The organism is Mesorhizobium sp. M0664 (assembly GCF_040320565.1).
Classification (GTDB): Bacteria; Pseudomonadota; Alphaproteobacteria; order Rhizobiales; family Rhizobiaceae; genus Mesorhizobium.
Window position 1 is genome coordinate 56373 of sequence record NZ_JAMYPW010000018.1, and the last position, 52085, is coordinate 108457.

General features: G+C 62.4%; 58 protein-coding genes, 1 tRNA gene and 1 pseudogene (1 of these 60 only partly in view). 23 read left to right on the plus strand and 37 right to left on the minus strand.

The genetic code is table 11. From position 1 onward, the window contains the following. Positions 1-1623 carry the 5' portion of a GumC family protein gene (locus tag NKI39_RS17840; protein WP_352833319.1) on the minus strand. The gene continues 627 nt to the left of window position 1, outside the view, so the window shows 1623 of its 2250 coding nt (coding positions 1-1623); the start codon lies at positions 1621-1623; its stop codon lies beyond the left edge, outside the window. A gap of 255 nt (positions 1624-1878) precedes the next feature. Here NKI39_RS17840 and NKI39_RS17845 point away from each other — a divergent pair, with 255 nt between their 5' ends. The 7 genes from NKI39_RS17845 (at position 1879) to NKI39_RS17875 (ending at position 7973) form a co-directional block, all read left to right on the plus strand. Then, complete coding sequence (locus NKI39_RS17845; protein WP_352471991.1) at positions 1879-2442, plus strand: polysaccharide biosynthesis/export family protein; 564 nt, start codon at positions 1879-1881, stop codon at positions 2440-2442. Between the two features lie 12 nt (positions 2443-2454). After that, positions 2455-3579 carry a glycosyltransferase family 4 protein gene (locus tag NKI39_RS17850; RefSeq protein WP_352833322.1) on the plus strand — a complete coding sequence of 375 codons (1125 nt, stop codon included), beginning with the start codon at positions 2455-2457 and terminating at the stop codon, positions 3577-3579. A gap of 116 nt (positions 3580-3695) precedes the next feature. Beyond that, positions 3696-5231: an undecaprenyl-phosphate glucose phosphotransferase gene (locus tag NKI39_RS17855; RefSeq protein WP_352770039.1), complete on the plus strand. Its 1536-nt coding sequence runs from the start codon at positions 3696-3698 to the stop codon at positions 5229-5231. Further along, a complete protein-coding gene (locus NKI39_RS17860) occupies positions 5228-6517 on the plus strand; it encodes an O-antigen ligase family protein (RefSeq protein ID WP_352833325.1) in 1290 nt (429 codons plus the stop codon). Before NKI39_RS17855 ends, NKI39_RS17860 begins: the two co-directional genes overlap by 4 nt. 36 nt (positions 6518-6553) lie before the next feature. Continuing rightward, positions 6554-6630: transfer RNA gene (locus tag NKI39_RS17865), tRNA-Pro, on the plus strand. 767 nt (positions 6631-7397) lie between these two features. Further along, entirely contained in the window at positions 7398-7631 is a 234-nt protein-coding gene (locus NKI39_RS17870) for a hypothetical protein (protein WP_352471996.1), read from the plus strand. Between the two features lie 147 nt (positions 7632-7778). Then, positions 7779-7973: a hypothetical protein gene (locus tag NKI39_RS17875; protein ID WP_023674517.1), complete on the plus strand. Its 195-nt coding sequence runs from the start codon at positions 7779-7781 to the stop codon at positions 7971-7973. Here NKI39_RS17875 and NKI39_RS17880 read toward each other — a convergent pair. Together NKI39_RS17880 and NKI39_RS17885 are read right to left on the minus strand one after the other, a co-directional pair. Beyond that, positions 7934-8470 carry a YbaK/EbsC family protein gene (locus NKI39_RS17880; protein WP_352833328.1) on the minus strand — a complete coding sequence of 179 codons (537 nt, stop codon included), beginning with the start codon at positions 8468-8470 and terminating at the stop codon, positions 7934-7936. The two genes, NKI39_RS17875 and NKI39_RS17880, sit on opposite strands and share 40 nt — an antisense overlap. Positions 8471-8589: 119 nt before the next feature. Further along, complete coding sequence (locus NKI39_RS17885) at positions 8590-8868, minus strand: helix-turn-helix domain-containing protein (protein WP_352471998.1); 279 nt, start codon at positions 8866-8868, stop codon at positions 8590-8592. A gap of 317 nt (positions 8869-9185) precedes the next feature. On the opposite strand from NKI39_RS17885, the gene NKI39_RS17890 reads away from it, so the two are divergent. Further along, positions 9186-9377 carry a hypothetical protein gene (locus NKI39_RS17890; protein ID WP_023674514.1) on the plus strand — a complete coding sequence of 64 codons (192 nt, stop codon included), beginning with the start codon at positions 9186-9188 and terminating at the stop codon, positions 9375-9377. 126 nt (positions 9378-9503) lie between these two features. On the opposite strand, the gene NKI39_RS17895 is transcribed toward NKI39_RS17890, so the two are convergent. The 7 genes from NKI39_RS17895 to NKI39_RS17925 all read right to left on the minus strand — a co-directional run bounded on the left by NKI39_RS17895 (position 9504) and on the right by NKI39_RS17925 (position 14438). Then, positions 9504-9845: a hypothetical protein gene (locus NKI39_RS17895; protein ID WP_352501526.1), complete on the minus strand. Its 342-nt coding sequence runs from the start codon at positions 9843-9845 to the stop codon at positions 9504-9506. A 74-nt stretch (positions 9846-9919) separates the two neighbouring features. Continuing rightward, complete coding sequence (locus tag NKI39_RS17900; protein ID WP_023674511.1) at positions 9920-10462, minus strand: MerR family transcriptional regulator; 543 nt, start codon at positions 10460-10462, stop codon at positions 9920-9922. 245 nt (positions 10463-10707) lie between these two features. Beyond that, positions 10708-11031 (minus strand): integration host factor subunit alpha, encoded by a 324-nt coding sequence (locus tag NKI39_RS17905; RefSeq protein WP_023717292.1) that lies wholly within the window; start codon positions 11029-11031, stop codon positions 10708-10710. Between the two features lie 104 nt (positions 11032-11135). Further along, complete coding sequence (locus NKI39_RS17910; RefSeq protein ID WP_023674509.1) at positions 11136-12107, minus strand: beta-ketoacyl-ACP synthase III; 972 nt, start codon at positions 12105-12107, stop codon at positions 11136-11138. Positions 12108-12116: 9 nt separating this feature from the next. Further along, the gene (plsX, locus tag NKI39_RS17915; RefSeq protein WP_352472001.1) at positions 12117-13187 is read right to left on the minus strand and encodes a phosphate acyltransferase PlsX; all 1071 of its coding nucleotides are present in this window, start codon (positions 13185-13187) and stop codon (positions 12117-12119) included. A 122-nt stretch (positions 13188-13309) separates the two neighbouring features. Beyond that, positions 13310-13858: a YceD family protein gene (locus NKI39_RS17920; protein ID WP_352833331.1), complete on the minus strand. Its 549-nt coding sequence runs from the start codon at positions 13856-13858 to the stop codon at positions 13310-13312. A 40-nt stretch (positions 13859-13898) separates the two neighbouring features. After that, a complete protein-coding gene (locus NKI39_RS17925) occupies positions 13899-14438 on the minus strand; it encodes a ubiquinol-cytochrome C chaperone family protein (protein WP_352501523.1) in 540 nt (179 codons plus the stop codon). A gap of 114 nt (positions 14439-14552) precedes the next feature. Here NKI39_RS17925 and NKI39_RS17930 point away from each other — a divergent pair, with 114 nt between their 5' ends. Then, positions 14553-15086 carry an outer membrane protein assembly factor BamE gene (locus NKI39_RS17930; RefSeq protein ID WP_352449315.1) on the plus strand — a complete coding sequence of 178 codons (534 nt, stop codon included), beginning with the start codon at positions 14553-14555 and terminating at the stop codon, positions 15084-15086. A 124-nt stretch (positions 15087-15210) separates the two neighbouring features. Here the strand turns inward: NKI39_RS17930 and NKI39_RS17935 are convergent, their stop codons facing one another. Further along, complete coding sequence (locus NKI39_RS17935; protein ID WP_352449314.1) at positions 15211-17352, minus strand: sodium-translocating pyrophosphatase; 2142 nt, start codon at positions 17350-17352, stop codon at positions 15211-15213. A gap of 251 nt (positions 17353-17603) precedes the next feature. Further along, positions 17604-18104 carry a DUF2165 family protein gene (locus NKI39_RS17940; protein WP_352449313.1) on the minus strand — a complete coding sequence of 167 codons (501 nt, stop codon included), beginning with the start codon at positions 18102-18104 and terminating at the stop codon, positions 17604-17606. 79 nt (positions 18105-18183) lie between these two features. Between NKI39_RS17940 and NKI39_RS17945 the strand changes: the two genes are divergently transcribed. Then, positions 18184-18417: a hypothetical protein gene (locus tag NKI39_RS17945; protein ID WP_352746349.1), complete on the plus strand. Its 234-nt coding sequence runs from the start codon at positions 18184-18186 to the stop codon at positions 18415-18417. A 27-nt stretch (positions 18418-18444) separates the two neighbouring features. On the opposite strand, the gene NKI39_RS17950 is transcribed toward NKI39_RS17945, so the two are convergent. From NKI39_RS17950 to NKI39_RS18010, 13 genes are all read right to left on the minus strand, one after another. Next, positions 18445-19194 carry an ABC transporter permease gene (locus NKI39_RS17950; RefSeq protein WP_352746346.1) on the minus strand — a complete coding sequence of 250 codons (750 nt, stop codon included), beginning with the start codon at positions 19192-19194 and terminating at the stop codon, positions 18445-18447. Further along, positions 19191-20129 carry an ABC transporter ATP-binding protein gene (locus NKI39_RS17955; RefSeq protein ID WP_352833336.1) on the minus strand — a complete coding sequence of 313 codons (939 nt, stop codon included), beginning with the start codon at positions 20127-20129 and terminating at the stop codon, positions 19191-19193. Before NKI39_RS17955 ends, NKI39_RS17950 begins: the two co-directional genes overlap by 4 nt. Then, positions 20126-21301, minus strand: coding sequence for an ABC transporter permease (locus tag NKI39_RS17960; RefSeq protein WP_352833339.1), 1176 nt, complete (start codon positions 21299-21301; stop codon positions 20126-20128). The genes NKI39_RS17955 and NKI39_RS17960 overlap by 4 nt, the downstream gene beginning before the upstream one ends. Before the next feature lie 43 nt (positions 21302-21344). Next, entirely contained in the window at positions 21345-22256 is a 912-nt protein-coding gene (gene osmF, locus NKI39_RS17965) for a glycine betaine ABC transporter substrate-binding protein OsmF (RefSeq protein WP_352449308.1), read from the minus strand. A gap of 159 nt (positions 22257-22415) precedes the next feature. Next, positions 22416-23633 carry an MFS transporter gene (locus tag NKI39_RS17970; protein WP_352449307.1) on the minus strand — a complete coding sequence of 406 codons (1218 nt, stop codon included), beginning with the start codon at positions 23631-23633 and terminating at the stop codon, positions 22416-22418. Then, the gene (gene nusB / locus NKI39_RS17975; protein WP_352449306.1) at positions 23630-24130 is read right to left on the minus strand and encodes a transcription antitermination factor NusB; all 501 of its coding nucleotides are present in this window, start codon (positions 24128-24130) and stop codon (positions 23630-23632) included. The genes NKI39_RS17970 and nusB overlap by 4 nt, the downstream gene beginning before the upstream one ends. Continuing rightward, positions 24127-24621, minus strand: coding sequence for a 6,7-dimethyl-8-ribityllumazine synthase (ribH, locus tag NKI39_RS17980; protein WP_352449305.1), 495 nt, complete (start codon positions 24619-24621; stop codon positions 24127-24129). The genes nusB and ribH overlap by 4 nt, the downstream gene beginning before the upstream one ends. Positions 24622-24751: 130 nt before the next feature. Continuing rightward, the gene (locus NKI39_RS17985) at positions 24752-25369 is read right to left on the minus strand and encodes a riboflavin synthase (RefSeq protein WP_352746335.1); all 618 of its coding nucleotides are present in this window, start codon (positions 25367-25369) and stop codon (positions 24752-24754) included. 30 nt (positions 25370-25399) lie between these two features. After that, entirely contained in the window at positions 25400-26530 is a 1131-nt protein-coding gene (gene ribD / locus NKI39_RS17990; RefSeq protein ID WP_352449303.1) for a bifunctional diaminohydroxyphosphoribosylaminopyrimidine deaminase/5-amino-6-(5-phosphoribosylamino)uracil reductase RibD, read from the minus strand. Positions 26531-26532: 2 nt separating this feature from the next. Then, complete coding sequence (gene nrdR, locus NKI39_RS17995) at positions 26533-27042, minus strand: transcriptional regulator NrdR (protein ID WP_023674492.1); 510 nt, start codon at positions 27040-27042, stop codon at positions 26533-26535. 152 nt (positions 27043-27194) lie between these two features. Beyond that, positions 27195-27773, minus strand: coding sequence for an invasion associated locus B family protein (locus NKI39_RS18000; RefSeq protein WP_502898579.1), 579 nt, complete (start codon positions 27771-27773; stop codon positions 27195-27197). 76 nt (positions 27774-27849) lie between these two features. Further along, positions 27850-29163 carry a serine hydroxymethyltransferase gene (glyA, locus tag NKI39_RS18005; RefSeq protein WP_352681642.1) on the minus strand — a complete coding sequence of 438 codons (1314 nt, stop codon included), beginning with the start codon at positions 29161-29163 and terminating at the stop codon, positions 27850-27852. Positions 29164-29279: 116 nt separating this feature from the next. Beyond that, positions 29280-30926 carry a Na+/H+ antiporter gene (locus NKI39_RS18010; RefSeq protein WP_352449300.1) on the minus strand — a complete coding sequence of 549 codons (1647 nt, stop codon included), beginning with the start codon at positions 30924-30926 and terminating at the stop codon, positions 29280-29282. Here NKI39_RS18010 and NKI39_RS18015 point away from each other — a divergent pair. Then, positions 30921-31058, plus strand: a complete 138-nt coding sequence (locus NKI39_RS18015) for a hypothetical protein (RefSeq protein WP_352449299.1) — start codon at positions 30921-30923, stop codon at positions 31056-31058. The two genes, NKI39_RS18010 and NKI39_RS18015, sit on opposite strands and share 6 nt — an antisense overlap. On the opposite strand, the gene NKI39_RS18020 is transcribed toward NKI39_RS18015, so the two are convergent. The 4 genes from NKI39_RS18020 to NKI39_RS18035 form a co-directional block, all read right to left on the minus strand. Continuing rightward, positions 31055-32308: a L,D-transpeptidase family protein gene (locus NKI39_RS18020; RefSeq protein WP_023674488.1), complete on the minus strand. Its 1254-nt coding sequence runs from the start codon at positions 32306-32308 to the stop codon at positions 31055-31057. The genes NKI39_RS18015 and NKI39_RS18020 overlap by 4 nt on opposite strands. 338 nt (positions 32309-32646) lie before the next feature. Then, positions 32647-33162, minus strand: coding sequence for a transcriptional regulator LdtR (gene ldtR / locus NKI39_RS18025; protein WP_023674486.1), 516 nt, complete (start codon positions 33160-33162; stop codon positions 32647-32649). A gap of 202 nt (positions 33163-33364) precedes the next feature. After that, entirely contained in the window at positions 33365-33787 is a 423-nt protein-coding gene (locus NKI39_RS18030) for a DUF6163 family protein (RefSeq protein ID WP_023674485.1), read from the minus strand. Beyond that, complete coding sequence (locus tag NKI39_RS18035) at positions 33784-34827, minus strand: enoyl-CoA hydratase/isomerase family protein (protein WP_352542403.1); 1044 nt, start codon at positions 34825-34827, stop codon at positions 33784-33786. The genes NKI39_RS18030 and NKI39_RS18035 overlap by 4 nt, the downstream gene beginning before the upstream one ends. Positions 34828-34972: 145 nt before the next feature. Here NKI39_RS18035 and NKI39_RS18040 point away from each other — a divergent pair, with 145 nt between their 5' ends. The 3 genes from NKI39_RS18040 to NKI39_RS18050 all read left to right on the plus strand — a co-directional run bounded on the left by NKI39_RS18040 (position 34973) and on the right by NKI39_RS18050 (position 37963). Then, a complete protein-coding gene (locus NKI39_RS18040; protein ID WP_352833346.1) occupies positions 34973-35797 on the plus strand; it encodes a DUF8605 domain-containing protein in 825 nt (274 codons plus the stop codon). A gap of 86 nt (positions 35798-35883) precedes the next feature. After that, positions 35884-36915 carry a porphobilinogen synthase gene (gene hemB / locus NKI39_RS18045; protein ID WP_352833349.1) on the plus strand — a complete coding sequence of 344 codons (1032 nt, stop codon included), beginning with the start codon at positions 35884-35886 and terminating at the stop codon, positions 36913-36915. A gap of 400 nt (positions 36916-37315) precedes the next feature. Then, a complete protein-coding gene (locus tag NKI39_RS18050) occupies positions 37316-37963 on the plus strand; it encodes a dihydrofolate reductase family protein (RefSeq protein WP_352833352.1) in 648 nt (215 codons plus the stop codon). A gap of 48 nt (positions 37964-38011) precedes the next feature. Here the strand turns inward: NKI39_RS18050 and NKI39_RS18055 are convergent. Further along, positions 38012-38587 (minus strand): annotated as a pseudogene (locus NKI39_RS18055) (polyphosphate kinase 2 family protein); the annotation flags it as partial. A gap of 157 nt (positions 38588-38744) precedes the next feature. Here NKI39_RS18055 and NKI39_RS18060 point away from each other — a divergent pair. Beyond that, a complete protein-coding gene (locus tag NKI39_RS18060) occupies positions 38745-39788 on the plus strand; it encodes an aldo/keto reductase (protein WP_352472022.1) in 1044 nt (347 codons plus the stop codon). Between the two features lie 113 nt (positions 39789-39901). Continuing rightward, positions 39902-40060, plus strand: coding sequence for a hypothetical protein (locus NKI39_RS18065; protein WP_352833354.1), 159 nt, complete (start codon positions 39902-39904; stop codon positions 40058-40060). A 51-nt stretch (positions 40061-40111) separates the two neighbouring features. On the opposite strand, the gene NKI39_RS18070 is transcribed toward NKI39_RS18065, so the two are convergent. Both NKI39_RS18070 and NKI39_RS18075 read right to left on the minus strand, forming a co-directional pair. Further along, a complete protein-coding gene (locus NKI39_RS18070; RefSeq protein WP_023674477.1) occupies positions 40112-40369 on the minus strand; it encodes a DUF982 domain-containing protein in 258 nt (85 codons plus the stop codon). A 96-nt stretch (positions 40370-40465) separates the two neighbouring features. Beyond that, positions 40466-41128, minus strand: a complete 663-nt coding sequence (locus NKI39_RS18075) for a GntR family transcriptional regulator (RefSeq protein WP_023674476.1) — start codon at positions 41126-41128, stop codon at positions 40466-40468. A gap of 196 nt (positions 41129-41324) precedes the next feature. Here NKI39_RS18075 and NKI39_RS18080 point away from each other — a divergent pair, with 196 nt between their 5' ends. Next, entirely contained in the window at positions 41325-42575 is a 1251-nt protein-coding gene (locus NKI39_RS18080; protein ID WP_352833357.1) for a multidrug efflux MFS transporter, read from the plus strand. A gap of 53 nt (positions 42576-42628) precedes the next feature. Next, a complete protein-coding gene (locus tag NKI39_RS18085) occupies positions 42629-42997 on the plus strand; it encodes a DUF423 domain-containing protein (protein ID WP_352833360.1) in 369 nt (122 codons plus the stop codon). A 26-nt stretch (positions 42998-43023) separates the two neighbouring features. On the opposite strand, the gene NKI39_RS18090 is transcribed toward NKI39_RS18085, so the two are convergent. After that, positions 43024-43167, minus strand: coding sequence for a hypothetical protein (locus NKI39_RS18090; RefSeq protein WP_352472029.1), 144 nt, complete (start codon positions 43165-43167; stop codon positions 43024-43026). A 57-nt stretch (positions 43168-43224) separates the two neighbouring features. Further along, a complete protein-coding gene (locus NKI39_RS18095; RefSeq protein ID WP_352472030.1) occupies positions 43225-43368 on the minus strand; it encodes a hypothetical protein in 144 nt (47 codons plus the stop codon). 163 nt (positions 43369-43531) lie between these two features. Here NKI39_RS18095 and NKI39_RS18100 point away from each other — a divergent pair, with 163 nt between their 5' ends. Continuing rightward, a complete protein-coding gene (locus NKI39_RS18100) occupies positions 43532-44614 on the plus strand; it encodes a LacI family DNA-binding transcriptional regulator (RefSeq protein ID WP_352833362.1) in 1083 nt (360 codons plus the stop codon). Between the two features lie 23 nt (positions 44615-44637). Here the strand turns inward: NKI39_RS18100 and NKI39_RS18105 are convergent, their stop codons facing one another. Continuing rightward, on the minus strand, positions 44638-45813 hold the full coding sequence (locus NKI39_RS18105) for an OpgC family protein (protein WP_352833365.1): 1176 nt from the start codon (positions 45811-45813) through the stop codon (positions 44638-44640). A gap of 215 nt (positions 45814-46028) precedes the next feature. Between NKI39_RS18105 and NKI39_RS18110 the strand changes: the two genes are divergently transcribed. After that, entirely contained in the window at positions 46029-46703 is a 675-nt protein-coding gene (locus NKI39_RS18110; RefSeq protein WP_352833368.1) for an alpha/beta hydrolase, read from the plus strand. Positions 46704-46712: 9 nt separating this feature from the next. Here the strand turns inward: NKI39_RS18110 and sthA are convergent, their stop codons facing one another. Continuing rightward, positions 46713-48101, minus strand: coding sequence for a Si-specific NAD(P)(+) transhydrogenase (gene sthA, locus NKI39_RS18115; protein ID WP_352833371.1), 1389 nt, complete (start codon positions 48099-48101; stop codon positions 46713-46715). 210 nt (positions 48102-48311) lie between these two features. Here sthA and NKI39_RS18120 point away from each other — a divergent pair, with 210 nt between their 5' ends. The 3 genes from NKI39_RS18120 (at position 48312) to NKI39_RS18130 (ending at position 50701) form a co-directional block, all read left to right on the plus strand. Beyond that, on the plus strand, positions 48312-48782 hold the full coding sequence (locus NKI39_RS18120; RefSeq protein WP_352472034.1) for an RDD family protein: 471 nt from the start codon (positions 48312-48314) through the stop codon (positions 48780-48782). A 138-nt stretch (positions 48783-48920) separates the two neighbouring features. Continuing rightward, positions 48921-49685 (plus strand): arginyltransferase, encoded by a 765-nt coding sequence (locus NKI39_RS18125; RefSeq protein WP_352472035.1) that lies wholly within the window; start codon positions 48921-48923, stop codon positions 49683-49685. Positions 49686-49807: 122 nt separating this feature from the next. After that, positions 49808-50701: a DMT family transporter gene (locus NKI39_RS18130; RefSeq protein WP_352833374.1), complete on the plus strand. Its 894-nt coding sequence runs from the start codon at positions 49808-49810 to the stop codon at positions 50699-50701. On the opposite strand, the gene NKI39_RS18135 is transcribed toward NKI39_RS18130, so the two are convergent. Further along, the gene (locus tag NKI39_RS18135) at positions 50689-51909 is read right to left on the minus strand and encodes an AI-2E family transporter (protein ID WP_352472037.1); all 1221 of its coding nucleotides are present in this window, start codon (positions 51907-51909) and stop codon (positions 50689-50691) included. The genes NKI39_RS18130 and NKI39_RS18135 overlap by 13 nt on opposite strands. Positions 51910-52085 lie beyond the last annotated feature (176 nt).

Consider the following 52085-nt stretch of genomic DNA (forward strand, 5'->3'; position numbering starts at 1 on the left):
TGCCATTTCAGAGTACTCCGGTTCGATTTTCTCGGCAGCCGCTTCCGCCACCGCGACGGGTTCCGGCTCCACTTTGCTTTCAATGATATTGTCGTCGTCGGCCTCATCGATCTCAACGACTGCCGGTTCGGACCGGCCAACCGACGGGTCGGGCTCGGCCATCACGCGTTCGGCCTGGACAGCCGGCATCGCAACCTGCTCGATGCGCTCGAAATGGGCACCGGCGGCCGGACGCATGGCGCGGCCGGAAAACAGTTCCTGCAGCAGCGTGACGATCGCCATGATGAGCAACGAGCCGACAAAGGCCGCACTGACAATCGGACCAATCTTGGGGAAATAAGGTTCGGCCGGCACCTGGGCCTCCGAAAATACGCGAGCGTCGACGGGCAGATAGTTGCGATCCTTGCGTGCGGCCGCCTGGAGATAGCTGGATGAATAGAGATCGAGCTGCTGACGCTTGGTCGCGGCATCACGCTGCAGCGCATCGAGTTCCACCTGCTCTTCGCCGGCGCGGGCGGACGCCGCCTTCAGCGTGTTGACGTCTGCCACGAGTTGAGCCTCTCGCGCCTTCGCCGTCTCGGCCTGCGCCATCAGGCCTTTCATGATCTTTTCCGCTTCGTTGCGGATCTGGCGGTCGAGATCCGCGAGCTGCGACTTCAGCGCGCGGATGCGCGGATGGTTGTCGAGCAAAGTGGTGGAAAGGTCGGCGATGTTGTTCTTGAGTTCGACTTGCCGCTCGCGCAGGCGCTGGATCAGTTCGGAAGACAACACCTCCGGAACGGCATCCAGCGAGCCGCCATTGCGCAACGCCATGCGCACGCTGTCAGCGGTCGCTTCCGCCGAAGCGCGATTGGCGCGCACGCGTGACAGTTCGCTCGACAATTCGGACAGCTGCTGGGTGGCAAGCACCGAATTGTTGCCGCCCATCAAAAGATCGGACTGCGCACGGAATGCGGCAACCTTGGCTTCCGCCTCCTTCACCCGGTTCTGCAGATCCGCGATTTCCGGCGCCAGAAAGTCGGTGGCGGCGGAATTCGATTCGAGCTTGGCATTGCCCTTGGAGGCGATATAGGCGTTTGCAATGGCGTTCGGGATCGCGGCGGCAAGCTTTGGATCCTCTGACGAGAACTCGATTGCGATCGCGCGGGTTTTTTCAACGCCATAGACGTTGAGCTTCTCATGCATTGCGTCCAGCACGCGCTCTTCCAGCGGAATCTCGAACGGATCGCTTTTCAAGCCAACAAGGACAAGGGCGCGGCTCAGCGCCGACATCTTCAGCGCCTCGTCGAATTCGGGCAATTTCGCCAGGTTGAGCTTCGCCGCCACCTGCTTGAGGATGTCGGGGGACGAGATGATCTGGACCTCGGTGGCCACAGCCTCTTCGTCGGGAATCGACCGCTCGTTGCCGTTGGCCCCGGCTGGCCGCGTGAACTCCGATTCTCGAGGCCCGATCTCCAGCTTGGCTGCCGCCTTGTATTCGGGCGTTGCAAGCCAGGCGAGCGCAAAGGCCAGGCCGGCTACAACCAGTGCGACGACAAGGATGCGCAACCAGTTTCGCGCCAGGCTGGCGAAAAGCTGCCTGAGATCGACGTCGACATCTGCGGCCGCGGATTGAACGGACATGCATCCCTGCTCCGGTACTGAGTCAGCATGCACCGTAAACAACTATGGTAACTCAGCCGTTAATATCGCGGTAAGAACCTGTCAGGCTCTATTAACAAGCCGCAAACAAGAGGCTGAAAACCATCTGCATTTGTCGATCCGGCCCGCATCGGCCGCGCGCCTTTACCGGCCATTAACCCTAACAGGATGATAACCGAGCTCGATCGTTAAGGTTTGCCGCAGAGTCGCCGGCTATTCAAAGGTACGTGTCCGCTCATGAAAAGCACTGCTCCCCTTTTCCGCGCGCTGCTTGCCGTATCGATGCTTTCGGGCTGCTCCAGCTACCGGCCGACGCCGGCCGCGTTCCATGAAGTTCTCGACCAGCCCTATCGCCTCGGCGCCGGCGACCGCGTCCGCGTAACCGTGTTCGAGCAGGAAGGACTGACCAATACCTACAGCGTCGACCAGTCCGGCTATCTCTCGCTGCCGCTCGTCGGCAACGTGCCGGCGCGCGGCCACACCGCCCAACAGCTTGAAAGGGAGATCGCCGAGAAACTGCGCCAGGGTTATTTGCGGGATCCCGATGTTTCGGTCGAAATCGATCGCTACCGGCCGATCTTCGTCATGGGTGAAGTAGGTGCGGCGGGGCAGTATTCCTACGTTCCAGGCCTGACCGTGCAGAAAGCCGTCGCCATCGCCGGCGGGTTCACGCCACGCGCCAACCAGGAAAGCGTCGACATTACCCGCGACATCAACGGCAAGGTGATAACCGGACGCGTGGTGACCTCCGACCCGCTGCTGCCCGGCGATACAGTCTATGTTCGCGAACGCCTGTTTTGATGTGCTGACAAAGTGGCGGACACACTCAGGATCGTCCACTGCTTTCGCTCACCGGTCGGAGGCATCTTCCGGCATGTGCGCGACCTGACCGAGGCTCAGGTCGCCGCCGGCCATGCCGTCGGCATCGTCTGCGATTCGACGACGGGCGGCGATTTCGAGGAACGGCTGTTCGAACAGATGAAAGGCAGCCTGGCACTCGGCATTCACCGCACCCCGATGCAGCGGCATGTCGGGCCAGGCGATCTCGCCTCGGCCCGGCGCACCTACAGGATCATAAAAGAATTGCGGCCGGACGTGCTGCACGGGCATGGCGCCAAAGGTGGCGCCTATGCCCGTCTGTTCGGCTCATTGTTGCGGGTATCCAGGTCGCGCGTAGCCCGCCTTTATTCGCCGCATGGCGGCTCGCTTCACTATGACGAGACCACCGCCATGGGGAAGTTGTTCTTCGCGCTCGAGCGCTTCATGGCTCGCTTCACCGATTGCCTGCTGTTTGTTTCCGATTATGAGCGGCGGACCTATCGCAGGAAGGTCGGCGAGCCGCCCATTCCGAACGCTCTCGTCCACAACGGCCTGCGCGCCGCCGAGTTCGAGCCGGTGCGGACCGAGCACAATGCGGTTGACCTCCTCTATATCGGCATGATGCGAGACCTCAAAGGCCCGGACATCTTCATCGATGCGCTGGGGCTAGCCGCGACACGGCTCGGCCGCCCTTTGAAAGCGCTGATGGTCGGCGACGGCGACGACCTGGCGCGCTATCGCGCCCAGGTGAATCAGCTCGGCCTCGAGGTCAGCTTCCTGACGCCGATGCCGGCCAGGCTCGCCTTCACGCTGGCCGAACTGGTCGTCGTTCCCTCGCGCGCGGAAGCCATGCCCTATATAGTTCTGGAAGCGCTCGCCGCCGGCAAGCCGATCATCGCGACGGCGGTCGGCGGCATACCGGAAATCTTCGACACCGGCTCACCTGTCCTGATCCGGCCCGACCCGCGCGAACTTGGCGACAAGATAAGCGCCGCATTGGCCGATCTCGACACCTACAAAGGCCTGATGCCCGGCCTCGCCGACCTCAAGGCACGCTTCGGCGCCGATGTAATGGCCGCCGAAATCGAAAAGGCCTATTTCGCCGCGCTCAAAAAATAGAGCAACGGGTTTCCACCGGGCTGCTCCTGGTGAAAGCGTCTCCAAAGCCATCCGTTGTTTCAAGGGTTTCTTAGCTCTCTTTTGCTATTCACCTGAGGGAAACCTGCGGACGACCCATGAACGAAATCGACCCAGCGCGCCGTTTTTCGCTAGACGCGGTGCGCAAATTCGACGCCCCTGCCGAGAACAATACGGCCGGCGGCATGAACGATGTTGCCCGCCAGGTCGCCTCGCAATACCGGCGCGATACGATGTCGCCGATCATGGTGAGCGGCGTCCTGCGCATGGTGGAATTCGCGCTGCTGTTGGTCTCAGGTCTTGCCGTCTATTTCTATTATGTCGGCTTTTTCAACTATCTTGCCTGGCAATACTCACTGACGATCGCCGCCACCTCGTTCCTCGCGGTCGTTCTGTTCGACGTCACCGACCGCTACCAGATCGTCGCGCTGATGCGGCCGATCGCCAATTTCGGCCGTCTCTTGCTGGTCTGGGCCGGAACATTCGCCTTGATGGCGCTCACCGCCTTCACCATGAAAATGTCCGAAGACTATTCGCGCCTGCTCTTCGGCACATGGTTCGTCGTCGGTTTCGTGCTGATCCTGGGTCTCCGACTGGTGATGTCGAAGCTGATCCGGCGCTGGGCGCGCGACGGGCGGATGGAGCGCCGCGCCGTCATCGTCGGCGGCGGCAAGGCGGCGGAGGTATTGATCCGCTCGGTCGAAAGGCAGCCCTACAACGACATCCGCATCTGCGGCATCTTCGACGACCGCGGCGACAAGCGGTCGCCGCCCGTTGTCGCCGGTTATCCCAAGCTCGGTACAATTTCCGAACTCATCGAATTTGCCCGCATCGCGCGCATCGACATGCTGATCGTATCGCTGCCGCTGACCGCCGAATCGCGCGTGCTGCAGTTATTGAAGAAGCTGTGGGTGCTGCCGGTCGACATCCGGCTATCGGCGCATTCGAACGCGCTGCAGTTCAGGCCGCGCGCCTATTCCTACATCGGCTCGGTGCCGATGCTCGATATTTTCGACAAGCCGATCAACGACTGGGATTCGGTCGCCAAGCGCGCCTTCGACATTGTCTTTTCGATCATCGGCATCATCGTGTTCTCGCCGGTGATGCTGGCGACCGCAATCGCGATCAAACTCGACAGCAAGGGGCCGGTGCTGTTCCATCAGAAGCGGCACGGCTTCAACAACGAGATCATCGACGTCTACAAGTTCCGTTCGATGTATACCGACAAGGCGGACCCGACGGCCAAACAGACCGTGACCAAGAACGATCCGCGCGTCACCCGCGTCGGCCGCTTCATCCGCAAGACCTCGGTCGACGAACTGCCGCAGTTCTTCAATTCGCTGTTCGGTTCGCTGTCGCTGGTCGGGCCGCGCCCGCACGCCATTGCCGCGCAGTCGCACAACCTCCTCTACAATGAAGTGGTCGACGGCTATTTCGCTCGCCACAAGGTCAAACCCGGTGTGACCGGCTGGGCGCAGATCAATGGCTGGCGCGGCGAGATGGACACCAACGAGAAGATTCGCATGCGGACGGAATACGACCTCTATTACATCGAGAACTGGTCGCTCTTGTTCGACCTCAGAATCCTGTTCCTGACGCCGATCCGCCTGCTCAATACGGAAAACGCGTATTGAGCGCGACGGCCTATGAATTGCCCGCGACGGCGGTCAACGCCAAGCTGATTGCATTGATTGCTTCGGGGGCGGTTTTCCTCGGTGTTTTCCTGTCGGGCTTCGTCATCGATGAACCGGCGCCATACGACCTCTATATGGTCGGGCTGATCGTGGTGTGGCCCTTGTTCGGCCTGCGCATACAACGCGCGGCGGTGCCGCTGCTGGTGCTGCTGGTGATCATGAACATCGGCGGCATGATCTCGATGACGCAGATGTCGGACCTCGCCGGCACGCCGCTCTATCTCGCCGTCTCGCTGTTCCTGGCCTTAACCGCGGTTTTTTTCGCTTCGGTAACGGCCGTCCGGCCCAGTCTCTACCGGGTGATCTTCGTCGCCTATGTGGTGTCGGCGGTGCTGACTTCGCTGGTCGGCATAGCCGGCTATTTCGATGCCTTTCCAGGAGCCGAGATCTTCACCAAATACGACCGTGCCGCCGGCGCCTTCCAGGACCCGAACGTGTTCGGTCCGTTCCTGGTGCTGCCGGGCATCTACCTGCTCTATCTGCTGCTTACCGGCTCGGTCGCGCGCATGCCTCTATTGGCTATGCCGCTGCTGATCATCACCGCCGGCATCTTCTTTTCCTTTTCGCGCGGCGCCTGGGGCATGTTCGCCGTTTCGGCGATCCTTTTGACCGGTGCCTTGTTCCTGCAGAGCGCCAGCGGCAAGTTCAGGCTGCGCGTCGTCGTCATGACCATCGCCGCCGTCGGACTGCTGGTCATCGCAACGATCGTCATCCTGCAACTGCCAGGAGTCGCCGAAATGTTCTCGAACCGCGCACAGCTCGAACAAAGCTACGACACCGCCCGGCTCGGCCGCTTCGCCCGCTATACGATCGGCTTTCAGATGGCACTGGAGCATCCTTTCGGCATCGGCCCGCTCGTCTTCGGCAAGATCTTCGGCGAGGACACGCACGACATCTGGCTGAAGATGCTGATGGATTACGGCTGGCTCGGCTTCGTGTCGTTCCTGACGCTGACGTGCTGGACGATCGCCGCCGGCTTCCGCATTCTGCTGCGCGACCGGCCGTGGCAGCCTTATCTTCTATGCGCCTACGTCGCCTTCATCGGCAATATCGGGCTCGGCACCTTCATCGACATCGACCACTGGCGCCACGTCTACCTGCTGCTCGGCTTGATCTGGGGTGCCATCGCGCTCGAATACCGCCACCAGTGGCAGCTGCGGGCGACGCAGCGACCGGCAATCCCCGTCGCGGTTGCTTCAGGCAAGACAGCAACCGAATTCGGTTGACCGGACCCGGTCTATCACGATACATCGCGACCGGTCCGGAGTGTAGCGCAGCCCGGTAGCGCACTTGACTGGGGGTCAAGGGGTCGTCGGTTCGAATCCGGCCACTCCGACCATCAAAATCCAAAGGCTTAGCCAGTTTTCCCCCAAAACTGGCTGTACAGACGATAGCCGCACTGCAGCAGCGCAACATACGCAGGCGTGATCTCATCGAGGGAACCGATCACGCATCACTCGTGCGCGAGGCACGGAGGCTGGCGTCTAGCCAGAAGCCCACCGAGAAACCGCGCGGTAATGGCTAGGTAAGCTTTGCTGCGTACGCCAACCTTTATCGTGAGAAAAGGTCCCGCCGCACATGCCAGAACGGCGGGACTCGATCAGGCGCCTTGCATCAGGCAGGGGTGACTCGGGGGTTGGGCATGCCCGGTGCGCGCGGATCGTACTGAACCCTAGGCGCATCAGCTGCAATGCGTCCACCAACCGTCGGTTGGAAAGAACTAATTCAATCCCGACGGCTGGCCTGGCCTGAACAGGCGCGCGCTCAAGGCTCAGTTTCTTCCCGGGGAGGAGCTTTTTGGTCAGGACAATCAGGATAGGGCAATTCTTCACACGGAGAGGGCCTGTCGCCAACGCTGCGATAATGTTCCGCGAGTTTTGCGAAACCGTAGGCGAAGGCGAAAAGAAGCGCGAGGACAACCGCTATTCGGACGGCCATACCGTATTGTAGCAGGATCCTCGCATTGGAGCGCGCGGCGTTTTGGTACGTTTGAATGTTGAGTTCGAAAAAGGTTGGCTCTAGTTGAATTGCCGTCGTCCGCAGTTGTAAGGGCGAGCGGACGCTACGAAGATGCCACGCGCTTTCGCCCTTTTCGGGAGAGATGCAATGTCGCTTCAAGGAGTTGCCTGTCCTGCCGAGCTGACCATGTTGACCAAGGCACTTGATGCCCGATGCCGTGAACTAGGCCTCGCTGATGGAGATCCAGGCAGAGAAGTGCTCGGCCGCAGAGTGATGGATTTATTTGAAAGTGGTCAGCTCAGCGCCGAAGATTTGAGACTGGCTCTGAGCGGCGAGATCTTTAACGCCAAAAATCCTCCGGCCGGAGCCAGTGGGCCTTGATACGGCAAGCGGCTATCCGCGCAGCCATTTGAATCACTGGCCCAGCGTCGGCTTCCGTGTGCGCAGGAGCGCGTGTGAACAAATGTGATTTTGCGGTCGGTGCCAGACGGGCTAACTTTACCCATCGAACGAAAGAGGAGAATGATCATGAAGACATTCCTCGCAATAGCCGCGGCACTGACCATGTCCATATCAGCTGCCTCTGCGGATTGCCCCGCGCATTCCAAGGTTCAGGCATCGGTCGACACGCAGACGAAGACAGCAAGCGTCGAGAAGGCCGATATGTCGACTGTCACGGACGCTCAGACGATCAAGAAAGAAGAGCCACAGAAGACCGAGTAGCGGTAACGCTCAGCGGATTCCACGACCCGGATAAATCGCAACTGGCACACATCCACCCACTCGGCGTCGACGAGTTCGGCCAGGCGTTGCGGGCTGAGCCGCACGGCGGCATTCGTCGCGCCTGCCGCCGGGACGACCTCGTCAAAGGCGCGCAGCGAGATGTCGCAGTAGACCGGGAGCGGCGCCGGTAGGCCGAACGGGCACACCCCACCGACGGGATGGTTGGTCGCGGCGAGCACCTGGTCGGCGTCCAGCATTCGCGCCTTGCCACCAAACCGGTCCTTGAATTTGCGATTGTCCAGCCTGGAGATCCCGCTGGCCACGATCAGCATCGTCTGGTCGCCGGCGCGCAAGCAGATCGTCTTGGCAATCTGCGCCGGCGCTACGCCATGCGCTTCGGCGGCCAGAGCCACCGTCGCCGAGCTTGCCTCCGTGACGATGACGTCAATGTCGGGCGCGTGTGCGGCGAAGAAGGCGCGAACGGATTCGAGGCTCATCTCCAGCAATTTCCGTCTGGCGTCGCCGTGGCGGCCGGCAAGTCCACTACGTGGCCGAAAAAACGAAGCCCGCCAGGGCGACCCATGGCGAGCTCGTGGAATAAAAGCATGACACGTCGCTACGACACGGATCGCCTTTTGGCAGGCAACACGGCTTCGTCAAACAGAGCGCTTTCCGGAAGTTGAAGCGCGGAGGCAATACGCCGACGTTTCGAGGGATCGGCATCCTTGCCGCTTTCAACGTCGGCAATCTCATAGGCTGCCAGCCCGCACGCCAGGGACAGCTCTTCGATGCTGTATCCACGGGCTTCCCGGGCGGTTCGGACGGCACTGCGTTCAGGCGTAACCGCGCTCGCCGCCAGTTCGGAATAAGGTTCGCGTTTTGCTATTTGGGGCATTGGCAACTCCGTGGGATGAAAGAGTTAGATCAAATCATGTTGTTGCCTGAGACGATCGGGAGAATGCCCGCTCGCCGGTGATTTGCCAAGCATCAAAGATAGCGTCACGGCATCGTGAACCGACGCCGGAATGGATGGCGGATGCCGGCGAGCTGACATCTGGCCGGATCCTCAGCAGACACAGTTCGGAAACAAAATTCTACAGGCCGGAGAAACTGCCGAAAAACTCCAAGGCGATAGTCCCAACCGCAGCGCTCGAGTCACCGACCTGAATCAGTGACGCTCAAATTCCGCCTGCGCAAAAAGGAAACGATGTCATGAAGAAGCCTCTTCTCTCCGCCCTTGGACTTGCAATCGCACTTGCCCTCTCGATGCCGATCATCGGCGCAAGCAGCGCGAATGCGACGACGATGCACACCACCGTCAAGAAGCATCACCGCCATCACTACCATCACCGCGTCCACCACTACCGCCACCATCACAAGAAGGTTGTCGCGAAGAAGTACTGAAAACACCCTCGGGCGAACAACCCGCAGTCAGGCGTTCTGGTCCTGGATCAAGGGCGGCGCGCTTGCCGGGTTTGCCGTGTCGGCGAAAAATGGCGGCGGTCCGCTGACCACCGCCATTTGCTTTTCTTAACGTGCCGACCTTGAACGCGCTCGCGGCGCGTTTTGCTGCCGGCCGCCGAGGAACAGACTGGCGACAAGCCCGACCAGAACCAGCCCGACAGCGGCCGCCGTCGCCGGGTGATCTCGGGCGGTCTTCTCGATCGCCCGGCCTTGCCTTCTGATTGCCGGCAAGGCGTTGCCGAGCCGCTCAGTGATATCCGAATAGTAATCCGACGCGGTATCGCGCCCGTCTTCGTAAAAGGCGCCGCCCTGCTTCAACACGGCTTTCTTCAAGGTGGCCAGTTCCCTGGCCAAGGCCGCGACCTGCTTGTTGAGATCGGTGTCGGAGATGCTCGAAAGCGATGCCATGACGTGCTTCCTTCATCTGCAGAAGGAAGCCTAACGCGTGACCCTGAAGACCGTTCCGGTCAACCCGGCGGGCTCTAGCGAACCTGATCGAGCAGGCGCTTGCATTCCAGGAGGTCGAACAGCGCCTCCTGCAGCAACGCGCGATTGTCACGGGAAAGTTTTGACGTGTCCGGCGGAACCGGACCTTCCTCGTCGGTCTTGCCTATGCCGAAAAAACGACGGCTGGGTTTCACCCTCGGCTGGCCAACCAGCATTTCGTCGTCCGGGCCGCGCGGCTGCGCCGCTTGCGTCAGCGGTACCGTGTCGGCCTGTCGGCGCTGCGAGATCGCCTCGACCGCCGCCATGTCGCCACTGCCGACGGCGATCAGAAACTGGTTGCCGTTCTCGCGCAACAGCTTCTGCACGCCCTTGATCGTATAGCCCTGGTCGTAGAGCATATGACGAATACCCTTGATCAGTTCGACGTCCTGCGGACGGTAGTAGCGGCGACCGCCGCCGCGCTTCATCGGCTTGATCTGGTTGAAACGCGTCTCCCAGAAACGCAGCACGTGCTGCGGCAAATCCAGATCCTCCGCGACCTCGCTGATGGTGCGGAAAGCATCAGGGCTCTTGTCCATGGACGAATCCTCACGCTAGAGCATGATCGCGAAAGGCGGGAACCGGGTTCGGGCGACATCACGCTTAACAAAGAGAGCAGCTTTCCGTCCCGGCGGAACGGATCACACCCAAATACCGATCCGGCCTACCGAATCGCATCTTATTTCAGCGGTTTATGAAACAATATTCAAGCCCGGCGCAAAAGCAGGGTTCATTTTTCAACCGAAGCCTGGAGCATGATTCTTGGCAAAGGGGGATTGGACGGCTACTTGCTGCCCTTGGCTTTGCTGTTTTGATGGGAGCGCAGGATACGGTTCTTCAGTACGTTCGACGACTTGAAGGTCATCACCCGGCGCGGCAGGATCGGCACTTCCTCACCGGTCTTGGGATTGCGCCCGATGCGCTCGTTCTTGGAGCGGACGTGGAAGGTCGCGAAGGACGACAGCTTCACCGTCTCGCCGCGAACGATCGCCTCGCAGATCTCATTCAGCACCGCCTCGACAAGCTCGGCCGATTCAGTACGTGACAGCCCAACCTTGCGGTAAACGGCTTCGGCGAGGTCGGCGCGCGTAAGTGTCTTTCCCCCCATACGACCCGTCCCATCAGCTCAAAAACATAAATCGATACAAGCAACGGCAGAACCTAAGTAATTGATCCGTCAAGGTCAAGGACCCGAACCCGATAGTTCGGCACTTACCAGCGGAGCAGGACGGCACCCCAGGTGAAGCCGCCGCCCATCGCCTCGAGCAGTACCAGGTCACCCTTTTTGATGCGACCGTCGGCGACGGCTGCGGACAGTGCCAGCGGCACGGAAGCTGCCGAGGTATTACCGTGCAAATCGACGGTCACCACCACCTTCCGCTCCTCTATCCCGAGCTTTTTGGCCGAAGCGTCAATAATTCGTTTATTGGCTTGATGCGGCACGAACCAGTCGAGATCGGCGGCGCCGATGCCGGCCTGTGCGAACGTCGCCTCGATGACGTCGGTGATCATGCCGACCGCATGCTTGAACACTTCGCGGCCTTCCATCCTGAGGTGCCCGACCGTTCCGGTGGTCGACGGCCCACCGTCGACAAAAAGCTTGTCCTTGTGGATGCCGTCGGAGCGCAGGCTGGCCGCCAGAACGCCTCGGTCGGCGATGCCGCCTGCCCCCGTGCCTGCTTCCAGCACCATCGCGCCGGCGCCGTCGCCGAACAAAACGCAGGTCGAGCGGTCGTTCCAGTCGAGAATACGCGAAAATGTTTCCGAGCCGATCACCAGTACCCGTCTGGCCAAGCCGCCGCGGATATAGAGGTCGGCGGTCGTCACTGCATAGACGAAGCCGGAGCAGACCGCCTGCAGGTCGAAGGCAAAACCGTGGTGCATGCCGAGCCGGTTCTGGATCTCGACCGCGGTCGCGGGAAAGGTGTTGTTGGGCGTCGAGGTCGCCAGCACGATCAGGTCGATATCGTCAGCCGTCAGGCCGGCGCTGTCGAGGGCCGCGCGCGCTGCCGCCTCGCCCAGCGAGGCCGTCGTCTCGTCGTCGGCCGCAATGTGGCGCTGGCGAATGCCGGTGCGCTGGACGATCCACTCGTCCGACGTCTCGACCATGCCTTCGAAATCGGCATTCTTCATAATGCGGCGGGGCAGCGCGGCGCCCGTGCCGCGCACGACGGATCTGATCAATGCTCTTTCCTATTCCTTTGCGTCGATGACGACGTCGGATTTCCGGATTGTCTGGGCATTCGGATTGCGGGCATGGAACAGGTCGAGATCGGCTTCGATGCGGTCAAGCAGATTGTTGCGCACCATGTCGTAGCCAAGCTCGATCGCCGCCGCGAAGCCATCCGAATCAGCCCCGCCATGGCTCTTCACCACGATGCCGTTCAATCCGAGGAAGACGCCGCCATTGGAGCGGCCGACATCCATCTTCTCGCGCAGGCGATCGAAGGCGGTCTTGGCGAAGATATAGCCGATCCTGGCCATCAGCGTCCGGTTCATCGCCGCGCGCAGATAGCCGGCGATCTGCCTAACGGTGCCTTCCGCCGTCTTCAGCGCGATGTTGCCGGCAAATCCCTCGGTAACGACGACGTCGACACTGCCCTTGCCGATGTCGTCACCCTCGACAAAGCCATGGTAGTTCATCGAGGCCATGTTGGCCTCGCGCAACATACGACCCGCCTCCTTGACCTCTTCCTGGCCCTTGATCTCCTCGACGCCGACATTGAGCAGGCCGACGCTCGGCCGTTCGATGCCGAAAACAGAGCGCGCCATGCCGGTGCCCAGAATGGCAAAGTCAACCAGTTGATGCGCATCCGCGCCAATGGTGGCGCCGACGTCCAGCACCACGCTCTCGCCGCGCAATGTCGGCCAGAGCGCCGCGATTGCCGGGCGATCGATGGTCGCCATGGTGCGAAGGCAGAATCTGGACATTGCCATCAGCGCGCCGGTATTGCCGGCCGAGATACAGGCGTCGGCAGTGCCTGCCTTGACCGCCTCGACGGCCTTCCACATCGATGACTTCCAGCGGCCATGGCGCAGCGCCTGGCTCGGCTTGTCGTCCATCCGCACTGCGATCTCGCAGTGCACGAACTCACTCACTTCCGCCAGCTTGGGGAATTTGGCGAGTTCGGGCCGTACCACTTCTTCGCGCCCATAAATGACGAAGCGTATATCCGGACGGCGGGTGGCGACAGTCATGAGCGCCGGGATGACCACGCTTGGCCCGTGATCGCCGCCCATGGCATCGATGGAAATCCTGATCACGCGGTGTTCATCTCACGGTTGATTGGCCAGCGGGCTTGCCAAGGTGCGGGCTCGCGAAGGTTCGGCGAAAATAACGGTTTTGGGCTGCCGCACAACCAACTTTTCTCAAATTGGGTCAGCCATCAGGATTTTCCCAACAGTGATCTGAGCTTTTGCTGGAATTCATTCTCCACAGGCTCGGCATCGCCGGCGGCCTCCAGCGATACACCCGGCTTGCGCGGATATGGATCGATCGCCAAGCCAAAGAACTGCTCGGCAAGCGCCCCGACGTCGATCGCATCGCCGGAAAAGGTTTCCGGGCTGTCGGGGCCTTCGGCGTCGAGCAGGATCTCACCGCCGCCGTCGAAACCTTGCCGCCCGAGCTTGGATTGCTCCGGCAGGAACAGCGCTTCGACCGGCTCGTCGATATGCGCCTCGACCGGGTCGAGGGTGACGATGCAGGCCTGCGTTATATCGGCCTCGACATGGCCGCTGACTTTCACCCCGTTGCGTTTCCAGGGCTCGACCAGGAGTTCGGCGCGATAATTCTCGACCGAAAGCAGCTCGTGCTCGACGGCCAGCAGGGCGCGCTGCCCAGCGTCGGCATCGATCACCACCGGCAGCCCCTTTTGCGGCAGCCGGGCGACATTTGCCAGGAATGACACTGGGCTGTGGGTATCAGAGTGTTTCATCTTCGCCTCCACTTCGCCACCTTCATCGGCCTGCCGTCGCTCAAGCGTTGGCCACGGGAAATGACACCGTTCCGGAAACGATCGATTCGGTCGGCTGTTCCGCGAGTTGCCTTGATGCATCGGCGGCATAGAGTGCCAGTTGCGACGCTTGCGGCCAGGCGCCGGCATCCGGCCTGACATTGCGGGCAAGGGCGACGGCGAGTGCATCATGGTCATTTCTTTGCAGCGCATCATCATAGGCGGCGGTACGGCCATAGAACATTTTCGCCAGTTTCCGCATTCGCTTCGGCACGCCGACGTCGCCAATGCCCAATTCACGCAACGAATGTTCGACATCCATGAAGAACTCGTCGATCAGCACCTGCGCAACCTCTGCCGCAGCACCGCCCTCGCCGCGCAACCGGTGCTGAAACAGGAACATGTGCAACGACAGCATCTCGAAGCGGCCGAGCGGCGTGTCCGGTACGTTCCAGGCGGAATAAAACACCGTTTGCCGCGCCGCCGCCACGATTTGTGCGTAAAGCGCCTCGGTGATGGCGCGGTTGGCATGTCGTTCGCGGCCAAAGAGGCGCTGGAACATTTGAGGGTGGTCTCCCGGGACCGTTTGTTGAAGTGGCCTTGTTGCATCGGCAAGCAAGCTGGTTTACCGGTTTTGCGGCCCAGCGCAAGTTGCGGCCAGCTTATGGAGTTGTAGTTGCGCGCGCTGAAATTCAAGTCGACTTTCCTGCCCAGGCCCGGCGGTGCGGTTTCGCTGCTGGTGATCGCTGCGGCGCTTTCCGCCTGCAATTCGTCTAAGATGATCGGCGATCTCAATCCGAGCGAGACGCTGACGCAAGGCTACGTCATCGACCAGCAGGCGATCGACCTGGTGCCGGTCGGCTCAAGCCGCGAACAGGTGCTGCTGGCGCTCGGCACTCCCTCGACGAAGGCGACCTTCGATAACGAGGCCTTTTATTACATTTCTCAGACGCGCAAGCGCTATGTCGCCTTCGACAAGCCGCGGCTGGTCGACCAGCATGTGCTGGCGGTCTATTTTGGCGATGACGGGCGCGTCACCCAGATCGCCAATTACGGCTTGAAGGACGGCAAGGTGTTCGACTTCATCTCGCGCACCACGCCGACCGGCGGCAAGGACCAGAACTTCCTCAGCCAGATCATCAGTGGCGCCAGCAAGCTGGCGCCTGGTGTTCCCGGCGCCAGCGGCGGCAGCACGCTCGGCGGCTCCTGATCCACCCGAGGGTGTCGGCTTCCTTCCGTTCCTTTCGCTTCCCTGTAAGCGGCATATCTCAGGCAATGAAAAACCCGCGGGAGCGATCCCGCGGGTTTTTGTCTTAAGGCCATAGCGACCGAGCTTAGCCGTGCGCGAGAACGGCCAGCAACAGCAGCGCGACGATGTTGGTGATCTTGATCGCCGGGTTGACCGCTGGGCCGGCAGTATCCTTGTAGGGATCGCCGACCGTGTCGCCGGTCACCGAAGCCTTGTGCGCTTCGGAGCCCTTGAGGTGCTTGAGGCCGTCCTTGTCGACGAAACCATCTTCGAACGACTTCTTGGCGTTGTCCCAGGCGCCGCCGCCGGAGGTCATCGAGATGGCGACGAACAGGCCGTTGACGATGACGCCGAGCAGCGAGGCGCCAAGCGCGGCAAAGGCGGATGCCTTCGAACCGGAGATCAGGAGGACGCCGAAATAGACCACCAGCGGCGCCAGCACCGGCAGCAATGACGGAACGATCATCTCCCGGATCGCTGCCTTGGTCAGAAGGTCGACGGCGCGCGCATAGTTCGGCTTCGAGGTGCCGGCCATGATGCCCGGATCCTCCCGGAACTGCTTGCGCACCTCCTGGACGATAGCACCCGCGGCGCGGCCGACGGCGGTCATGGCGATGCCGCCGAACAGATACGGGATCAGGCCACCGAAGATCAGGCCGGCGACGACGTAAGGATTGGAGAGATCGAAGGAGACGTCGCCCATACCCTGGAAGTAGGGGTATTTGTCGCCATTGGCGGCAAAGAACTTCAGGTCGTTAGAGTAGGCCGCGAACAGCACCAGCGCGCCGAGGCCAGCCGAACCGATGGCGTAGCCCTTGGTTACCGCCTTGGTGGTGTTGCCGACAGCGTCGAGCGCGTCGGTTGACTGGCGCACTTCCTTGGGTAGGCCGGCCATTTCGGCAATGCCGCCGGCATTGTCGGTGACCGGGCCGAAGGCATCGAGCGCGACGATCATGCCGGCGAGGCCAAGCATCGTCGTCACCGCGATCGCCGTGCCGTAGAGGCCGGCGAGCTGGTATGTCGAGATGATGCCGCCGACGATGACGATCGCCGGCAACGCCGTCGCTTCCAGCGAGACCGCGAGGCCCTGGATGACATTGGTGCCGTGACCGGTGACCGAGGCCTGGGCGATGGAGTTCACCGGACGCTTGTTGGTGCCGGTATAATATTCGGTGATCACCACGATGAGTCCGGTCACCGCAAGGCCGACAAGGCCGCAGATGAACAGGTTCGTGCCGGTGATGGTCATGCCGGCGACGGTGCCGATCTCACCCCAGCCGATGCATGCCGAGGTGGCCACGGCAAGGCCGACAATTGACAGCAGGCCGGTGACGATCAGGCCCTTATAGAGCGCACCCATGATTGAGCCGCTGGAACCGAGCTTGACGAAGAAAGTGCCGACGATCGAGGTGAGAATGCAGGCGCCGCAGATGGCCAGCGGATAGAGCATGGCCGCGCCGAGAACGTCGGTGCCACCGAAGAAGATGGCGGCGAGGACCATGGTGGCGACCACGGTCACCGCATAGGTCTCGAACAGGTCGGCGGCCATGCCGGCGCAATCGCCGACATTGTCGCCGACGTTGTCGGCAATGGTGGCCGGATTGCGTGGATCGTCCTCGGGAATGCCGGCTTCAACCTTGCCGACAAGATCGCCGCCGACGTCGGCGCCTTTTGTGAAGATGCCGCCGCCGAGACGGGCGAAGATCGAGATCAGCGAGGCGCCGAAGCCGAGCGAAACAAGCGAGTCGATGACGACGCGATCGTTTGGCTGCAGACCCATGAACTGGGTCAGGATCAGGTAGTAGATCGAGACGCCGAGCAGGGCCAGGCCAGCAACCAGCATGCCAGTGATGGCGCCCGACTTGAAGGCGATCTCGAGACCGGCAGCGAGGCTGTTGGAAGCCGCCTGCGCGGTGCGCACATTGGCGCGCACCGAGACGTGCATGCCGATGAAGCCAGCGGCACCCGATAGAACGGCGCCGATCAGGAAGCCGATGGCCGCGGTGATCGAAAGCAGCCACCAGGCAAGCAGCAGGACCACGACGCCGACGATGGCGATGGTGGTGTACTGGCGCGCCAGATAAGCCTGAGCGCCTTCGCGGATGGCCGCGGAAATTTCCTGCATGCGTGCATTGCCCTGATCGGCCGCGAGGACCGAACGTGTCGCCCAGATGGCGTAAAGGACTGAAAGCAGACCGCAGGCGATGACAGCTGAAATTATGGTCATTGCCGAATTTTCCTCGATTGGTGGCCCAAAAGAACCCCTCCCCGGGCCGTTGAGACAGGGGACGAATTTTCCGCAACCGGAATCCGTCCCTTCGCAGCGGCTTATGCGAAACAGGGCTCGGAACGTCAAGATATTGTTCCGTTCCTGTCCGGCTTTCGCCCAAAAGATCCCGGGTTTCGCCCAAAAGGCTGGACGGCAGCGCCTGTCGACACTGCCATCCGGTTAGATCGGTTGAAATCGGCGAACAGTGGTCAGGCTTTACGCGGGTCGCCGTCCGGCTGGACGACGAAGACCAGCACCAGCAGCATGGTGATGTAGAATTTGAACGCCGCCTCCTGACCATTCCAAGTCGAAGACTGCCACATGGCGAACCACTCGCCGCCAACGACCATGAAGCCGAAATACCAAACGAAGAAGCCCATTGTGGCGGCAATGATGGCGAACTTCTTGGCATCGTTGAAAGCCTGTCCGCTGGCGTTGCGCGCCTGCCAGAGTTGCCAGGCGGCGATTAGGTAAAGCAGGCAGGTCAGCGCCTCGCCAATGATGATCAGCCAGTAGCCAGCCGTCCACAGCGACGGGTTGGTGATCGAGCGGTACATCAGTGCATTGCCGGGAAAGGTCGTGTCCATGCTCAGCACATGCTGGACAAAGGCGAAGTTTGAGCCGTAATCGGTGATGTTGCCGAAGGCGACGAGGAAGGCGAAAGCCGCCAGACACAAACACATGACGATCTTGGAGAAACGCGCGGTCATGGCAAGAACTCCTGCTGAAAGATCGGGGCATCGCACTCATCAATCGCCGAGTCCCGAAGATCGCGCAACGGGTGGGCCAGTGATCATCGTGCTCACAGCCGTTGCGAGACATTATGCCGGCAAGCAAGACATTGCCGAGACTGTCGAAGCCCTCGATCTCGACAGTGATTGCGCGGTGGGCGACTTGGTCTCTGTGGTTAGAGCCGACACACAGCACGATTTCGCCATCATCTGCCGCCGCTGGATCACCGGCGAGACGGGCACAACGCTGGAACTGACGCTCGATCATCCGACGCGGTCGACCGGCCACTGAAAAAAGAGCGAACTTCGCCCCGAGACGCTACTCGGGCTCGCGTCCCATGCGCCGGGCGGTATAGCGCTCGACCGCCGACAGCCCGTCATAGATCAGCACGGCAAGGGCGGCGACGATCAGGCCACCCTGCAGGATGAAGGCGAGGTTGTTCGACAGCAGGCCTGCGATGATCACCTCGCCCAGTGTCCTCGCCGCTACCGTCGAGCCGATGGTCGCGGTGGCGAGGCTGATCACCACCGACAGCCGGATACCACCGAGAATGATCGGCGCGCTGAGCGGCAGCTCGACCTTGACCAGTCTTTGCCAGCCGGTCATGCCGGCGCCACGCGCCGCCTCGACTACGTTGGCCGGCAGCGTCGTCAGGCCGGTCAGCGCATTCTCAAAGATCGGCAGCAGTCCGTAGAGAAACAGCGCAATCAGCGTCGGCTTTTCGCCGAAGCCGACGGCCGGCACGGCAAGCGCCAGCACCGCCACCGGCGGAAACGTTTGGCCGATATTGACCAGGCTGCGCGACAGCGGCAGGAATTCGGCGCCGGCTGGCCTGGTGACCAGAATGGCGAGCGCGACCGCAACGATCGTCGCGGCAACCGTCGCGATCAGCACGGTCCGCAGATGCAGCAGCGTCAACGTCAAAAGGCTGCCCTGATTGTAGATTACCGGCGCGTTGTTCTCTGTCAGCGGCTTCAGCAGCGGTTCGAACCAGCCGGGATTGGTGACGAAGGCAATAAGCACTACTACCAAGGCCAGCCTGAGCAGCGACGGAAGCCAGGCTTTCATGCCGGCCTCGCCGCACGCTTAACCAGTCCGTCCACAGTGACGCGGCCAAGCGATTTGCCGTCAGAATCTTTCACCGGAAGTGCCGGGCGGCCCGACCACAGGAGTTCGGCCAACGCGTCGCGTTGGCTGGCGTCACCGGGGATCGCCTCGCCTTCGGCCGTGCCTTTTTCCACCGCGTCGCGCACCCGGCCAAGCGACAACAGCCGGAACGGTCTTTCACTGGCGCCAACCAGGGTCTCGACAAACGCGCTGGCCGGTTTCGCCAGTATCTCGGCCGGCGCGGCATATTGCACTACTTTGCCGCCATCCATCACCGCGATCTTGTCGCCCATGTGAACGGCCTCTTCCATGTCATGGGTGACGAGGATGATGGTGGTGCCGAAGCGTTTCTGGATCGCCAGCAGATCCTCCTGCGCCTTGTTGCGGATGATCGGGTCGAGCGCGCCGAACGGCTCATCCATCAACAGCACGTTGGGTTCCGCGGCAAGCGCCCGGGCGACGCCGACGCGCTGCTGCTGGCCGCCGGAAAGCTCATGCGGATAGCGTGGCCCGTAGGCTTGCGGGTCGAGCTGGTATAGCGTCATCAGCTCGTCGACGCGGGCCTTGATGCGGTTGGCGCCCCAGCCGAGCAATACCGGCACAGTGGCGATGTTCTGCGCCACCGTGCGATGCGGAAACAGGCCGTGGCCCTGGATGGCATAGCCGATGCTGCGACGCAGCTCATAATCCGGGACCGAGCGGTTGTCGACGCCGTCGAGCTTGATCATGCCCGATGTCGGCTCGACCAGCCGGTTTATCATGCGAAGCAGCGTCGTCTTGCCGGAGCCGGAGGTGCCGACGATGACGGCGATGCTGCGCGGCTCGATTACTATCGACACGTCGTCGACGACTGTCGTCTCGCCGTAGCGCTTGGTGATGCCTTCGATCTCGATCATGCCGTTTCAACCCTGCGCTTGCTGGCGCTCATTTCGATCACTGCATCGAGGATGATGGCAGCGGCGAAGGCCAGCACCACCGTCGGAACAGCACCGAGCAGCACCAGGTCCATCGCCGTCTGGCCGACCCCCTGGAATACGAACACGCCAAAGCCGCCGCCGCCGATCAACGCGGCAATTGTGGCGAGGCCGATATTCTGCACCAGCACGATGCGGATGCCGGTGAGGATCACCGGGAAAGCCAGCGGAAACTCGACGCCGAACAGCCGCTGGCGGTCGGTCATGCCCATGCCGCGCGCTGCGTCGTTGGCGGCACGCGTCACACCGGCAAGGCCGACCACGGTGTTGGCCACTACCGGCAGCAGTGAATAGAGGAACAGGGCGACGAAAGCCGGCGCTGTGCCGATGCCGCGGATGCCGAGCGCGGCAGCACCCGGCACATGCGAAGCTACCCAGCCGAGCGGTGCGATTAAGAGGCCGAACAGCGCGATCGAAGGAATGGTCTGGATGATGTTCAGCACGTTGAGCACGCCGGCCCGCAATTTCTCGACGCGATGGCAGAGGATGCCGAGCGGCAGGCCGATAATCACCGCTGCCGCCAGCGAACCCAGCGCCAGCGTCACATGCTTGGAGCCTTCCGCCCAAAAACTATCGGAGCGATTGAAATATTCCTTGAGGATCGACAGGCTGTTCCAGCTTCCCGAGACGAGCAGCAGCCCGATCGCCGCGGCGGCGACAACAAGCACGCCGATCCGTGCCTGCGGCGACAGGTTCAGCCGCGTAAGCACGTCGGCGAGCAGAAGCGTGAAGGCGAAGATAAGCAGCCAAAAGCCCGAAGCCGGCGAGATACGGGCGAAGGTGTTGCCGGCAGGTGTCAGGAAACTGCCGGCGATGCCGATCAGCAGCGCCAGCGCCGCAAGCGCAACCACACTGGCGGCGAGGCGCAGAACAAGCGGCGTTTTCAGCAGCGCAATGAGCGCTGCTGCGACGACAATCGCCATCAACAGCGGACCGACGGTCGCAGGCAAAGATTCGAGGATCGAGCGCGCCTCGCCGGGTACGATGCGATTGGCGCGGAACGTGGCGAATGGTGCCGCAAAAGCCGCATAGGCTGATATCGCCGCGATGACCACGCCGAGCTTGTCGAACCGGATGCGCACGCCCTCCCCCATCGGCCGATCCGGCGCACCTCGAAAGCGGAGCGCCGGAATCGCCTTACTTCAGGAAGCCGTTCTTTTTCAAAAAGTCCTCGGCGACGCCCTTGACCGGCTCGCCGCCGACCTGCACGCGGCCGTTCAACTCCTGCAACGTGACGAGATCGAGCTTGGCGAACACCGGCTTCAGCAGCGTCTCGATTTCGGGATGCTCCTTCAGCACCGCCTCGCGGATGATCGGCGCCGGCTGGTAGACCGGCTGCACACCCTTGTCGTCCCCAAGCACGACGAGGCCGGAGGGCGCGATGCCGCCGTCGGTGCCGTAGACCATGGCGGCGTTGGCGCCGTTGGTCTGGTTGGCCGCAGCGGCAATGGTGGCCGCCGTGTCGCCGCCCGACAGCGTGATCAACTGGTCCGGCTTCAGCGTGAAGCCATAGGTCTTCTGGAAAGCGGGCAGCGCGGCCGCCGAATTGACGAACTCGGCGGAGGCCGCCAGCACCACCTTGCCGCCGCCCGAGACATATTTGCCGAAGTCGGAAAGGGTGACGAGCTTATTGGTATCGGCGACCTCCTTGCGCAGGGCGATCGCCCAGGTGTTGTTGGCCGGTGACGGTGACAGCCAGACGATCTTGTTGGCGTCGTAGTCGAGCTTCTTGGCAGTCTCGTAGGCCTTGGCGGCGTCTTTCCACACCGGATCGTCGGCCTTCTCGAAGAAGAAGGCGGCGTTGCCGGTGTATTCCGGATAGATGTCTATCTCGCCGGCTGTAATCGCCTTGCGTACCACGGGCGTGCCGCCGAGTTGGATGCGGTCGGTGGTCTGGATATTATTGGCGTTCAGCACCAGCTGGATGATATTGCCGAGCACACCGCCCTCGGTGTCGATCTTCGACGACACCACCACCTGGGCACTCGCCGAGGCCAACGCAATTCCGAGCGCTAGTACAGCGCCGGCCAGAATCTTGATTGAAAACATCTCACAAATCCCTTGCTGTGAACCGGAATACGGCTGCCGCATATGAGCATGGCTTCGATGCCCCGTCGGGGTACACGGTTTCATAAGAGGGGGGATGGGCGCAATAATTTTGTTCGGATGTGAGTGAATCCGCTGCCGCGACGTCCCGACAGGGTGACGTCAGTTGGCCGCGCGCAGGCCCGTCATCTTCAACACGCCCAGTGCCACGAAGCACAGCGCGACGACCGGGAAAATCATCCAGTTCAGCATCTCCCAGCCCCAGGCATTGTAGACCGCCCCCGACATCAGTGAGGCGAAGGCGACGGAGCCGAACAGGACGAAATCGTGGAACCCCTGGACCTTGCCTTTTTCGGATGACTGGTAGCTGTCGGCCACCATGGCGGTGGCACCGATGAAGCTGAAGTTCCAGCCAAGGCCGAGCAGGATCAGCGCCGTCCAGAACTGCCACAGTGCCAACCCTGACAGCGCCACTATGGCGCAGCCAATCAGCAGCACCAGGCCGATGGCCACGATCCGCTCAGCGCCGAAGCGATAGATCAGCGACCCCGTGAAGAAGCTCGGCGCGAACATCGCCATGACGTGCCAGGAAATGCCGAGCGTGGCGTCGTCGGTCGAAAGGCCGCAGCCGACCATGGCCAGCGGCGCGCCGGTCATCACGAAGCTCATCAGTGCGTAGCTGCCGATGGCGCAAAACAACGCCGCGACGAAGCGTGGCCTGGTGACAATTTCCGAGAGCGGCCGGGCGTCGCTGTCGGAAATTTCCACCTTGTCGGTTGCCTTGGCCGGGATGCGCAACAAAGAGAGAATGGCGGCGCCGACCGCCGCCAGCACCAGGATGGACGCAAACGAGCCGGCAAACTTCACCGGCGAGAACAGATCGCCGGTGAAGATGACGATCTGCGGTCCAAGGATGGCGGTGACGATGCCGCCGGCCAGCACGAAGGAGATGGCGCGCGCCTTGAATTCAGGCGGCGCATTGTCGGCGGCGGCAAAGCGGAACTGCTGGACGAAAGCGCCCCCGATGCCGATCACGGCCAAGCCGAAAGCGAATAGCCAGAAGCTGGGATGAAACAGCGCCAGCGTGGCGACCAGCCCGCCAAGCGCCGTGACCGCTGTGCCGGTCATGAAGCCGTCGCGCTGGCCGAGCCGGCGGATGATCGCCGCGGCCGGCAGGGAACCGAGCGCCACGCCGACATTGAAACCGGTGATCGGCGCGGTTGCCAGCGACTTGTCAGCATCGAGCAGGTACTGCCCGGCCAATCCGCCCATGGAAATGGCGATGGGTGCGGCCGAGCCGATGATCGCCTGCGAGGCTGCGAGGATGAAGGCGGTGCGACGCGCTTCCTTGCCCGCCCCAACGGCGACGATAGCAGTCATGAGGCGTCCTTGCCGCGGCCCTCGCCACGCACCCGGCGCGACACGCGATCAAGCACCGCATTGACCAGTTTCGGCTCGTCTTCCTCGTAAAATGCCTTGGCGATGTCGACATATTCGGAGACGATGACCGCCACCGGCACGTCCTCGCGCTGCATCAACTCGTAGACGCCGGCGCGCAATATGGCGCGCAACGTGGAATCGAGCCTCGACAGAGGCCAGTCCTCGGTCAGCGCCTGTCGAATGACTGGATCGATGGTCTTCTGGTGCTCGACAACGCCGGCAAGAATGGCACGAAACCATTGCGCATCGGCTTCGCGATAGAGCGCGCCGTCGACTTCCTTGCCGAGCCTGAACGCCTCGTATTCGGCGGTGATCTCAAACACACCGCTGCCGGCGACGTCCATCTGGTAGAGCGCCTGCACGGCGGCCAGACGGGCAGCACCGCGCTTGTTGGCATGGCGAACCGCAGGCTGGCCGGGCGAAGCGGGTTCGCTCACGTTCGCTCTCCCAACTGTTCCTTTAGAGCGATCATGGTCAGCGCCGCACGCGCCGCAAAGCCGCCCTTGTCGCCTTCCGAACGCCTGGCCCGTGTCCAGGCCTGTTCGTCGTTTTCGGTGGTCAGGATGCCGTTGCCGATGCAGACCGCATCCTGCACGGACAGGTCCATCAGGGCACGGCTGGATTCATTGGCGACGATATCGAAATGATAGGTGTCGCCGCGGACCACCGTGCCGAGGGCGACGAAGCCGTCATAGTTCGTCCCGCCTTCGGAGGCACCGTCGAGCGCGAAGGAAATCACCGCCGGGATTTCGAGCGAGCCCGGAACAGTGACGACGTCGTATGTCGCGCCCGCTTCCTCGAGGGCCTTTGTCGCGCCTTCGAGCAACGCGTCGGCAAGGTCGTCGTGAAAGCGCGCCTCGATGACAAGAAGGTGGGCCTTCTTCTTCGGACGGATGAACGCTTTGCCGTGTTGGGATGTGCCTGCCATAGATGTCTCCGGGGATCGCCGGTGACTTAGGCCGAAGCCGGTTTGATCGCAAGCGGAAGATTGCCGAAGGAACTTTCAAGGCCAACTCGGCGGCGGTCGCATCAGGGAATGGGCTTTATGGACGAGCGCCTCAAAGCCCCTCCTTCGCCGCCTCCACCAGTCGCGCCGCGTAGCGGGCCATGGTGTCGATCTCAAGGTTGACGCGATCGCCGACCTGGCGTTCGCCCCAGGTGGTGACGGTCAGCGAATGGTGGATCAACAGCACGTCGAATCGGGTGCCCTCGACCTTGTTGACGGTGAGCGAAGTGCCGTCGAGCGCGACGGAACCCTTGGGGGCGATGAATTTGGCAAGCTCGCGCGATGCTTCCAGGGTGAAGCGAACGGCGTCGCCCTCTTCCTTACGCGCCACGATCTCGGCCATGCCGTCGACGTGGCCGGACACTATATGGCCGCCAAGCTCGTCGCCGATCTTCAGAGCCCGCTCCAGGTTGATGCGCGTGCCTGATTTCCAGCCCATCGCGGTCGTCAGCCTGAGGGCCTCTTCCCAGGCCTCGACCTCGAACCAACGTGCGTTGGCGCCATCTTCCGGCAATCCCGTTACCGTCAGGCAGACGCCGCCGCAGGAAATCGAGGCGCCGATGGCAATGGTCTGCGGATCGTAAGCGGTGTCGATACGCAAACCGACGCCTTCCCTGAGCGGCTTCACGGCAGCGACAGTGCCGACATCGGTGACGATTCCAGTGAACATTAGTTTGGCCCCGTGAACATCAGTTCGGTCCTAGATGTCTCTTATCCATTCCGCATATGTATCTTCGCCGAAACGCATGTTGCGCAATTTGCGAAATCCCGGCGGGATATTGTTGGCATCGATCGGCGATACAATGCCGCCCTCGCCGATCGCGCCCGGCCCCTGAAACAGCACGATACGATCGACCAGTTGTTCGTCGAGGAACGCCTTGGCCACCCTCGCGCCGCCCTCGACCAGGACGCTTGCCATGCCGAGCGCCGCCAGGTCCTCGAGCAGTTCCGGCAGCGCAATATCGCCTTCATAGGTCTCAGTACCGATGAAGCGAACGCCGGCGCGTTCGAGCGCGGCGCGCCGGTGCGGATCGGCCTCGGCGCAGGCAGCGACATAGAGCGGCACACGGTCGACGCCGGCGACCAGTTTCGAAGTCTCGGGTAGCCTGATCTGACGGTCGAGTACGATGCGCGCCGGCGAACGGCTCTCCAGTCCCGGAAGCCGAACCGTCAGCGCCGGATCGTCCTCCAATGCGGTGCCGATGCCGATCAATATGCCATCGGCTTCGGCGCGCATCAGATAGACTTCGCGCCGCGCAATATCGCCGGTGATGGAGACCTGTCCCTCGCCTTTCACGCCGATCTTGTTGTCGCTCGAAAGCGCAAGTTTCAGGATCACTTCCGGGCGTTTTTTCAGAGATCGAATTAAATAGCCGGCCATCTGCTCCGCGGCCTCGGCCGCCAACACTTTTTCCACCACTTCGACGCCGGCGGCACGCAAGATTGCATAGCCCTTGCCGGAAACACGCGGGTCCGGATCGCTGGCAGCGCCGACCACACGCGCCACGCCGGCACTGACCAGCGCATTGGCGCAAGGCGGCGTGCGGCCGTGATGGGCGCAGGGCTCCAGCGTTACATAGGCGGTGGCGCCGCGCGCCAGTTCGCCGGCCTCTGCCAAAGCCTCGGTCTCGGCATGCGGCCGGCCGCCGACGGCGGTGACGCCGCTGCCGACGATCCTCGGCCCGTCGCCGTCATCGCGCACGATCAGCGTGCCGACGGAAGGGTTGGTCGAGGTCCGCCCGGCATTCTTGCGCGACAGCCTGAGGGCTGCCGCCATATAGCGGCGATCGACGACCTCTTGCTCAGCCGTGCTGCGTTCGGACCCTGCCATGCTCAGCTGGCGTCCTCTTCGCTCTTCAGCTCTTCGCCCCTGGGCTCGTCGGTTTTGAGCTCGTCGCCTTTGAGTTCGCCCAACACGTCGTGGAAATCCTTGGCCTCGCGGAAATTGCGGTAGACGGAGGCAAAGCGCACATAGGCGACATCATCGAGCGACTTAAGCGCCTCCATGACCAGCCGGCCGACTTCCCCCGAGGCCACCTCGGTCTCGCCCGAGCTTTCGAGCTGGCGCACGATGCCGGTCACCGCGCGGTCGATGCGCTCCGGGTCGACGTTGCGCTTGCGTACCGCAATCTCGACCGAGCGCAGCAGCTTGTCGCGGTCGAACGGCACCTTGCGTCCCGACTTCTTCACCACGACGAGGTCGCGCAGTTGTACCCGCTCGAAAGTGGTGAAGCGGCCGCCGCAATCCGGGCAGACGCGCCGCCTGCGGATCGCTGCACCGTCTTCGGCAGGGCGCGAATCCTTCACCTGCGTATCTTCGGACTGGCAATAAGGGCAGCGCATGGAGAGCCTTCGGTTCGCGATTCTCGTGGAGCGAAAGGCTTAGAGGTTTTTGCCGCCGTGGCAAAGTATGGCCGATGACCGATCGCGCTTCAGAGATAGCGAGGCGCGAGGAAAATTGCGAGAGCGGCAATCAGTTGACAGCGGTCCGCCAATCAGGGCGCGACGTCGCCGGTCGGGAAGCCGCAAGACGTGCCGAGATAGCGATAGGCCTTGGTGAAGCCGTCCATCGATATGGTCGCGACCGGCTTGTCGGCGAAGCTGACATCGAGGGCGCTGGTGCGGCGCATGGCGCGCAGTACCGCGAGCGTGGTCTCGGACTTGTTGTCTATCATCCACTGTCCGTCGGCGATAAGACGAAAACCGGCCTTGATCTTGTCGTTGACGTCCCGGAACACCACCGGGATGTTATCGCCCTTGGGCAAGTCACTGTTTCTCACGGCGATGATGAGGCTCGGATAACCATCGGGTGGCAATACGTCGCCATTCGAGATGGCCAGCGTGAGGGTGCCACTGGTGCCGTTAGCGTCGAAAAAGACCGTCGAGGCGGCGCAGGTCTTGCGCACATCCTCGCCGGTGTTGACCTCGTCCACCGTGGTGGACCAACTGCCGAAGGTCTCTGTCTTGGGTGCTGCCGGGGTCGGCTCGGTCTGCGCAAAGGCCGCGCCGAGTAGCGGCGAGGTGGCTAAGGTGAGCAAGGCAGCGCCAACACTGGCGAAACGGAAAATTCGCATCATCATCAAGCGTCTCCGAGATGCAGCCGTGCCCAGTTGATCGGCGCCGTCACAGTTGGGGGAACGACGCCCTGCGTCAACCAAGATACGGGTAAAGCGGAAAACGATCCGTCAATGTCGCCACCTTGGCCTTCACGGTTGCCTCGACGGCCGCATTGCCTTCGTCGGAATTGGCGACCTTCAGTCCATCCAGCACTTCGGCGATCAGCTTGCCGATCTCGCGGAACTCGGCCTGACCGAAGCCGCGCGTGGTGCCGGCCGGCGTGCCGAGCCGAACGCCCGATGTCACGAAAGGCTTTTCCGGATCGAAGGGGATGCCGTTCTTGTTGCAGGTGATGTTGGCGCGGCCAAGGGCAGCCTCGGCGCGCTTGCCGGTGGCGTTCTTGGGACGCAGGTCGACCAACATCAGATGGTTGTCGGTGCCGCCGGAGACGATGTCGAGACCGGTTTCCTGCAGACTGGAGGCCAGCGCCTTGGCATTGGCGACGACGCTCTCCGCATAGATCTTGAAGCTCGGCTTCAGCGCCTCGCCCAGAGCCACCGCCTTGGCGGCGATGACATGCATCAGCGGTCCGCCCTGCAGGCCGGGGAAGACGGCCGAATTCATCTTCTTGGCAATATCCTCATCATTGCAAAGGATCATGCCGCCGCGCGGCCCGCGCAGCGATTTGTGCGTCGTGGTGGTGACCACATGGGCATGCGGCAGCGGCGACGGATGCATGCCGCCGGCGACCAGGCCGGCGATGTGGGCCATGTCGACCATCAGATAGGCACCGATCGAATCGGCGATCTCGCGAAAACGCTTCCAGTCCCAGACACGTGAATAGGCTGTGCCGCCGGCCAGGATCAATTTCGGCCTGGTCTCATGGGCGGTCTTCTCGATCGCATCCATGTCGAGCAGATGATCGTCCCGGCGCACGCCATAGGAGACGACCTTGAACCATTTGCCGCTCATATTGACCGGCGAGCCATGTGTCAGGTGTCCGCCGGAATTGAGGTCGAGGCCCATGAAGGTGTCGCCGGGCTGCAGCAACGCTAGGAACACCGCCTGGTTCATCTGGCTGCCGGAATTCGGCTGGACGTTGGCGAAGTTGCAGCCGAACAGCTTTTTCGCGCGTTCGATGGCCAGTTCCTCGGCGACATCGACGAATTGGCAGCCGCCGTAGTAGCGCTTGCCCGGATAGCCCTCGGCATATTTGTTGGTCATGATCGACCCCTGTGCCTCGAGCACGGCACGCGAGACGATATTTTCCGAGGCAATCAGCTCGATCTCGTGGCGCTGGCGGCCGAGTTCGTTGCGGATTGCGCCGAAAATCTCGGGGTCGGCATCGGCAAGCGTGGTTTCGAAAAAGGATTCGAATTTGTTCGACACTGCCGCTGCTGTTGCCATGGGCTGAAATCCTCAAGGTTCGGGGTCTGTCGCGCCATTAACACAGTTGCTTTCGGCCCGCCACGTTTGCAGCGCGAAATTTGCTAGCCGGATTGCGCCAGAGAGACTGGCAGCCTCTATTTCCTTGCCTGCCGGCCCTTCAGCAGGGCCTCGGTGAGCGTGATCTCGGTGAACAGCGCCTGCATCGTATGGTCGTTAATCTGGCCGCTGCGAAACATTGCGCGAACCGCTGCGCGTTCGGCCTCAATGCCCGCCAGCCTCAATTCGAGCTCCAGCCGTCCGGCCTCGCGGGCCTCGGCGCGCGCCTCGTCGGCCTCGTCGGAGGCAGCGATGCGGCGACGGTAGCCGGCGACGATGCTGTCGGCGGCGGCAAGCCGGGCGCCGGGTGTTTCCCCTTCATCGCTGTCGGTCGCGCCGGCCATGCTCTCGATGCGGGCGATGGCGGCCTTGGCCGCGCCCACGCGCGCAAAACGCTCCTCGGCAGCGCCAGGATCCTCGCCCGGCTCGACCAGCCCGCGTGCCACCTTGGGCAAGGCAAGGCTGGCAATGAGCAATGAGCAGATGATGACGCCTGCGGCGAGGAAGATCACCACGTCGCGCGCCGGAAAGGGCGAACCATTCGGCGTGGTGAGCGGCAGCGACAGGATGCCGGCCAGCGTGATGGCGCCGCGCACGCCGGCAACAGAGCCGGCGATCCGGACCCGCAGCCCGAACGGCTCGGCCTTCTGCTCGCGTAATCGCGCCGAGACGCGCGTCGCGATGTCGCCGACCCAGATCCACAGGAAGCGCAGCCCGATCAGGCATAGTGTCAGCGCGACCACCGTGGCGATTGGCTGGATGACCGGATAGCGGCTGCCGAGCTCAGGCGGCACGTTGCCGATGATTTCGGGAAGCTGCAACCCGAGCAGGATGAACAGCGCGCCGTTGAAGACGAAGGATAGCGTCGTCCACAGCGATACGGTCTGTATGCGCGCCGAGACGCCGAGAAAGCGGAAAATCCCGGAGCCGCCGGTGAGCACTCCGGCCGTGACCGCCGCCAGAATGCCCGAGGCGCCGACATTCTCGGCGCCGAGATAGGCGATGAACGGCAGCAGGACCATGACCAGCACCTGCGCCTCGGCCGGCACGCCGCCGATACGGTTCAGCAATTGCAGCACCTTGGCGGCGACGAACAAGGCAGCCACGCCGGCCAGGATGCCGGCAGCGACGGCATAGAGGAAAGTCACGGACGCCGCGACGAAGGAGAAGCTGCCGGTCAAGGCAGCTGCCACCGCAAAGCGGAACATCGCGAGGCCCGACGCATCGTTGAGCAGCGCCTCGCCCTCCAGGATGTGCATCAGCCGGGCCGGGACCAGGCTCTTGTCGACGATCGAGGAGACGGCCACCGCATCCGTTGGGGACAGCACCGCAGCAAGTGCGAAAGCGACGACGAGCGGGATGCTCGGGACAAGCCAGTGCAAAGCGTAGCCGAAGCCGACAATGGTGAAGAAGACCAGCCCGATGGCGAGGTCGAGGATCGGCCCGCGCAGCGCGATCAGTTCGCGCTTGGGCGCACCATAGGCGTCGCTGAACAACAGCGGTGGGATGAACACCAGCAGAAACAGCTCGGGATCGATCTCGACATGCATTCCGCGCACCGGCCAAGCCAGTGCCGCGCCGATGGCGATCTGCAGCACAGGTAGCGGAACCCGCACCGGCCGGACCAGCGCGCCCGAAACGGCGACGAAGATGAGCACGACCAGAATGAACATTGCGACATGCATGATGCGATTTCCGAATACGGCACCGCGCGTTCTTTTGCCGGCGATCAGTCCAGCAAAGCTTGCCGCGAAAGACTCGGCAACGAAAAAGGCCGCCCTTCCGGCGGCCTTTTGCAAATGAGCTCAACTGCTTAGAGCGCGGATGTGATCTGCAGCTCGTTGGCTCCGTCGAGGCCGTAAATGTCGTCACGGAACTGGACCACGCCCGGCCCTGTCGACCAGGCCGAGACGTAGAGAAAATAAACCGGCACCGGATTGGTGACCTGCACCGGCGTGTTCTCCCCGGTCTTGATCGCCGCCTCGAAATGCTGGCGATCCCAGCCCGGCGTGTCGCGCAGAATCCAGGTGACGAGGTCGCGCACGTTCTGAACCCGCACGCAGCCAGAGGAATCGAAGCGCATCAGCTTGCCGAACAGGCTCTGCTGCGGCGTGTCGTGCATGTAGACGCCGTCCGGGCTGGGGAAATTGATCTTGACCGAGGCCATCGCGTTGCCGGAACCGGGATCCTGGCGGAAGCGGTATTTGGCGGCATCGTCGGTCGACCAGTCGACCGTCATTGGGTCGACCTCGCTGCCGTCCGGCGCAAACAGGCGGATATGGCTGTCCTTGAGATAGTTGGGGTCCTTCCGCATCAGCGGAATGATATCCTTGCGCACGATCGAGACCGGCGCGTTCCAGTACGGATTGACGATGATTTCGTTGATCTTGGAATTGACGATCGGCGTCTGGCGATCGATCTTGCCGACGATTGCGGTGTGGCGCAGCACAACGCGGTCGTTCTCGACAGCCTCGATCTGCGCCGCCGGGATGTCGACCAGAACATAGCGGTTGCCAAGCGTGCCGGCCCGCTCACGCAGCCGTTGCAGATTGGTCTGGAGCTGACCAAGCCGAACCGGCGCCGACACGTTCATTGCCGCGAAAGTATATTTGCCCGTGGTTCCGTCGGCCGGCAAGCCGTGCCGCAACTGGAAGCGCTTAAGCGCCGAGTCGACGTAAGAATCGAACGCTTCCGAGAGCCCGGCGCTCTGCGCCAGATCGCCCGATATCATCAAGCGCCTGCGCAGCGGCACCACATCGGGATCCTCGACGCCAAGCTGCAGCTTCTTGGTGTCTGGAACCTGTTCCCAGCCGCCTTGCGCGACGATATTCTGATACTGCATGATCGCCTGCTCGGTGAAGGACACCGTCTGCAGGCTGAAGATCGGCAGCGTCGAGGCAACCTTGCCGCCTTCGCTGGCACGCGCATCGAATTGGTCGTCCCAATTGCCGCGCGCCGAGGATTTCAGGATATCCCCGATCACATCCTGTGCACTGGCGCGGCCGGCGACCATTGCGGCTGCGAGCGCGGAGGCTCCTGAAAGGAAGAAACGGCGGCTGGTTCTCATGGACGTTCCAGACATTCTTGCTACAATTCAACCCACCGGGCGGTCTCGCCCGCACTCTAGAGTTGGCTTCTTAACAATTAGCCAACCATGGCCCGCATCACTTCGGTGTAAAACCACATGGGAAGTGACTTGAGCACAGGACAAATGCACGGCTTTGGCCCCAGCATCACCCGCATCTTCGGTTCCATTGAAATATGGCGGCAACGTGGCTGTTGCTCGAATTTGGATCGGCCGGCCTGACGAAACGGCAAGACCGGTGCTTTTCGGCACCGGCCTTTGGTCCACTCCGCGGCAGCACTTCCGTAGTCCAGCTTCAAATCTAGATGCGGCGGATGCGATTACATTCGGTAGGCGATGGTATCGTTCCAGAACCGATCCAGGCGCTGCAGGGCGCGGTTCATCTGCTTGAACTCCTCCGTGTTGATGCCGCCAACCTGCTCGATCGAACCGACATGGCGCTCGTAGAGGCCGGCGACGACTTCCGCCACCTCATTGCCCTTCGGCGTCAGCGAAACCCGCACCGAACGGCGGTCGATGCGCGAGCGCTGGTGGTTGATGAAGCCGAGATCGACCAGCTTCTTCAGATTGTAGGAGACGTTCGAGCCGAGATAGTAGCCACGCGAGCGCAGTTCGCCGGCGGTCAGCTCCGAATTGCCGATGTTGAACAGGAGCAGCGCCTGGATGGCGTTGATGTCGGAGCGACCGTTGCGGTCGAATTCGTCCTTGATCACATCAAGCAGACGGCGATGCAGCCGCTCGACCAGCTGCAGCGATTCCATGTACAGCGAACGGATCGCCTCGCGGCGGTCATCGGATACGTTGGCGGTCTTCGCCGCCGGACGCGAATTGATCATTGTCTTTGCCTCTCGTTTGTCGCCCGGTGATTTTTTGTTCTTCACCTTGATCGCGACACTATCGAATACTCATAAAATTCGACTTAAACGCCAAGGCTAACAAGAGCTTACCGGTAAGGGGTTTCGAAAGAGGCTTAACGGACGGTCACCTGAGCAAGGATAATTAACCTAAAGATTTAGCCAACGATCCTGGCCGGAATTGCTATCGCCGGGGTTGCCGCTTCTGGATCCAGATCACCACGCGGAACACTATGTAGAGCAGCGCCACCGCAAGGTGCGAGGCGACGATCAGCGGCCGGTGGCCGAACAACTCGGGGAAGCCAGCATACATGACGCACTCGGTCACCGCGCAGATGAACCAGATCACCGGCCCCCAGGACGCCAGCATCCACAGGCCGGCGGCAGCGAACGGAAAAAACACCGCCAGCACCACCGCCGCCACTTGCCAGTGTACCGGCATCAGGTCGAAGCGCCACAACGGGCCGGGGTAAAAGCCGATCAGCCGGATCCAGTACAAGATGCCGAACAGCAGACAGTAGCCGGCGATGACGCGCTGGAACCAGGCGAAGATGACCTCGATCGTCGAGGGCTGCAGCACCACGCGTCTCGAGGCGACCTCGCTCACAGCTTCAGTTCCCGTTCGCCGAGCGATGCGAAATAGGCGTCGACGTTGGCGGCGCTGACGTCATCGATACCTGCCGGCCGCCATTGCGGCGTCGAGCCTTTATCGATGATGGCGGCGCGGATACCTTCATAGAAGTCGTGCCCGGCAAGCATGCGGTTGAGGATACGGAACTCCATTTTCATGCACTCGTCCATCGACAACGTCTGCCCGGCGCTAATCTGGCGCCATGCAACATGCAGGCTGGTCGGTGAACGTGTGCGGATGGTGGCCAGCGTCTTTGCCGCGAACTCGTCGGCAGCGGCTGCCCGCTCCAGACTGGCGACGATATCGGCCAGCGACGGCTGCGCGAAATGCCGGGCGATGGCTTCCAGCGTCGGCCTGTCGGTCTCGCGCCTGGCCGGGACGAAGCAGCCGCGCAGCACCGATTCCGGGTCGCCGCTTTCCGCCAGACGGTCGAGGAAGCCGGCCTGGTCCTCCGCCTTGATCGTATGGGTGGCGAGGCCCGAGCACAAAGCATCGCCATAGCGGATGCGGTTGCCGGTCAGCGCCAGATACATGCCGAAGCTGCCGCCGAGATCCGGCAACAGATGGCTGGCGCCGACATCCGGGAAAAAGCCGATGCCGACCTCGGGCATGGCAAACTGGGCGTTTTCGGTCAGCACTCGCTGCGAACCATGGAAGGAGATACCTACGCCGCCGCCCATGACGATGCCGTCGATCACCGCGACATAGGGTTTCTTGAAGCGGGCGATGCGGGCGTTCAGCCGGTATTCATCGGCGAAGAAATCGACCGGAGGCCTTCCTGCGCGGCCGGCTTCGTAGATGTGGAGGATGTCGCCGCCCGCCGAAAATGCCCTGCCCTCGGCCTTGACGACGACAACGTCGACGCCGTCGTCGCGCTCCCAACTGCGCAGCGCCTTGTCCAGCGCCTTGACCATGCGGTGGGTTACGGCATTGAGCGCCTGCGGCCGCGTCAGCGTGACGACGCCAGCCCTGCCCAATCTTTCGAAGCGAATCTCGTCGCCTCCGCCAAAATCCATCGCCAGAGAATCCCTCCCCGCGCCCGCCGGGAGTGAAGTGCTAAAGCGTGGCGCATGGCCGCGTCAATGGCGGCGGCCAATCCGCTGCATGGTCGTCGGCGTCACCCAGTGCTAATGCTGGCGCTTTGAACCGGAAGGTTGAACCATGCCTTGGTTGCCGCGCCTTGCTGTTATGGTGGTCGGCCTGATCGCTGCGAACACTCCTCCCGTATCGGCCGAAACCGTCGACGAGCTCTATCAATCGCAGACCATCGTCACCGGCCAGGGCGAGGTCAACAGGCAGATCGGCTTCAAGGCCTGCCTCGATGCGGTGCTGGTTCGTGTGTCCGGCGATCAGCGGCTGCCGAAGAGAACTGAGATGGCGGCGCTGCGCGACAAGGCCGGCAGCTTCGTTGCCGAATTCCGCTATCGCGACCGTCTCGAAGGCATTCCAATCCATGACGAACAAGGCACCCATGACCGGCCGCATGATCTCACTTGTCTGTACAGGCCTGACGTTATCGATCCGGTGCTTGCCGCGCTTGGCAGCAAACCATGGCTTGGCGAGCGGCCACGCCTGGCAATTTTCCTGGCGGCGGAGCAAGGCACAAGGCAGTTCATGCTGACCGCCGACGATGAGCGCGGGGCGGCGATGCGCGAATCCTTCGTCAATGCCACCGGTCCGCTGGTCATGCCGATTGTGTTTCCCGAAGCGTCACTGCTGTCGGCCTCGAAGCTTGACGACCAGGCCCTGCGCCATGCCGATATCACGACGCTGGACCAGCTTGCCAGGAAGGCCGGAGCCGACCAGGCGCTCGCCGGCAGTATCGTCTGGAGCGACAAGGAACTGGGCTGGATAGCCGACTGGCGGCTTGCCTTGAATGGCAAGAGCTACAATTGGCAAGTGCGCGGCGTCAGCTTCGACGAGGCATTCCGCGTCGCCATGCGGGGTGCTGCGCAGATCCTGTCGGGCAATGGCCAACCAGAATAGCGCCCGACAGGACCCTGGCACAATCGTGTCGCATTGGTCAGCAGCGGAAGCTCGTGGTAAAAGCCGCCCGATCCGGAGTTTTTGCGATGAACAAATTCACCCCTGCAAAGCCTGCCGGCGCGCGCAGCGTCGACGAGATCACCGGCAGCCGGCGTCTGCGGCGCATGCGCAAGGCCGATTGGTCGCGCCGCCTTGTCCAGGAGAACCGGCTCTCGGTCGACGATCTGATTTGGCCGATCTTCGTCGTCGACGGCAGACAACTGCGCGAACCGATCGCCGCCATGCCCGGCGTGTTCCGCCTGTCGCTCGACCTCGCCGTCAAGGAGGCTGAGCGCGCGGCCAAGCTTGGCATTCCGGCGATCGCCACTTTCCCCAATGTGGAGCTCGGCCTGCGCGATCAGACCGGTTCGCACATCCTCGATCCGGAAAACATCATCAACCGCGCCACCCGCGCCATCAAGCGGGCGGTGCCGGAGATCGGCATCATCACCGACGCGGCGCTTGACCCGTTCACCTCGCATGGCCATGACGGCATCTTGCGCGAGGGCATTATCGTCAATGATGAAACGGTGGAGCAAGTGACGGCGGCGGCCGTCATCCAGGCGGCGGCGGGGGCCGACATCATTGCCCCCTCGGACATGATGGACGGCCGGATCGGTGCCATCCGCGATGCGCTCGACGCCAATGGATTTCAGGATGTGGCGATCATGTCCTATGCGACCAAGTTCGCATCCGCTTTTTACGGCCCCTACCGTGAGGCGGTCGGCACCGCCGGCCTGCTCAAGGGCGACAAGAAGACCTATTATATCGATCACGCCAATTCCGACGAAGCGGTGCGCGAGGCCGAGCAGGATCTGGCCGAGGGCGCCGACATGCTGATGGTCAAGCCCGGCCTGCCCTATCTCGACATCATCCGCCGGCTGAAAGTCGAGTTGCAGATGCCGACCTTTGCCTATCAGGTCTCGGGCGAATATTCGATGATCAAGGCCGCCGCCGCCAATGGCTGGATCGACGGCGAAAAGGCGATGCTGGAATCGCTGCTCGCCTTCAAGCGCGCCGGCTGCGACGGCATCCTGACCTACTTCGCGCCGGAAGTGGCGGCGATGCTCAAGGGGTGATGCGCCTTTGTAGCGTCTACATCGAGTTGTGTTCGTTCGTCCAAAGCGCGACATGGAACGCCGCAGGACATCGCTTCAAGTTTACGCTGCCCCTCGTTGCCCTGCCGGGCATTTCTCCCTGTAAAGTGGCAGGGAGAAAGACGCGTTCGTAAAAGATTTCACCAATCTCCAGCGTTGCAAAAACATCGACGTTGCGGCCAGCCCCTTCTCCCCGTCACTATACAGGGAGAAGCTGCCGGCAGGCGGATGACGGGCGGCGCCGACATTGAGATTGGTTATTCCAATATGATTTGGAAGCGATTGCCCCGCCGGCGATTCAAAATACCGCTTGCAAAATGCAATCAGTTAAGCTACCCCAATAACTGCTTGCATCTCACAATTGGCTATCGAGGAGGCTCCCATGTCCAAGCTTCGCGTCAGCGCCTTCACCCTGTCGATCGACGGCTTCGGCGCCGGTCCCGACCAAGACCTGAAGAACCCGCTGGGTGTTGGCGGAGAAGCCCTGCACGAATGGATGTTCGGCACCCGCACCTTCCGCAAGATGGTCCTCGGCAAGGATGGCGGGACCACGGACACCGACGAGGCGTTCGCGGCACGCAGCTTCGAAAATGTCGGCGCATGGATCCTCGGCCGCAACATGTTTGGGCCGATCCGCGGCGAATGGCCGGATGACAGCTGGAAAGGCTGGTGGGGTGACAACCCACCCTACCACGTGCCGGTCTTCGTGCTCACGCACCATGCGCGTGATCCTATTGTCATGGAGGGCGGCACGACCTTCTATTTCGTGACCGACGGCATCCACCCAGCGCTGGAGAAGGCGAAGGCAGTGGCTGACGGTAAGGATATACGGCTGGGCGGCGGCGTTTCTACGATCCGGCAATATCTCAAGGAAAAGCTCATTGACGAAATGCATCTGGCGATCTCACCGGTCCTGCTAGGCGCCGGCGAGAGCCTTTTTGCCGGCATCGACATGCCCAAGCTCGGCTATCGCTGCAGCGAGCAGGTCGCGACGCCGAAGGCCACGCATGTCATCATCGAGCGCACCTAGCTTGTTGCAGGGTGCCGCCATGGAGCGGCGCCCTCCTCGCCGCTTTAGTCAGTACTTCTCCGGCACATACTGTTTGCGCGGCAGTACCTGGCGCTCGTATTCGGGATTGAAGACGCGCTCCGCAGTGTGATCTGCTCGTGCGGCACCTCCTCATAGGGCACCTGCTTGAGCAGATGGTCGATGCAGTTCAGCCGTGCCTGTTTCTTGTCGTTGCCCTCGACGATGAACCACGGGGCTTCCGGGATATTGGTGCGGGCGAACGTTTCTTCCTTGGCCTTGGTGTACTGCTCCTAGCGCACGCGCGACTGGAGGTCCATCGGCGACAGTTTCCATTGCTTCATTGGGTCATGGATGCGCATCAAAAAGCGCATCTGCTGCTCCTCGTCGGTGATCGAAAACCAGTATTTGACAAGCGTAATGCCCGAGCGGACCAGCATGCGTTCGAAATCCGGAACGTCGCGGAAGAACTCCTCGACCTGATCCCGGCTGGGCAAAGCCCATTACCCGCTCGACGCCGGAGCGGTTGTACCAGGAGCGGTCGAACAGCACGATCTCGCCGCCGGCCGGCAGATGCGGAACGTAGCGCTGGAAATACCATTGCGACTTCTCGCGCTCGGTCGGCGCCCCACTATTGCGCTGGCTGTGCGTTTCAATCCGCAAGATGTGATCGAGCTTGCCCTGCGGAACGGGCGACAAGCGGAACGAATTATCCTACAAATAGCCGGTTCATTGAGGGCTGTCGTCTGCAACGCCCTTTCCCGATAAATTGTGAGGATACGACATGGAATACCGCACTCTCGGCCGTTCCGGGCTGAAGGTTTCGACGCTGACCATGGGCACCATGACGTTCGGCGGCGGCGGCGCGTTTTCGGCGGTCGGCAAGACCGACCTCGACGAGGCGCGCCGGATGATCGACCTTTGCATCGATGCCGGCGTCAATGTCATCGACACCGCCAACGTCTATTCGAACGGCGTGTCGGAAGAGATCATCGGCGAGGCGCTCGGCGGCAAGCGCAAGGGCGACGTGCTGATCGCCTCCAAGGCGCGCATGCGGATCGGCAAAGGCCCCAATGATGAAGGCCTGTCGCGCTACCATCTGATCCGCGAATGCGAGAGGAGCCTGAAGCGGCTCAGGACGGATGTCATCGACATCTATTTCCTGCACGAGTGGGATGGCCTGACACCGCTTGAGGAAACCATCGCCGCGCTCGACACGCTGGTCGCGCAGGGCAAGGTCCGTTATGTCGGCTGCTCCAATTATTCCGGCTGGCAAGTGATGAAGGGGCTGGGGATCAGCGACCGTCATCACCAGCCGCGCTTCGTCACCCAGCAGATCCATTACACGTTGGAAGCGCGCGAGGCCGAGTATGAATTGTTACCGATCTCGGTCGACCAGGGGCTCGGCGTGCTGGTCTGGAGCCCGCTTGCCGGCGGGTTGCTGTCCGGCAAATACCACCGTGACCAGCCGACCGCCCGCCAGCTCAGCGGCTGGTCGGAACCGCCGATCCGCGACGAGGACCGGCTGTGGCGGATCGTCGACACGCTGATCGATATCGGCAATAATCACGGCGTGTCGGCGGCGCAGGTGGCGCTCGCCTGGCTGCTCGGCCGGCCCGCTGTCAGTTCGCTGGTGATCGGCGGACGAACCGAAGCCCATTTCAAAGACAATATCGCCGCTGCAAGCCTTGTGCTTGCCGATGAGGAGCGCACACGGCTCGATGTGGTCAGCAGGCCGCCCGTGCTCTATCCCTACTGGCACCAGCAATTCACGGCAAAGGACCGGTTCGGGCCGGCCGATCTCGTTCTCGACCGCGACGGCGCCTGAAAAGCCGGGCTCTCCGGACTGCGCCGAGATATGGAGCCCGATCGTGCCTTGCGGTGTTGTGTTTGCGGTCCAATGCTCCTAGGCAAAGGCCAAGCACAACGAAAGGAAACGATATGGCACGAGCACCGAACTACGGTCAGGAACGCAAGGAACGCGACCGGCAGAAGGCTGCCAAGAAGGCGGAAAAGCTGGCTGCCAAGGTCGCAGCCAAGGAGCGATCGAAGCCCGAGGGCGAGAGCGAGTCCCAAACCAAAACCGAAACGGCAGAGTGATGATATCCGGGCTGTCAGGCGGGCCGGGCCTCGGTCAAATCCCGCTATGCCTCAGGCAGGCGCCTTGTCGCTGACGAAGACGTTCACTTCACGAGCGGCGGCAATGAAGGCCCGTCTTGCGTTCATGGCCGGCTTGTCGCCGGCCAGCGCATCATGACAGGCTTGCAACGCTTCGCGGTGCTTGGGGCTGCGCTTGCCGGGCCAATTGTTGAGGAGGTAGTCGGAAGCCTCGCGGGCCGTACGCAAGAGCTGATTGCTTCCCGCCGCGCCCTTGACGGTCACGGGTGTGTCAAATCGGTTGTTTTCCATCGCCGCTCTTACGCCATCGGCATTTGCGAAGCGAGACCGAAAGTAGCATTCTTCGCTCATCTGCTCTTTTCGTGATCAATGGCAGCCGATCCTCACTCAAGCGACGACGGCAAATCCCCGGGCGCGCAGGCCGCGCCGGTCGTTGCGCAGCGAGGTCACCAGCCGGTCGCGGCTGCCGATGATATGGGCCGAAAGCAGGCGGGCGGCGCTATCGGCATCGCCGGCCCGCACCGCCGACAGAATGGCATGGTGTTCGGCCCAGGCACGGCCGAGCGCTGCCTCGTCGCGAACCTCGAGCCAGCGGGCGCGCGACAGGCGTGTCATCGCATCGCGAACCGCTCTGAACAGGAACTCGTTGCCGGATAGACGCGCCAACTCGATATGAAAATCCCTGCCGACGCGATGCCATTCCTCGCGCGGCGTCTTGTCGTCGCAAGAATCGAGCATCGCCTCGATGATTTCGACGGCACTTCTGTCCTGCAAGGTGCAAGTTAGTCTGAGTGCCGCGACCTCGACCGCCTCGCGATAGACGGCGATCTGCTCCAGCTCGGCAAGATTGATTGGCGAGACCGTCCAGCCGCGGCCGTCGCGGCAGATCAGGCCTTCGGTCTCGAGCCGCAGCAACGCAGCCCTGACCGGCGTGCGCGAGGCGCCGAAGCGGCTTTCGACCCAGCGCTCCGTCAGCCGCTCGCCGGGACCAATCTCGAGCCCGAGGATCATCTCGCGAAGCTGCTTTTCGACGTTCTGCATCTGCGACATTGGCGTTCCGTTCAGGTCATTCGTTCCGGCAATCGGGTCACTGGCCGGCGTTGGCCGATCACGCCGGCCTTTGTCGATCATGTTTGAGAGGCCCGCATTGACAGCGACGGGGCTTGCGTTCATGACAGATACCAGCTTGGTATCCCAAATAGGTATCCACAGCAAGTTTCATGCAAGCTGGCCGGACAGGACAGACATGCCGCAAGACGCCAACCGCGCCACGCACAACGTCCACTGGCGCCGCAATCTCGCCGGGTGTTTTGCCGGCTCGTTCACCACGCTTGTAGCGATGACGCTGCTGTTGCCCTTCCTGCCGCTTTACGTCGAGCAGCTGGGCGCAGAGGGCCATGCGGCGATCGTGCAGTGGTCGGGCGTCGCCTACGGCGCCACCTTCCTTGCCGCCGCGCTGGTCGCGCCCCTGTGGGGGCGGCTAGGCGACCTCTACGGCCGCAAACTGATGCTGGTGCGCGCCAGTTTCGGCATGGCGCTGTGCATGTCGCTGACCGGCATGGTGCAGACTGTCTGGCAATTGGTGCTCTTGCGCCTGCTGATCGGCTTTGCCGGCGGCTATTCTTCGGGCTCGACCATCCTGGTTGCCATGCAGACGCCGAAGGATCGCTCCGGCTGGGCGCTGGGCGTGCTGTCGGCCGGTATCACCGCCGGTGCCCTGGTCGGTCCGCTGCTTGGCGGCGCGCTGCCGCCGCTGATTGGCATCCGCGCCACATTCCTGCTCGCCGGCGGCGTCATTTTCCTGGCTTTTCTGGCAACCACCTTGCTGATCAAGGAGGCGCCTCGCCCGGTTGCCGCCAAGGCCGCGTCAGAAGAAAAAGTGAAAGACAGCTGGTCGCAGATTCCCGACAAGCGCCCCGTCGTCGCCATGCTCGCGACCGGCATGCTGTTGAGTTTCGCCACCATGTCGATCGAGCCGATCATCACCGTCTATGTCCAGCAGCTCATCGAAGACCAGAGCCAGGTCACGCTGGTCTCCGGCATCGTCATGTCCGCGGCAGCGCTCGGCGCCATCCTGTCGGCGTCGCGGCTCGGCAAGCTCGCGGACCGTATCGGCCACTGGAACGTCATCGTTGCCGCACTCGCCGTCTCGGCGCTGCTGCTGATCCCGCAGGCCTTCGTTACCCAGGGCTGGCAACTCGTCGTCCTGCGTTTCCTGATGGGCCTGGCGCTTGGCGGTCTTTTGCCCTGCATCACCAGCGTCATCCGCCACAATGTGCCCGACGGGGTCGGCGGCAATGTGCTGGGCTTGTCGATCTCGGCGCAATATGTCGGGCAGGTCGCCGGACCGTTGCTCGGCGGCTTTGCCGGCGGCCATTTCGGTATGCGCTCGGTGTTTCTCGGCACATCCATTCTGATGGCGGGCGGAGCGGCCTATAACTGGCTGGTCCAGTCGCGCCGCGAGCGCGACATGCTGGCGGAAGCCGGCAAATCCTGACACGGTTCGCAGCACTATCTCAGGCGGTCGCCAGGAATCACGGAGGCGTGGACATGAGCACGGATGAACACGCGGCAGGCGGCCGCATTCTGGTTTTTGCCGGCGGCCTATGCGGCGCGGCTGGCGTGGCGCTTTCGGCGGCGGCGGCGCATCTCGGCGGCGCTTTCTTCGGTACGGCCGCATCCTTCCTGCTCTTGCATGCGCCGGTCTTCCTTGCCGTCGGGCTGCTCGGTGGCAATAGCATCCTGCGAACCGGAAGCCTCATCCTTCTCGTCGGGCTTCTGCTGTTCTCGGGAGATCTTTTGGCCCGCGACTTCCTTGGCTCGCGGCTGTTCCCGATGTCGGCGCCGATCGGCGGCACGTTGCTCATCGGCGGCTGGCTGATGATGGCCGCCTCGGCGCTGGTGCGGCCGCGCCCTTGACGCGGCAGCCAGGTTCGCCGGTTCTGTCAGTCTTGGCGACGTTCGGGCCGGACTTGGCCGTCGCGTTTGGCCGTTTTGACCACACGCCGCCGCTCCGGCCGTTCGGTGGCCGGCGATATGCCCCAATAATTGCGATAGATGTCTTCGAACAGATGCTTGATCGGGTGCATGGCTTAATCTCCTTTTTGAATCGATCCAATCAGCGGGCACAAAAAATAGGCCGCCGATCAGCTCCGCTTGCGTCCTACGAGGAAACGCAGGTCGCGAATCCACGGACCGGTCCTGTCGCGCCCCTTGCGGGCCTCCGCGCTCGAGCGGATGCTCCAGTCGTTCCGGTAAATGTCCTCGAACAGATAATTGACGGGGTGCATGGCACTCTCCTCTTGTATCGATCCAATGTGCGGGCAAAACCGCTCTTGGATCGATTCAAGAATATGCGTCACAGCATAAATGTCAAGCAAAAATTTGAATCGATCCAAGGAAGATGTTAGGTAATCGGCACTACTGTCGGACAGGAGTCCTGGAGACGAACAAATGACATCACCCACCGAGGGCAGCAGGAGGCCCATCCGGCTGGCAGACATCGCCAAAGCCGCGGGCGTATCGCACGGCACTGCCTCCAATGCCTTCAGCCGTCCCGAAATCGTGCGCGAGGAAGTCCGCGAGCGGGTCAAGGCGGCGGCCGAGGCGCTGGGCTACGCCGGCCCGGATCCCAAGGGCCGGCTGCTGCGCGCCGGCAAGGTCAATGCAATCGGCGTCGCCACAACCGAGCCGCTGTCCTATTTCTTCGACGACCCGTTTGCCCGCGTGATGATGGCCGGCATCTCGGAAGCCTGCGACGCCACCGGCGCGGGGATAGCCCTCGTGTCGGCTGGCAACGAGGAAAAACTTGCCTGGAATATCCAGAGCGCCCTCGTGGACGGCTTCATCCTTTTCTGCATCGAGGGCGGTCCGCGTCTCGTTGAGCTGACGCGCGAACGAAAGCTCCCCTTCGTCGCGCTCGAGCTCGGCTCGCAGGACGAGACGGTCTCGGCGATCAGTATCGACAATGTTGCCGGCGGCCGGCTCGCGGCGCGCCATCTGGCGGAACTTGGACATCGCCGCTTCGCCGTGCTGTCGCTGGCCTTCGCCGACGACAGCACCGGTCTTGTCTCGCCCGAGCAGGTCCGGACCGCGGTCTATACCGGAACCCGTGACCGCCTCCTCGGCTATTTCGAAGAGCTTTCCCGGTTTGGTGTCGACACCGCCAAGGTGCCGGTCTACGAGACGGAAAACGATAAGGCGAGCACAAGGGCCGGTCTCGAAACCATCTTCGCCTCGGCGGAACCGCCGACCGCTATCCTGGCGATGTCGGACCGGATCGCGATGGTCGCGTTGGAATGGCTCAACGCACGGGGCATCGCGGTTCCCCGCGATGTTTCCGTCGTCGGCTTCGACGGCGTGCCTGAAGCCGCAACTTGCGAGCCTCCGCTCACCACCATCGCCCAGCCGATCGCCGAGATCGGCCGCCGGGCAGCGCGAAGAATCCTCGACTTCGACGGCACCGTGCGGCGAGAAACGCTCGACGTCGAACTTGTCGTCAGGGCATCGTCCGGACCGCCGCCAAGTACAGGCTGACTGGGGCAGATCGGCTCCAAATCTTACCTATTGGCCGCCATGGGACCGATGCCAAAGGATGGACGGACAGGCGGCGCCTCGTTGCGGACCGGCTTGCCCTTGCCGGACCAGCCGATGGCGGACAGCCACTCCAGATAGAAGGCGAGCGCGAACTGCATGGCGATGCCGGCGGCGAGCAGCAGACTGTCATAGGCAATGCCGCCCGGGTTGATCAGCTTCATCACCTGCGCCGCCATGGCAATCACCGTGCCGGCAATGAAAACCGGCAGCGAGCGTTTGCCCAATATGGCGAGCGGATTGTCGCGGCCGGTGCGGAACAGGTTCGAGACGAAAGGCAAGGCGACGACCAGATAGCTCATCGCCAGGATGTGCAGCAGCCGCGGCAACGACAGGAACGTCTTGTCGAAACCGGTCAGCACCACCGGCAGGTCAAGCCATGACACATGCCCCCACAGCGGGCTGTGCACCCAGACGAGCGCCGTCAGCACATAAGCGGACGCCGCGCCGACCAGCCAACGATTGACCGGGATGGTGCCGCCGCGCCGCACATGCAACACGCTGGCCATGCCGATATTGAACAGCAATTGCCATGACAGCGGATTGAGGAACCAGAAACCGGGCTCCGGGTAGTTCGGCGGCGCGATCTGGTAGATACCGGCAATCAGCCAAAGGGCTGCGGATACTGCGAGCGCCGCCAGTGGCCGGTAGCTGATGAACAGCAGGAAGACCGGCGCCATCAACAGCAGCGCCGCATAGACCGGCAGTATGTTGTTGTAACCGAGCTGATGGCCGAGCGTGACGATGCCGACCAGGACTTGTGGCGGGTTCCTGACGAGCGGCTCGATGTTGATCAGCGTCAGAAGATCCGGCCGTTTCGCAAACACCGCCGCCGCGCAGAAGATAGCCATGACCACCATCGTCGTGACGATGTGGGTGACATAGAGCACACCGGCGCGGCGCCACATTTTCAGTGTTGCAATCAGCCGGTTTCCCGGCTGGAACTTAGTGCCGTAGGCGAGAGCGACTGACATGCCGGAGATCAGCACGAAGGCCTCGGCCGCATCTGAAAACCCGAAATTCTTGTAGGTCAGGGTTTCGAACACGGTGCCCGGCACGTGGTCGACGAATATGGTCAGGAGGGCGAGAGCCCGGAACACATCAATACGCGTATCGCGTTCCGGCGAAACTGGCATGGTCATCGATAAAAGGCCTTAAAGCTGGTTGTTCATGCCCGGCATGCGATCCCTCGGGCGATCACCCGGCGCACACTGCTTCGATCCCCCCGCGGGGATTATATCGGCAAAGAAACGGACTGAAATGCGCCCGGTTCAATCAACTTTCGCGGAGCTTGAAAATATTTTGTTTTGAAGCCGGCAAATTAACGAAAGTAACGCGAAATCAAGAGGATGTGACCATGGCCGAGGAGAGCCTCGAAGACGGTATTCTGCAGGAGAATTCAGGCTTTTTCTACCGGCTCCATCGACCCGCCAACTTACCCGGTGACTGGCTGTTCCTGTTGCATGGATCGGGTGTCGACGAGACGACCTTGCTGCCGCTTGGTCGGCAAATCGCGCCGCATGCGGCGCTGGTTGCGGTCCGTGGCCGCATCCCTCAGGAGGACGGGTTCCGTTGGTTCACGCGAATCACCCCGACGCGATTCGAGCAGGCAAGCATCCGCGCGGAGGCGGAGGCATTCGCGGCCTTCGTCGCCGGCGTCGCGAAGCGCCACAGCCTCGATCTCCGCCACGCGACCTTTCTCGGCTATTCGAACGGCGCCAATTTGGTCTCAAGCGTCATGCTGCTGCATCCGGGCTTCATCGAGCGCGCTGCATTGCTGCGTCCGATGCCGGTGCTCGACGAGGTGCCGCCGGCCGACCTGTCGAAGGCGCGGACTCTGATCGTCGCCGGCGCCGCCGACCTGACCTACGCGCCATTCGCGCCGGTGCTGGCCGCTCTACTGAGCTCGCATGGCGCCAAGGTCGAAACCCACACCATTGCCTCCGGCCATGAAATCGGCGATCCGGACGCCGACATCGTCGGGCAATGGCTGGCGGACCCTGCGGTCGCCGTTGCAGCGTCGGATCGATGAGCCCCGAAGCTACCCTCGCCCCATGCGGTTCCAGGCGTCCAGCCCGGCGATCTTGTAGGCTTCCGCCAGCGTCGGGTAGTTGAAGGTGTTGTTGACGAAGAAGTCGACTGTGCCGCCGAGATTGATGACCGCCTGGCCGATGTGGATGAGTTCGGTCGCGCCCTCGCCGACAATATGGGCGCCGAGCAGACGGCGTGTTTCGATCGAGAACAGAAGCTTCAGGAAACCGGTGTTGACACCCATGATGTGGCCGCGCGATGTCTCGCGGAACCGCGCCACGCCGACCTCGTAGGCGGCACCGCTCTCGCGCACCTGCTCCTCGGATTGCCCGACGGTGGAGATTTCCGGCACGGCGTAGATGCCGTAGGGAAAGGTTTCGGGCGGCGGCGGCAAGGGCACGCCGAAGGCATGGCAGGCGGCCACCCTGCCCTGCTCCATCGAGGTCGATGCCAGGCTCGGAAAGCCGATGACATCGCCGGCGGCATAGATGTTGGGCGCGCTGGTCTGGAAGGTCTGCGGATCGACCTTGATGCGGCCTCGCGAATCAGCCTCGATGCCGACGGCGTCGAGCCCCAAATTGCCGACATTGCCGGTGCGTCCCGCGGCATAAAGCACGATCTCGGAACGTATGGTGCGGCCGTCGGCCAGCGTCACCTCAGCATAGTCGGGTTTCGAGGCGATCTCCTTGACGGCACTGCCCAATCGGATGGTCATGCCGCGGTCGCGCATCTGATGGATGAAGTCGTCGACGATCTCGCGGTCGACGAAATCCAATATCGTGTTGCGCGGCTCGACCAATGTCACCGGAACGTCGAGTGCCGAAAAGATTGTCGCATATTCGACGCCGATGACGCCGGCGCCGATCACCGTCAGCGTGCGCGGTAGCCGATCGAGCTCCAGCATCTCGTCGCTGTCGAAGATCCGTGTCTTGTCGAACGGCACGTCGCGCGGCCGGTGCGGCCGGGTGCCGACCGCGATCAGCGCATGGGCGAAGCCAACCTCGCTGTAGTCGCCGGTGTCGGTGGTCAGGCTGACCTTGTTGGGGCTCAGGAATTTTACCGCGGCGCGCGCACTCTTGACCGTGTTGCGCATGAACTGGTGCTGCAGCACCTCGACCTCATGGTCGAGCGTCTTGTGCAGGCGCTCGACCAGATCGCCGACCGAAATGTCCTGCTTGACGCGGTAGCCGCGTCCATAAAAGCCGCGCTCGCGCCAGCCGGAGAGGTTGAGCACCGTCTCGCGCAACGTCTTCGACGGTATAGTGCCGGTATGCACCGAAACGCCGCCGAGACGCCGGCCCCTGTCGACCACCAGCACTGACTTGCCGAGCTTGGCCGACTGCACCGCGGCGCGGCGCCCGGATGGGCCGCTGCCGATGACCAGCATGTCGTAGTCCATGTCGCCCCGTCCCCTCGGCTCGGCGCGCTTTGTGCGCCGCAGCAAACTAACGCTATCCGCGCCGTGAATTCAACAAGTCAGACGGCCCCAGGCGCTCTGTCGCCATCTACACGGCGGCGAAAGGCTCGATCTTGATTCCGCCGCGAACCTTCACCATTTCATCAATACGCGGCCCGTGCATTAACCCGGGTTCGATTACGAGGAAATGACATGAACGCTCGCGTTCTCGACGGCGAAATCATCACCAGCAGGCTCGAAGATGTCCGCTCTTATGAGGGCGTGCGCACGCGGCGCATTCTCGCTTTCGTCATCGACTATTTCATCGTCGCGCTGCTCACCATTCCATTCGCGATCCTGGTGTTCCTGTTCGGGCTGTTGACGCTCGGCCTCGGCTGGATGCTGTTTTCCATTCTCGTGCCGACCGTCGCCATCCTCTACATCTGGAACACGCTCGGCAGTAAAGACCAGGCCACCACCGGCATGAAGATGATGGGCATCCGGCTCGACCGACTCGACGGCAGCCGCATCGACGGGCTGACCGCCGTCGTGCATTCGGTGCTGTTTTGGGCCGGTAATGTCATCCTTTCGCCGCTGGTCCTGCTGGTGAGCCTGTTTTCCGACCGCAAGCGCACGCTGCACGACCTGCTGCTCGGCACCGTTGTCAGCCGCAGTGGCCGCTGAGCAGACTTTTGAAGCGCGGCCGCAGCCTTTGCGCACAAATGTGAAGACGTCCAATCAACCAGGCTTTCACAATCCTGTTGAATTTTTCGGCGTCCGCGCCAAAGGTAGAGCGATTCGCAGGAGTATTTCCAAGGCTCGATGACGCAGCACCCGACCCAGTCGCCGCAGTTCTTTCTGACCGCGCCCTCGCCATGTCCCTATCTCGAGGGCCAGTTCGAGCGCAAGGTGTTCACACACTTGGTCGGCGACAAGGCCCCCGAGATGAACGATCTGTTGACGCAGGGCGGTTTCAGGCGCTCGCAGAACATCGCCTACAGGCCGGCCTGCGAGACCTGCCGCGCCTGTGTGTCCGTGCGCATCCTGGCGCAGGAATTCACCGCCAGCCGCAACATGAAACGGGTCATACAGCATAATTCGGATCTGGTCGGCGCCATGCACGACGCCGAACCCTCCACCGAACAGTATTCGCTGTTCCGCAGCTATCTCGACGTCCGCCACCGCCGTGGCGGCATGTCTGACATGACCGTGCTCGACTACGCCATGATGGTCGAGGATACCCATGTCGACACCAAGGTCATCGAATACCGTCGCCGCGGACCTGACAGCTTCATTACCGGCAAGGGCCAGGGCGAACTGATCGCCGTGGCGCTTACCGACAAGATGGCCGATGGCCTGTCGATGGTCTATTCCTACTTCAACCCGGACTTCGAGGACCGTTCGCTCGGCACCTTCATGATCCTCGATCACATCGCCCGCGCCAGGGCGATGGGCCTGCCCCATGTCTACCTGGGTTACTGGGTCAACGGCTCGCGCAAGATGAATTATAAGATGCGCTTCCAGCCGCAGGAGCATCTCGGCCCGAAAGGCTGGGAACGCTACAATCACGAAGCGGTTTCGCGCTGATCTTCGCTTTCGGTATTCACTCTTAAATTGTTTCGAGGAGGATGCCGCTGGGCTTCCGGCCGATCGGCTGGGAAACCGGGCGGGTCAATTTTGCGCCTCCAAGCCTACGCGAGAATTGCCGCATGTCTTCCCACAACGACCAGAGAGGCCTTCTGATCACCGCCATCGGCGGGCTGACGCTGACCGTCGACATTCCGCTGATCCGGCTCGCCGACGGCGAGGCGTGGACGATCCTGCTGTTGCGCACCGGCACGACCTTCGTCGCCACGCTTATCATCTGGGCCGCCTGGCGATCGCTGAGCGCAAAGGCACCGCAGCTTGTACCGGGCTGGTCAGGGCTCATCGTTGCCGGCCTCTACGGGCTCGGCTCGATCGCCTTCATCACCGGTGTCTACAATACCTCGACAGCCAACCTCGTTTTCATCCTGGCGTTCACAACCATGTTCGCGGCCCTTTTGTCATGGCTGTTCCTGAAGGAGAGGCCACGGCCCCTGACGCTTGCAGCGCTGGCACTTATGATCGTCGGCGTGACGATCATTGTCGGCGATTCCGTTGGAACCGGACATCTCTTCGGCGACCTGATGGCGCTATGCTCGGCTTTCATGATCGCCGCGGCCATCACCATCTCGCGCGCCAGCGGCAAGGATATGGGTTTCACGGCGCTGATCGGAGTGGTCCTGCCGCTGGCCGTCGCCACCCTGATGGTTTCCAAGGTGGGTTTTCACGTCAACGCGCCATGGTGGATCGTCTTCAACGGTGCCGTCATCATGCCGATCTCGTTCTTCTGCCTCGCCAACGGCCCGAAATACATCTCCGGGCCGGAGGTGGCGATGTTCTACCTGCTTGAAACCGTGCTGGCGCCGGTCTGGGTGTGGATGATCTTCGCCGAAACACCGACGCGCAACAGCCTGATCGGCGGCGCGATCCTCATCATGACCTTGATCGGCCATTCGCTCTGGCAGTTGCACGACGGGCGCAAGCGCCGCGCCACGTTCGCCGTCAGTCACCCGGCCTGATTCTTTTTCGCGGCGGCGCGTTCGGCAACAATTTCAATCTGCGGCGGTGCATCTTCCTGCTCCGCCGGTTCGGCGGCAGCGAGTTCATCGGTCAGTTCCACCTCGCGCAGCCATTCGCGCCAGATTGCGACCAGCAGGGCCATCAGCACCGGGCCGATGAACAGGCCGAGAAAACCCATTGTCTTGACGCCGCCGATCAGGCCGAAAAAGGTTGGCAGGAAGGGCAGCTTTATCGGCCCGCCGACCAGCTTCGGGCGCAATGTCTTGTCGACGATGAAGAGTTCGACCGCGCCCCAGACGAACAGCGCCAGCCCCGCCATCGGCGAGCCGCTGGCGGCGAGATAGATCGAGACCAGCGTGAACGACAGCGGCGCGCCGCCGGGGATAAGCGCCATGATGCCGGTCAGCGCGCCGAGCGTCACCGGCGACGGTACGCCGGCCAACCAGTAAGCGATGCCCAGCACCAGTCCTTCGCCGATGGCGATAACGGTCATACCGGTAACCGTCGACGAGATCGTCGCCGGCACCACGCGTGAGATCCGTTCCCATCGGGCCGGCAGGATGCGTTCGCCGAGGCGATCGACCTGCCCGGCGAAATGCTCGCCGTCGCGATAGGCAAAGAACAATGCGATCATCATGAACAGCAGCGTCAGCAAAAGTCCGAAGGCGCTGCCGCCGGCGGCAAGCGCGCCGCGATAGATGCTGCCGATATTGGCGCCGCTGATCAGCTGGATCAGTTCGCCGATACCGCCTGGATGGCCAACGTTGACCGTCCACTGTTCATTGAGCCATTCGCCTACTACAGGCAGCGTGGCGATCCAGTGCGGCGTCGGCGCGCCGTAGCGGTTGGTCTCGATAGCCCAGCCGACCCATTCGCGCACCTCGTTGATGGCGTAGGTGCCGGCAAGCGCGATCGGCACCACCAGGAAGGTCAGGATGAACAGGATCGCAAGCGTAGCGGCAATCGTGCGGTTGCCGCCGACGCCGGCGAGCAGCCGCCGATAGAGCGGCCAACTGGCGAAAGCGATAACCAGGGCGGCAAGGACCGGGAAAAGGAACCCGTGGAAGAAATAGACGCCAGCGGCGACGATCAGCACCAGGAGCCAGCGCGCTGCCGACAGCGGCGGAATGACAGCGGCCCTGAGCGGCGTCGACAGGCCAAACAGGCGCTGCTGCCGCTCCGGCTTCTGGATCCTGACTTCCTTCAAGCGCCCAATTCTCCCTAGCCCATCGCATCGCTTATGCACTGATATAGTGCAGCAATCGTGACGACATTCCAAATGTTCGGGTGGCGCTGCTAATCTCCCCCCTGTTTGGACCGGAGACATCGCGAACAGGTGTGCGAGGACATCGCGAACAGTGCTCCATGCTATCTCTCGACGAG

What these genes read in the sequence shown, in the direction of transcription:
- NKI39_RS17845 (WP_352471991.1), top strand. Translation starts at nt 1,879, where the DNA reads ATGAAAAGCACTGCTCCCCTTTTCCGCGCGCTGCTTGCCGTATCGATG.
- NKI39_RS17855 (WP_352770039.1), top strand. Translation starts at nt 3,696, where the DNA reads ATGAACGAAATCGACCCAGCGCGCCGTTTTTCGCTAGACGCGGTGCGC.
- NKI39_RS17870 (WP_352471996.1), top strand. Translation starts at nt 7,398, where the DNA reads ATGTCGCTTCAAGGAGTTGCCTGTCCTGCCGAGCTGACCATGTTGACC.
- NKI39_RS17875 (WP_023674517.1), top strand. Translation starts at nt 7,779, where the DNA reads ATGAAGACATTCCTCGCAATAGCCGCGGCACTGACCATGTCCATATCA.
- NKI39_RS17880 (WP_352833328.1), bottom strand. Translation starts at nt 8,470, where the DNA reads ATGAGCCTCGAATCCGTTCGCGCCTTCTTCGCCGCACACGCGCCCGAC.
- NKI39_RS17885 (WP_352471998.1), bottom strand. Translation starts at nt 8,868, where the DNA reads ATGCCCCAAATAGCAAAACGCGAACCTTATTCCGAACTGGCGGCGAGC.
- NKI39_RS17890 (WP_023674514.1), top strand. Translation starts at nt 9,186, where the DNA reads ATGAAGAAGCCTCTTCTCTCCGCCCTTGGACTTGCAATCGCACTTGCC.
- NKI39_RS17895 (WP_352501526.1), bottom strand. Translation starts at nt 9,845, where the DNA reads ATGGCATCGCTTTCGAGCATCTCCGACACCGATCTCAACAAGCAGGTC.
- NKI39_RS17900 (WP_023674511.1), bottom strand. Translation starts at nt 10,462, where the DNA reads ATGGACAAGAGCCCTGATGCTTTCCGCACCATCAGCGAGGTCGCGGAG.
- NKI39_RS17905 (WP_023717292.1), bottom strand. Translation starts at nt 11,031, where the DNA reads ATGGGGGGAAAGACACTTACGCGCGCCGACCTCGCCGAAGCCGTTTAC.
- NKI39_RS17920 (WP_352833331.1), bottom strand. Translation starts at nt 13,858, where the DNA reads ATGAAACACTCTGATACCCACAGCCCAGTGTCATTCCTGGCAAATGTC.
- NKI39_RS17925 (WP_352501523.1), bottom strand. Translation starts at nt 14,438, where the DNA reads ATGTTCCAGCGCCTCTTTGGCCGCGAACGACATGCCAACCGCGCCATC.
- NKI39_RS17935 (WP_352449314.1), bottom strand. Translation starts at nt 17,352, where the DNA reads ATGACCATAATTTCAGCTGTCATCGCCTGCGGTCTGCTTTCAGTCCTT.
- NKI39_RS17940 (WP_352449313.1), bottom strand. Translation starts at nt 18,104, where the DNA reads ATGACCGCGCGTTTCTCCAAGATCGTCATGTGTTTGTGTCTGGCGGCT.
- NKI39_RS17950 (WP_352746346.1), bottom strand. Translation starts at nt 19,194, where the DNA reads ATGAAAGCCTGGCTTCCGTCGCTGCTCAGGCTGGCCTTGGTAGTAGTG.
- NKI39_RS17955 (WP_352833336.1), bottom strand. Translation starts at nt 20,129, where the DNA reads ATGATCGAGATCGAAGGCATCACCAAGCGCTACGGCGAGACGACAGTC.
- NKI39_RS17960 (WP_352833339.1), bottom strand. Translation starts at nt 21,301, where the DNA reads ATGGGGGAGGGCGTGCGCATCCGGTTCGACAAGCTCGGCGTGGTCATC.
- osmF (WP_352449308.1), bottom strand. Translation starts at nt 22,256, where the DNA reads ATGTTTTCAATCAAGATTCTGGCCGGCGCTGTACTAGCGCTCGGAATT.
- NKI39_RS17970 (WP_352449307.1), bottom strand. Translation starts at nt 23,633, where the DNA reads ATGACTGCTATCGTCGCCGTTGGGGCGGGCAAGGAAGCGCGTCGCACC.
- ribH (WP_352449305.1), bottom strand. Translation starts at nt 24,621, where the DNA reads ATGGCAGGCACATCCCAACACGGCAAAGCGTTCATCCGTCCGAAGAAG.
- NKI39_RS17985 (WP_352746335.1), bottom strand. Translation starts at nt 25,369, where the DNA reads ATGTTCACTGGAATCGTCACCGATGTCGGCACTGTCGCTGCCGTGAAG.
- ribD (WP_352449303.1), bottom strand. Translation starts at nt 26,530, where the DNA reads ATGGCAGGGTCCGAACGCAGCACGGCTGAGCAAGAGGTCGTCGATCGC.
- nrdR (WP_023674492.1), bottom strand. Translation starts at nt 27,042, where the DNA reads ATGCGCTGCCCTTATTGCCAGTCCGAAGATACGCAGGTGAAGGATTCG.
- NKI39_RS18000 (WP_502898579.1), bottom strand. Translation starts at nt 27,773, where the DNA reads ATGCGAATTTTCCGTTTCGCCAGTGTTGGCGCTGCCTTGCTCACCTTA.
- glyA (WP_352681642.1), bottom strand. Translation starts at nt 29,163, where the DNA reads ATGGCAACAGCAGCGGCAGTGTCGAACAAATTCGAATCCTTTTTCGAA.
- NKI39_RS18015 (WP_352449299.1), top strand. Translation starts at nt 30,921, where the DNA reads ATGCATGATGCGATTTCCGAATACGGCACCGCGCGTTCTTTTGCCGGC.
- NKI39_RS18010 (WP_352449300.1), bottom strand. Translation starts at nt 30,926, where the DNA reads ATGCATGTCGCAATGTTCATTCTGGTCGTGCTCATCTTCGTCGCCGTT.
- NKI39_RS18020 (WP_023674488.1), bottom strand. Translation starts at nt 32,308, where the DNA reads ATGAGAACCAGCCGCCGTTTCTTCCTTTCAGGAGCCTCCGCGCTCGCA.
- ldtR (WP_023674486.1), bottom strand. Translation starts at nt 33,162, where the DNA reads ATGATCAATTCGCGTCCGGCGGCGAAGACCGCCAACGTATCCGATGAC.
- NKI39_RS18035 (WP_352542403.1), bottom strand. Translation starts at nt 34,827, where the DNA reads ATGGATTTTGGCGGAGGCGACGAGATTCGCTTCGAAAGATTGGGCAGG.
- NKI39_RS18040 (WP_352833346.1), top strand. Translation starts at nt 34,973, where the DNA reads ATGCCTTGGTTGCCGCGCCTTGCTGTTATGGTGGTCGGCCTGATCGCT.
- hemB (WP_352833349.1), top strand. Translation starts at nt 35,884, where the DNA reads ATGAACAAATTCACCCCTGCAAAGCCTGCCGGCGCGCGCAGCGTCGAC.
- NKI39_RS18050 (WP_352833352.1), top strand. Translation starts at nt 37,316, where the DNA reads ATGTCCAAGCTTCGCGTCAGCGCCTTCACCCTGTCGATCGACGGCTTC.
- NKI39_RS18060 (WP_352472022.1), top strand. Translation starts at nt 38,745, where the DNA reads ATGGAATACCGCACTCTCGGCCGTTCCGGGCTGAAGGTTTCGACGCTG.
- NKI39_RS18065 (WP_352833354.1), top strand. Translation starts at nt 39,902, where the DNA reads ATGGCACGAGCACCGAACTACGGTCAGGAACGCAAGGAACGCGACCGG.
- NKI39_RS18070 (WP_023674477.1), bottom strand. Translation starts at nt 40,369, where the DNA reads ATGGAAAACAACCGATTTGACACACCCGTGACCGTCAAGGGCGCGGCG.
- NKI39_RS18075 (WP_023674476.1), bottom strand. Translation starts at nt 41,128, where the DNA reads ATGTCGCAGATGCAGAACGTCGAAAAGCAGCTTCGCGAGATGATCCTC.
- NKI39_RS18080 (WP_352833357.1), top strand. Translation starts at nt 41,325, where the DNA reads ATGCCGCAAGACGCCAACCGCGCCACGCACAACGTCCACTGGCGCCGC.
- NKI39_RS18085 (WP_352833360.1), top strand. Translation starts at nt 42,629, where the DNA reads ATGAGCACGGATGAACACGCGGCAGGCGGCCGCATTCTGGTTTTTGCC.
- NKI39_RS18090 (WP_352472029.1), bottom strand. Translation starts at nt 43,167, where the DNA reads ATGCACCCGATCAAGCATCTGTTCGAAGACATCTATCGCAATTATTGG.
- NKI39_RS18095 (WP_352472030.1), bottom strand. Translation starts at nt 43,368, where the DNA reads ATGCACCCCGTCAATTATCTGTTCGAGGACATTTACCGGAACGACTGG.
- NKI39_RS18100 (WP_352833362.1), top strand. Translation starts at nt 43,532, where the DNA reads ATGACATCACCCACCGAGGGCAGCAGGAGGCCCATCCGGCTGGCAGAC.
- NKI39_RS18105 (WP_352833365.1), bottom strand. Translation starts at nt 45,813, where the DNA reads ATGACCATGCCAGTTTCGCCGGAACGCGATACGCGTATTGATGTGTTC.
- NKI39_RS18110 (WP_352833368.1), top strand. Translation starts at nt 46,029, where the DNA reads ATGGCCGAGGAGAGCCTCGAAGACGGTATTCTGCAGGAGAATTCAGGC.
- sthA (WP_352833371.1), bottom strand. Translation starts at nt 48,101, where the DNA reads ATGGACTACGACATGCTGGTCATCGGCAGCGGCCCATCCGGGCGCCGC.
- NKI39_RS18120 (WP_352472034.1), top strand. Translation starts at nt 48,312, where the DNA reads ATGAACGCTCGCGTTCTCGACGGCGAAATCATCACCAGCAGGCTCGAA.
- NKI39_RS18125 (WP_352472035.1), top strand. Translation starts at nt 48,921, where the DNA reads ATGACGCAGCACCCGACCCAGTCGCCGCAGTTCTTTCTGACCGCGCCC.
- NKI39_RS18130 (WP_352833374.1), top strand. Translation starts at nt 49,808, where the DNA reads ATGTCTTCCCACAACGACCAGAGAGGCCTTCTGATCACCGCCATCGGC.